39 protein-coding genes and 3 pseudogenes (1 of these 42 cut by a window edge) are annotated in these 43,914 nt (G+C 73.2%); 23 read left to right on the plus strand and 19 right to left on the minus strand.

Annotated elements, in window-relative coordinates; genetic code table 11:
- Positions 1-447, plus strand: the 3' portion of a protein-coding gene (locus tag UK82_RS11415) for a CBS domain-containing protein (RefSeq protein ID WP_063897466.1). Its footprint begins 258 nt before the window's first position; the window shows 447 of its 705 coding nt (coding positions 259-705); the start codon falls outside the window, past its left edge; it ends in the stop codon at positions 445-447.
- Here UK82_RS11415 and UK82_RS11420 read toward each other — a convergent pair.
- From UK82_RS11420 to UK82_RS32675, 3 genes are read right to left on the minus strand one after another with little or no spacing between them, the layout of a single operon-like run.
- Complete coding sequence (locus UK82_RS11420) at positions 435-3,260, minus strand: HAD-IC family P-type ATPase (protein ID WP_055407071.1); 2,826 nt, start codon at positions 3,258-3,260, stop codon at positions 435-437. The genes UK82_RS11415 and UK82_RS11420 overlap by 13 nt on opposite strands.
- 3 nt (positions 3,261-3,263) lie before the next feature.
- Positions 3,264-4,928, minus strand: a complete 1,665-nt coding sequence (locus UK82_RS11425) for a SulP family inorganic anion transporter (RefSeq protein WP_161849105.1) — start codon at positions 4,926-4,928, stop codon at positions 3,264-3,266.
- A gap of 38 nt (positions 4,929-4,966) precedes the next feature.
- Entirely contained in the window at positions 4,967-5,581 is a 615-nt protein-coding gene (locus tag UK82_RS32675) for a CBS domain-containing protein (RefSeq protein WP_044885789.1), read from the minus strand.
- A 219-nt stretch (positions 5,582-5,800) separates the two neighbouring features.
- Between UK82_RS32675 and UK82_RS32680 the strand changes: the two genes are divergently transcribed.
- Entirely contained in the window at positions 5,801-6,439 is a 639-nt protein-coding gene (locus UK82_RS32680; RefSeq protein ID WP_055407072.1) for a 2-oxoacid:acceptor oxidoreductase family protein, read from the plus strand.
- Positions 6,440-6,518: 79 nt separating this feature from the next.
- Positions 6,519-7,781 carry an acetyl-CoA hydrolase/transferase family protein gene (locus UK82_RS11440; RefSeq protein ID WP_044885790.1) on the plus strand — a complete coding sequence of 421 codons (1,263 nt, stop codon included), beginning with the start codon at positions 6,519-6,521 and terminating at the stop codon, positions 7,779-7,781.
- 67 nt (positions 7,782-7,848) lie between these two features.
- Here the strand turns inward: UK82_RS11440 and UK82_RS11445 are convergent, their stop codons facing one another.
- Positions 7,849-8,490, minus strand: a complete 642-nt coding sequence (locus UK82_RS11445; RefSeq protein WP_044885791.1) for a response regulator transcription factor — start codon at positions 8,488-8,490, stop codon at positions 7,849-7,851.
- Positions 8,491-8,709: 219 nt separating this feature from the next.
- On the opposite strand from UK82_RS11445, the gene UK82_RS11450 reads away from it, so the two are divergent.
- The 4 genes and pseudogenes from UK82_RS11450 to UK82_RS37330 form a co-directional block, all read left to right on the plus strand.
- A complete protein-coding gene (locus tag UK82_RS11450; protein WP_236705795.1) occupies positions 8,710-9,030 on the plus strand; it encodes a hypothetical protein in 321 nt (106 codons plus the stop codon).
- A 41-nt stretch (positions 9,031-9,071) separates the two neighbouring features.
- On the plus strand, positions 9,072-9,239 hold the full coding sequence (locus UK82_RS33620) for a hypothetical protein (protein WP_161849106.1): 168 nt from the start codon (positions 9,072-9,074) through the stop codon (positions 9,237-9,239).
- 208 nt (positions 9,240-9,447) lie between these two features.
- Positions 9,448-10,338 carry a universal stress protein gene (locus UK82_RS11460; protein ID WP_095212215.1) on the plus strand — a complete coding sequence of 297 codons (891 nt, stop codon included), beginning with the start codon at positions 9,448-9,450 and terminating at the stop codon, positions 10,336-10,338.
- 280 nt (positions 10,339-10,618) lie between these two features.
- Positions 10,619-10,816, plus strand: a pseudogene (locus UK82_RS37330) (serine/threonine protein kinase); the annotation flags it as partial.
- Between the two features lie 316 nt (positions 10,817-11,132).
- On the opposite strand, the gene UK82_RS11465 reads toward UK82_RS37330, so the two are convergent.
- Both UK82_RS11465 and UK82_RS11470 read right to left on the minus strand, forming a co-directional pair.
- Complete coding sequence (locus tag UK82_RS11465) at positions 11,133-12,422, minus strand: amidohydrolase family protein (RefSeq protein ID WP_044885794.1); 1,290 nt, start codon at positions 12,420-12,422, stop codon at positions 11,133-11,135.
- A gap of 275 nt (positions 12,423-12,697) precedes the next feature.
- The gene (locus tag UK82_RS11470; protein ID WP_044885795.1) at positions 12,698-13,495 is read right to left on the minus strand and encodes an SDR family oxidoreductase; all 798 of its coding nucleotides are present in this window, start codon (positions 13,493-13,495) and stop codon (positions 12,698-12,700) included.
- Between the two features lie 385 nt (positions 13,496-13,880).
- Between UK82_RS11470 and UK82_RS11475 the strand changes: the two genes are divergently transcribed.
- A complete protein-coding gene (locus UK82_RS11475) occupies positions 13,881-15,092 on the plus strand; it encodes a CaiB/BaiF CoA-transferase family protein (protein WP_044885796.1) in 1,212 nt (403 codons plus the stop codon).
- 180 nt (positions 15,093-15,272) lie between these two features.
- Here the strand turns inward: UK82_RS11475 and UK82_RS11480 are convergent, their stop codons facing one another.
- From UK82_RS11480 to UK82_RS37340, 6 genes and pseudogenes are all read right to left on the minus strand, one after another.
- Positions 15,273-16,091 (minus strand): SDR family NAD(P)-dependent oxidoreductase, encoded by an 819-nt coding sequence (locus tag UK82_RS11480; RefSeq protein WP_044885797.1) that lies wholly within the window; start codon positions 16,089-16,091, stop codon positions 15,273-15,275.
- A gap of 55 nt (positions 16,092-16,146) precedes the next feature.
- A complete protein-coding gene (locus tag UK82_RS11485; RefSeq protein WP_044885798.1) occupies positions 16,147-17,433 on the minus strand; it encodes an amidohydrolase family protein in 1,287 nt (428 codons plus the stop codon).
- A 62-nt stretch (positions 17,434-17,495) separates the two neighbouring features.
- The gene (locus UK82_RS11490; protein WP_044885799.1) at positions 17,496-18,371 is read right to left on the minus strand and encodes a pantoate--beta-alanine ligase; all 876 of its coding nucleotides are present in this window, start codon (positions 18,369-18,371) and stop codon (positions 17,496-17,498) included.
- 243 nt (positions 18,372-18,614) lie between these two features.
- Entirely contained in the window at positions 18,615-19,511 is an 897-nt protein-coding gene (locus tag UK82_RS11495) for an enoyl-CoA hydratase (protein ID WP_055407074.1), read from the minus strand.
- On the minus strand, positions 19,508-20,126 hold a 619-nt coding region (locus UK82_RS37335), incomplete at its 5' end, for a class I adenylate-forming enzyme family protein (RefSeq protein ID WP_236705796.1). The genes UK82_RS37335 and UK82_RS11495, both read right to left, overlap by 4 nt.
- 1 nt (position 20,127) lies before the next feature.
- Positions 20,128-21,148: pseudogene (locus UK82_RS37340) on the minus strand (AMP-binding protein); the annotation flags it as partial.
- 39 nt (positions 21,149-21,187) lie between these two features.
- Here UK82_RS37340 and UK82_RS11505 point away from each other — a divergent pair.
- The gene (locus UK82_RS11505) at positions 21,188-21,835 is read left to right on the plus strand and encodes a cysteine hydrolase (RefSeq protein ID WP_044885801.1); all 648 of its coding nucleotides are present in this window, start codon (positions 21,188-21,190) and stop codon (positions 21,833-21,835) included.
- Between the two features lie 241 nt (positions 21,836-22,076).
- On the plus strand, positions 22,077-23,072 hold the full coding sequence (locus UK82_RS11510; protein WP_044885802.1) for a VOC family protein: 996 nt from the start codon (positions 22,077-22,079) through the stop codon (positions 23,070-23,072).
- 36 nt (positions 23,073-23,108) lie between these two features.
- Here UK82_RS11510 and UK82_RS11515 read toward each other — a convergent pair whose 3' ends face one another.
- The 4 genes from UK82_RS11515 to UK82_RS11530 form a co-directional block, all read right to left on the minus strand.
- The gene (locus UK82_RS11515; protein ID WP_236705797.1) at positions 23,109-23,735 is read right to left on the minus strand and encodes a TetR/AcrR family transcriptional regulator; all 627 of its coding nucleotides are present in this window, start codon (positions 23,733-23,735) and stop codon (positions 23,109-23,111) included.
- A 78-nt stretch (positions 23,736-23,813) separates the two neighbouring features.
- Positions 23,814-24,821, minus strand: coding sequence for an acyl-CoA dehydrogenase family protein (locus tag UK82_RS11520; RefSeq protein WP_044885804.1), 1,008 nt, complete (start codon positions 24,819-24,821; stop codon positions 23,814-23,816).
- Positions 24,818-26,041: an acyl-CoA dehydrogenase family protein gene (locus UK82_RS11525; RefSeq protein WP_082121950.1), complete on the minus strand. Its 1,224-nt coding sequence runs from the start codon at positions 26,039-26,041 to the stop codon at positions 24,818-24,820. The genes UK82_RS11520 and UK82_RS11525 overlap by 4 nt, the downstream gene beginning before the upstream one ends.
- Entirely contained in the window at positions 26,038-26,844 is an 807-nt protein-coding gene (locus tag UK82_RS11530) for an enoyl-CoA hydratase/isomerase family protein (RefSeq protein ID WP_044885805.1), read from the minus strand. Before UK82_RS11530 ends, UK82_RS11525 begins: the two co-directional genes overlap by 4 nt.
- A 474-nt stretch (positions 26,845-27,318) precedes the next feature.
- Between UK82_RS11530 and UK82_RS11535 the strand changes: the two genes are divergently transcribed.
- The 3 genes from UK82_RS11535 (at position 27,319) to UK82_RS11545 (ending at position 29,537) form a co-directional block, all read left to right on the plus strand.
- Positions 27,319-27,816 (plus strand): Zn-ribbon domain-containing OB-fold protein, encoded by a 498-nt coding sequence (locus UK82_RS11535; RefSeq protein ID WP_044885842.1) that lies wholly within the window; start codon positions 27,319-27,321, stop codon positions 27,814-27,816.
- Entirely contained in the window at positions 27,813-29,000 is a 1,188-nt protein-coding gene (locus UK82_RS11540; protein WP_044885843.1) for a thiolase family protein, read from the plus strand. Before UK82_RS11535 ends, UK82_RS11540 begins: the two co-directional genes overlap by 4 nt.
- 63 nt (positions 29,001-29,063) lie before the next feature.
- A complete protein-coding gene (locus UK82_RS11545) occupies positions 29,064-29,537 on the plus strand; it encodes a MaoC family dehydratase (protein ID WP_044885806.1) in 474 nt (157 codons plus the stop codon).
- Here UK82_RS11545 and UK82_RS11550 read toward each other — a convergent pair.
- Entirely contained in the window at positions 29,510-30,715 is a 1,206-nt protein-coding gene (locus tag UK82_RS11550) for a CoA transferase (protein WP_055407076.1), read from the minus strand. The genes UK82_RS11545 and UK82_RS11550 overlap by 28 nt on opposite strands.
- 199 nt (positions 30,716-30,914) lie before the next feature.
- On the opposite strand from UK82_RS11550, the gene UK82_RS11555 reads away from it, so the two are divergent.
- Positions 30,915-32,552: a class I adenylate-forming enzyme family protein gene (locus tag UK82_RS11555; protein WP_055407077.1), complete on the plus strand. Its 1,638-nt coding sequence runs from the start codon at positions 30,915-30,917 to the stop codon at positions 32,550-32,552.
- 76 nt (positions 32,553-32,628) lie between these two features.
- Here the strand turns inward: UK82_RS11555 and UK82_RS11560 are convergent, their stop codons facing one another.
- The gene (locus UK82_RS11560; RefSeq protein ID WP_082121951.1) at positions 32,629-33,282 is read right to left on the minus strand and encodes a TetR/AcrR family transcriptional regulator; all 654 of its coding nucleotides are present in this window, start codon (positions 33,280-33,282) and stop codon (positions 32,629-32,631) included.
- A gap of 270 nt (positions 33,283-33,552) precedes the next feature.
- On the opposite strand from UK82_RS11560, the gene UK82_RS11565 reads away from it, so the two are divergent.
- The 4 genes and pseudogenes from UK82_RS11565 to UK82_RS41465 form a co-directional block, all read left to right on the plus strand.
- Entirely contained in the window at positions 33,553-34,770 is a 1,218-nt protein-coding gene (locus UK82_RS11565) for an amidohydrolase family protein (protein WP_044885809.1), read from the plus strand.
- A gap of 4 nt (positions 34,771-34,774) precedes the next feature.
- Positions 34,775-35,710, plus strand: a complete 936-nt coding sequence (locus tag UK82_RS11570; RefSeq protein ID WP_044885845.1) for an LLM class F420-dependent oxidoreductase — start codon at positions 34,775-34,777, stop codon at positions 35,708-35,710.
- On the plus strand, positions 35,707-36,831 hold a 1,125-nt coding region (locus UK82_RS11575; protein ID WP_236705798.1), incomplete at its 3' end, for an amidohydrolase family protein. The genes UK82_RS11570 and UK82_RS11575, both read left to right, overlap by 4 nt.
- 1 nt (position 36,832) lies before the next feature.
- Positions 36,833-36,921: pseudogene (locus UK82_RS41465) on the plus strand (hypothetical protein); the annotation flags it as partial.
- Here the strand turns inward: UK82_RS41465 and UK82_RS11580 are convergent.
- Complete coding sequence (locus UK82_RS11580) at positions 36,899-37,966, minus strand: Rieske 2Fe-2S domain-containing protein (RefSeq protein WP_044885811.1); 1,068 nt, start codon at positions 37,964-37,966, stop codon at positions 36,899-36,901. The pseudogene UK82_RS41465 and the gene UK82_RS11580 sit on opposite strands and share 23 nt — an antisense overlap.
- Positions 37,967-38,268: 302 nt before the next feature.
- Here UK82_RS11580 and UK82_RS11585 point away from each other — a divergent pair, with 302 nt between their 5' ends.
- From UK82_RS11585 to UK82_RS11605, 5 genes are all read left to right on the plus strand, one after another.
- On the plus strand, positions 38,269-39,366 hold the full coding sequence (locus tag UK82_RS11585) for an acyl-CoA dehydrogenase family protein (protein ID WP_044885812.1): 1,098 nt from the start codon (positions 38,269-38,271) through the stop codon (positions 39,364-39,366).
- Positions 39,363-40,415: an acyl-CoA dehydrogenase family protein gene (locus UK82_RS11590; protein WP_055407079.1), complete on the plus strand. Its 1,053-nt coding sequence runs from the start codon at positions 39,363-39,365 to the stop codon at positions 40,413-40,415. Before UK82_RS11585 ends, UK82_RS11590 begins: the two co-directional genes overlap by 4 nt.
- 68 nt (positions 40,416-40,483) lie before the next feature.
- Positions 40,484-40,942 (plus strand): Zn-ribbon domain-containing OB-fold protein, encoded by a 459-nt coding sequence (locus tag UK82_RS11595; protein WP_044885814.1) that lies wholly within the window; start codon positions 40,484-40,486, stop codon positions 40,940-40,942.
- Entirely contained in the window at positions 40,929-42,080 is a 1,152-nt protein-coding gene (locus tag UK82_RS11600; protein WP_044885815.1) for a thiolase family protein, read from the plus strand. Before UK82_RS11595 ends, UK82_RS11600 begins: the two co-directional genes overlap by 14 nt.
- 73 nt (positions 42,081-42,153) lie before the next feature.
- Positions 42,154-43,326, plus strand: a complete 1,173-nt coding sequence (locus UK82_RS11605; RefSeq protein WP_055407093.1) for an acetyl-CoA hydrolase/transferase C-terminal domain-containing protein — start codon at positions 42,154-42,156, stop codon at positions 43,324-43,326.
- Positions 43,327-43,914 lie beyond the last annotated feature (588 nt).

Below are 43,914 nucleotides of genomic sequence, written 5' to 3' on the forward strand. Positions count from 1 at the left end.
GCGCAGGTCTTCGTCGGGCACGCGATCCGCCGCGTGGCCGTGACCGACGGCGATGCCCTCGTCGGCGTGATCACGCTCGACGACCTGCTGGCCGCCGGGACGGACGCGCCGGCCGCGGCCCTGGCCGCCGTGGCCGCCGAGGAGATCGGGCATCCGCGACACGAGGGCGGCCTGCCGCTGCCGTTGAGCGCGCTGCTCCCGCAGACGCGGGCGCTCACCCGGTGGCAGGCCCGGATCGGGGACGCGATCCTGGTCCACCCCGCCAGGGGCGGCGCGCCGCGGGACGGGGAGATCCTCGAGGTCGCGACGCCTGCCGGCGACCCGCCGTTCCTGGTCCGCTGGTCCGACGGCCGGCGCAGCTACGTCTACCCCGGCCCGGACGCCCAGATCCACCACTACGCCGAATCGGCGCAACAGGGGTCCGTGCCGGCCGCTCAGGACGCGTAGCGGGCCCGAGTGCCGATGCGGTGGCGGAACTTGCGGATCTCCTCCAGCCACAGCGCCGAGGAGGCGATGCCCGCCGCCAGCAGCCATTCCCGCCAGCCCAGCGGCGCGGTGTCGAAGAATCCGCACAGGGCGGGGACGCTGACCACCAGGACCTGGAGCAGGACGACGCCGCCGATCGCCGCCAGCACCGCCCTGTTCTCCAGGGTCCGGGCGTTGAACACCGACGCGGTTTCGCTGCGCAGGTTCAGCAGGTTGAACATCTGGAACAGGGCGAAGGTGGTGAAGGCAACCGTGCCCGCGGTCGTCTCGGCGCCCTGCGCGGGCAGCGGGCCGGGCAGCACGCTGATCGCGATGAGGGTGCCGGCCGCCATCACGGCGGCAAGGCCGATGATGCGGGCCAGCCGGCGGCCCGTCAGCAGGCGTTCCCCGGCCGGTCGGGGCGGGCGGCGCATCGTGTCGGGGGCGGGCGGGTCCACCCCGAGTGACATCGCCGGCGGGCCGTCCATGATCAGGTTGACCCAGAGGATCTGCACCGGGGTGAACGGCGCGCCGGCCATGATGTCCGCGGATCCCGCGACGAGAAAGATCACCACGAAGGCGATCGCCGTGGTGAGCTGGAACTTCACGAAGTTCACGATGTTGTCGTAGATTCCGCGACCGGAGCGCACCGCCTCGACGACGGTGGCGAAGTCGTCGTCGGTGAGCACCATCGCCGCGGCGTCCTTGGCGACGTCGGTGCCGGAACGGCCCATCGCGACGCCGATGTCCGCCATGCTCAGCGCCGGGGCGTCGTTCACGCCGTCGCCCGTCATCGCGACGATGTCGCCGCGTTCCTGCAACGCCTGCACGATGCGGATCTTGTGCTGCGGCGCGACCCGGGCGATCACGGCGATGCCGTCGAGGCGGCGGCGCAGCTCCTCGTCGTCCCAGCCGTCCAGGTCTCGGCCGAGCACGACGTCGCCGTCGAGACCGAGCTGGCCGGCGATGGCCGCGGCGGTTCCGGCATGGTCGCCGGTCACCATCCGGACCCGGATGCCGGCCTCGCGGCAGGCGGCGAGCGCCGGTCCGGCCGACTCCCGCGGCGGGTCGACGATCGCGACGAGCCCGATCATCGCCAACCGCGCCACCCCGGACAGCGGATCGCCCGGCGGCAGCGCAACCGCGCCGGGAGGATCATCGCGGTAGGCCAGCGCCATCACCCGCAGTCCCCGGTCGGACAGGACGGCGTTGGCCTCGCGCCAGCTCTTCCGGCGGGCGTCGTCGAGCTCGACCACGTCGCCGGTGCGGTCGAGCTGGGCGGTCGACCGTTCCAGCAGCGCGTCCGGAGCGCCCTTGACGAGCAGGCGGGTCGACCGGCCGGCGCCGCCGTCGGCCGCGGGAGCCCGCCGCCCGCCGCCGGCCGCCTGGGTTCCATCGGCTCCATCGGCTCCGTCGGCTCCATCGGCTCCATCGGCGACATCCTCGACGGGATGCACGGTCGCCATCAGCCGGTAGTCCGCGTCGAACGGGACCTCGGCGAGGCGGGGTCGGCGCCGGCGCCGGGCGCCCACGTCCACTCCGCTCTTGGCGGCGAGGGCCACCAGCGCGCCCTCGGTCGGGTCGCCGACGAGCTGCCCGTCGCCGACGGTCGCGTCCGAGCACAGCGCGAGCACCTCGACGGCCACGGGTGGCAGGCTGGCCGGGGCACCGTCCCCGTCGTGGAGGCGGCCGTCCGGGCCGTAGCCGAGCCCGGTGACGCTCAGCTCCCGGCCACCGGACCAGATCGCGGTGGCGGTCATCTCGTTGCGCGTCAGGGTGCCGGTTTTGTCCGTGCAGATCTGCGAGGTCGACCCGAGCGTCTCCACCGCGGCGAGCCGTTTGACGATCGCGTTGCGTTTCGCCATCCGGGACGTGCCCATCGCGAGGGTGAACGCGACGACCGCGGGCAGCCCTTCGGGGATGGCGGCGACCGCCAGCGACACCCCCGTGAGGAACAGGTCCGCGAGGTCGCGTCCCTGGACGACCCCGAGCACGACCACGACGACGACCACGGCGGCGGCGATCGCCGCGATGGTCCGGCCGAGCTGGTCGACCTGACGCTGCAGCGGCGTGCGTCGGACCGGCGTCTGTTCGAGCAGCTCGGCGATCTGGCCGATCTCGGTGCCCCGGCCGGTCGCGGTCACGACCGCGAGCCCGCGGCCGCGGGTGACGACCGTGTTCATGTAGACCATGTCGGACCGGTCGGCCAGCGCCGCGTCGGGCGGTGCCGCGCCGGTGCCCTTGCCGACCGGTGCGGCCTCCCCGGTCAGGGTCGACTCGCCGACCGCCAGCGTGGCCGCCTCCACCAGCCGCCCGTCGGCGGGGATCCGGTCACCGGCGGCCAGCAGCACGATGTCGCCGGGCACCAGGTCCGCCGGGTCGATCTGTTTCTCGGTGCCGTCGCGGCGCACCGACACGGTCGCGGTCAGCATGCCGCGCAGCGCGGCGAGGCTGGCCCGGGCCCTGGTCTCCTGGATGAAACCCAGCGTGGCGTTCACCAGCACGACGACGCCGATGACGATCGGCGTCTCGAGCGACTTCGACACGACCGCGCTGACGATCGCCGCCACCGCCAGGATGGCGATCAGCAGGTCCGCGAACTGCCGGAGGAACAGCCTCCAGACCGGCTCGACGGCGGGCTCGGCGAGCGTGTTCGGGCCGTACCGCGCCAGCCGGCGGGCGGCCTCCACGCTCGCCAGCCCCTCGGCCGGATCGACGTCGAGGGCGGCGGCGGCCTCGTCGGGGTTGAGCGCATGCCAGACCCGGGCGGCCTGGCCGCCGTCACCGGAGAGCATGTCTCATCCCATCACGGCCAGGGCCACCACCGCGTCCTCGACCGTCATGAACAGGCGGTCCGGGCCGAGCGCGGCGAGCAGGCCGGCGTGCACCAGGTCGTGGTGGACGAGGTGGGACGACCGGGCGATCCCGACGGTGACGCCCCGTCGGCGCAGCCTGTGCAGCAGGTCCCGCAGGGTCTGTGCGGCCGTGTAGTCGATGTCGGAGATGCCGCCGGCGTCGAGCACGAAGGCGTGCACCGGTGAGCGCGCCGCGTCGACGAGGTCGCGGATGCGGGCGGCCGTGTGGTCGGCGTTGCCGTACCAGAGCGGGCCGTAGAGCAGGTAGACGACCACGCCGGGCACCTGTTCGGTGGGCTGCCCGACGTCGACCGGAATCCAGTGATCGGTACCGGGTTCGCGGCCCAGCACCACATCGGCGGGACGGGCGGCCCGCCAGGTGCGGTCCGCGAGCGCCAGCACCATCGCCACGATGACGCCCTGTTCGACCCCGACCAGCGCCACCGCCGCGGTCGTGACGACGGCCAGCGCGTACTCGAGCCGGTCGAACCGCCGGATCGTGCGCAGCTCGGTGATCCGCAGCAGCCGGGACGCGACGAAGACGAGGATGGCGCCGAGGGCGGCCTGCGGCAGATTCCGCAGCACGCCGGCGGCCCCGGTGACGAAGCCGAGCGTGAGGCCGGCCGCGACCACGGCGCAGACCTGCGTGCGGCCGCCCGTCGCGACCACGATCGCGGTCCGCGGCGGGCTCGCGTTCACCGCGAACGATCCCCCGAGACCCGCCAGCAGGCTGCCGGCACCCACGGCCACCAGGTCGCGGTCGAAGTCGCCCGCGGTCCCGGGGGCCGGGGCGGCCCCGCGCTCGGTCGCCGCCGTCTGGATCACGCACAGGAAGGTGACGACCAGCGCCGCCGGCAGGAGGTGGCGCACCTCGCTCCACGGCGCCGACGGCAGGCCGACGGTCGGCAGGCCGGCCTGGACCGGGCCGACCGTCTCGACGCCCCGGGAGCCCAGCCCGAGCCAGGCGACCGCCACGGTCGATCCGATCACGCCGAGCAGCGCACCCGGTATGCGGCGGTCGAGGCGTTCGCCCGCGACGATCACAGCGAGGACGAACGCCGCGATGGCCACCGCCCAGCCGTTGGTGTGGCCGAGCCGGCCGGCGACGGCACGTAACCGGCCGATGGTGTTCGTCCCCTCCCCGGGGACGCCCAGGAAGGCGGGGAGCTGGCGGACGAGGATCTGCACGGCGATGCCCGCCAGCACCCCCGTGACCACCGGCGTGGACAGGAACTGGGAGACCCAGCCGAGCCGGAGCAGACCGACCGCGGTGACCAGCAGTCCGACCATCACCGCGAGGATCGCGAGGGACTGGACGTAGGGCGGACTGCCCGGGGAGCCGACGGTCGCCGCCGCCGCGGCCAGCAGCGGCGCGATCGTCGAATCGGCCCCCACCGAGAGCTGGGGATGGCGGCCGAGCACGGCGAACATCAGCGATCCGGCGACGAAGGCGTACAGGCCGGCCCAGGCAGGTGCGCCCGCCAGGCCCGCGGTGGCGACCTGCTCCGGTACGGCGACGCCGGCGAGGGTCAGCCCGGCGGCGAGATCCCGACCCAGCCAGGCGGCCCGGTAGCCGCGCAGGGTCGGGATGATCGGCCAGGAGGTCACAGTGCATCCCTGTATACAGGGATGCCGCCGGCCGGCGCCTACCCGGGCTGCTCGTCCTCGCCGGGGTTCAACCGGGCCGCGAGCACGCCCGGCACCGCCCGCACCAGCCGCAACGCCGTCTCCGGCTCGGGCAGGCCCGCGACGACGAGGGTCACCTCGCCCTCGGTGACCTCGACGGTCGGGCGCAGGCCGCCGTCCCACCGGGCGAGCACGTCCCGCACGTCCGCGGCGATCTCGGCGTCGGGGCGGGCCAGCGGACGGAGCAGGTCGCTGCGGCTCACCAGGCCGACCAGGCGCTGATCCTGATCAAGGATGGGCATCCGGGTGATGTGCTCGGACAGCATCGTCTGGATGATGTCCGCGACATCGGTGTCGGTGCGGGCGGCCACGACGGGGCTGGTCATCGCCTCGCCGGCGGTGAGCGGCACCCGGTCGTCGATCGGCAGGTCGCGGCGGAGGTGGCGGCGAGGGTCGGGGGTGGACTCGACCGCGATGAGGTCGGCCTCCGTGATCATGCCGAGCAGCCTGCCGTCCTCGTCGACGACGGGGACGGCGCCCACCCCGCGGTGGACGAGGAAGACGGCCACCTCCTTGAGTGGGGTGTCGGGGGTCACCACGCAGACCTTGGGTGTCATGATCTCGTCGGCGCGCACGACCTGCCTCCTGGACGTCGGCGGCACGGGGCCCGTGGGGGCCGCGCGGTGCCACGCGGCGGCCCTGTGTCGAGGATCTCCCCGCCGGCCTGCGGTGGACAGGGACGAACGACACACCGGCCCGGACCTTCGGCCCTCGATCGGGAGCCGTCTGCGGAGGATCGTCCCGAACGAGGGTCGCCGCAGGGAGGCGTCTCGCCGGCAAGGGGATGATCCTTCATGTTCACGGTTCGTATCCATGGGTTCGGCGGTCAGGACGTGCTGGCCGCCGCCGAGCTGCTGTCCGTCGCGGCGTACACCGACGGTCGGCACGGGCAGGCCTTCCGCGTCGGCGGCCAGGAACGGACCGGCTCCCCGACGGTCGCCTGCTGCCGGATCGACGACCGGCCGCTGCCCGCCCGGGAGCCGGTGCTCACGCCGGACGCCGTCGTGGTTCGCGACCCGGCGTTGCTGGGCGTTCACGAGGTGTTCGACGGCCTCGGCCCGGACGGCTACGTCCTGATCGACGCCACCGGTGCCGCCGGCCGGTTCGGGCTGGCGGCGGCCGCCGGCCGCCGGCCGGAGCGAACGGTGGCGGTGCCCGCGAGCGAGATCGCGCGGCGTGAGCTCGGGCTCGCGCTGCCCAACGCTGCCCTGCTGGGCGGTCTTGCCGCGCTGACCGGCGTCGTGTCGCTCGCTTCGGTCGAGACGGCGATCCGGGAGTCGTTCGGCGGCCGGTTGGCGCACGACAACGTCGAGGCGGCGCGGGATGCCTTCGCGTTCGTCCGGTACCAGCAGCGGGAGCGCCTCGGCGCCGCCGCGGCGGAGGCACCGGCACCGGCGGAGGTACCGGCGCCGGCGGAGGTGCCGGCGCCGTAGGGGCTGCCCTCGGGCCGGCCGCGAGCGGTGAAGGCCGGGTACCTGATGCGCCGCGGCCGTGGATTGGGACGATGGGGGTATGCGAATCGTCAGCACGTCCCTGCTTGGCCAGCTGGTCGCGGGGCATCTTGCCGGCCGCGGTGACGGGGCCGCCGGGCGGCGGCCGGTGGTGGTGGCGTCGGGGAACTTCGCCAGTCCGGGGGTGGCCCTGCGGGTGGTGGACGAGGTCGTCGAGTCCTACCGGTTGTTCGTGCTCAATCCGCAGGCGGGCCTGCCGGTGCGGGCGGGGGTGTCGCATGTGACGCCGTTCGTCGGTCCCGGCATGCGGGGGCTGGCGACGTTGGAGTACGTGCCGTGCCGGTTGAGCCTGGTTCCCCGGCTGCTCGCCGGGCCCTACCGTCCGGATGTCGTCGTGGTGCACACCAGCCCGCCGGTGAACGGGCGGGTGTCGCTCGGCACCGAGGTCAACATCCTGCCGGCGGCGGTGGAGGCGGCGCGGGCCGGCGGGGGGCTGGTCGTCGCCCAGCTCAATCCGGCGATGCCGTACACGTTCGGGGACGGGGAGCTGTCCCTGGAGATGATCGATCTGGCCGTCGAGGCGGAGCAGCCGCTGTCACAGCCGGCGGTGAGAGCGGGTGACGAGGTGGGGCGGGCGATCGGGGAGCGGGTCGCTGCCCTGGTCGTCGATGGTGCGACCCTGCAGCTCGGGATCGGTGGGGTGCCGAACGCCACGCTCGCCGCGCTGACCGGCCGCCGTGGGTTGCGGGTGTGGACCGAGACGTTCTCCGACGGTGTGCTGGCCCTCGATCGGGCCGGTGCGCTCGATACCGGTGCTGATCTGGTCACCAGCTTCCTGTTCGGTTCGGCGGAGCTGTACGGCTGGGTGGATCGCAACCCGCGGGTGCGGCTGCTGCGTACCGAGACCGTGAACGATCCCGGCACGATCGCCCGCCGGCCGGCGATGATGTCGATCAACACCGCGTTGCAGGTGGACCTGCACGCGCAGGTGAATGCCTCCCACGTGCGGGGGCGGGTCTGGTCCGGCTTCGGTGGACAGCCCGACTTCGTCGCCGGTGCCCTGCACGCGGCGGGTGGCCATGCGGTGATCGCGCTGCCGAGCTGGCATGCCAAGTCGGACACCTCGACGGTCGTGGCGTCCCTCGGTGAACCGACGACCAGCTTCCAGCACAGCTACCTCGTCAGCGAGCACGGCACCGCCTCGCTGTGGGGGCGCAGCGTGCAGGGGCAGGCCCGCGACATCATCGCCCACGTCGCCGACCCCCGCGCCCGCGACGGGCTCACCCAGCACGTCGAGGCCCTGGCCGTGGCGCCCTCGGGCTGAGCGCGCGATCTTCCTGCCGTGGCCCGGGGCGGGGTTGCGGCAGGGTGGCCGGTTCCCGGCAGGTCGGTCAGTCCTCGCCGGTCAGCTTCAGCGCGTAGACCGCGGCCTGTGTCCGGCTGGTCATGTCGAGCTTCTCCAGGATGCTGGAGACGTAGTTCTTGACCGTCTTCTCGGACAGGTGCACCCGGGTACCGATCTGCCGGTTGGTGAGACCTTCGGCGATGTACTGAAGGATCTCGCGTTCCCGGGCGCTGAGGGACGCCAGCGCCGGATCCTTCTTCGGCCCCTCGCGCATGCGTTCGAGCACCCGGCGGGTGACCGACGGGGAGAGCAGCGACTGCCCGGCTGCGACCGAACGGATGGCGCTCACGAGGTCGTTGCCACGGATCTCCTTGAGCACGTAACCGGCCGCGCCCGCCATGATGGCGGAGAACAGCGCCTCGTCGTCGTCGTAGGACGTCAGGATCAGACAGGCGATGTCGGGGTGGGCGGAGCGGATGTCCCGGCACACGTCGATGCCGCTTCCGTCGGGGAGCCGCCCGTCGAGGACGGCGACGTTCGGCAGGAGAGCCGGGATCCGGCGCAGCGCCTCGGCGGCGAGACCGGCCTCGCCGACGACCTCGATGTCGTCGTGGCGTTCGAGGGTCTGTCGTAGACCGTTGCGCACGATCTCGTGATCGTCGAGGATGAACACCCGGATCGTCTCCATGCGCAGGACGATACGGCGCTCTTCCCGCTCGGTCAGGCGGAGCCGCCAACGTCCCACTCTGGACTTCTGGCCTGGCCCCGGTGCGGCCCGGGGGATGGGGCACCGTCCGCGCCGCCACCCCGGTGCGGCATGCCCGACTCCGGGCGGGGAGACCGTTGGTCCGCCCGGGCAGGACGATCGGCCCGTGTGGCCGGGTGGCCGCCGCGGGATGGTCATCTCATGAATCTCCCCGGCATTCACCTGTCCCGGTCGGCCGTGGCGTCCAGCCCGGACGCGCAGAACGGTACGGCCGTCGTGGACCCGCGCCCGCCGCACCGGGCGATCGAGCCCGGCAGCCGGTCCTGCTGCTGCCCCTCCGAGCCGGTCGCGCAGATCGTGCTCGCCCCGGGCGAGACGCATGCCCATGAGGTCGACATCCTGCTGTGCGCCCACCATCTGCGCCGCAGCGCCCTGGTACTGAGATCGTTGGGGGTCGCCGTCTACGACCGGAAGGGCAACCTCATCGAGGACCCGGCCAGGGTGTTCGGCCGGGATCGCTGATCCCGAACACGGGCGGACGAGGGGCTGTGCCCGTGAAGTGGATGACCCCACAGAGGTATCTGATCGAGGAAGCGGTCGTCCGGACCGTTCCCGACCGCCCGTCCCGGGTCCTTCGGGTGACCCGTGACGGGCATGCGGTCGAGCGTTATGCCTCCTGGATCGACCTGATGGTCGCCCTGGACGTCCACCGGATGGACGAGGTCGACTGACGAGGTCGACGGACGAGGGCGACGGACGAGGGCGATCGACGAGCTCGCCGCCGTCGGCGCCGCGGGCCTGTGACGAACGTCCCGAAAATCCCCTACCAACGCCGCGCGATCTCTGTTCGAAAGTCGGTCGTCCGCACGGCCGCCAATCGCGACAGTCAGTGCAGGAAGCAACCGGCTGCCCGGTGGGGCGAGGATGCGGGAGGCGCAGATGAGGACCGGAACCATTCTTGTCGGAGTCGACGGTTCGGCGGGATCCGAGAGCGCATTGCGGTGGGCCGTGCGGGAGGCGCGGCTGCGGCCCGGACCGGTCACGGCCGTGTTCGGCTGGACGGCGGAGGGTCCGCGCGGCGTGTACCGCGCCGCCCCCCACGCCGACCACGACGCGCTGGCCCGGGCCGCGGCGGCGGTCCTCGACCGGGCCGTCGTGGACGTGGTCGGCCAGGACGGGCGGGTCGGCCAGGACGGGCGGGGCGCGGTAGGTCAGCTGGTCGTCGAGGCCGACCCGGTCGAAGCACTGATCAAGAACGCGGGCACGGCCGAGATGATCGTGGTGGGGGCGCGGGGGCACGGGCCGGTGCACCGGATGCTGGCCGGCTCGATCAGTCAGGGCGTCGTGCACCACGCGCCGGTGCCGGTCGTGGTGACACGCGGATCCGTCCCCGCGGTCGAGGAGCGCGACAGCCGGCCGGTGGTCGTCGGGGTCGACGGCTCGCCGTCCTCGCTCGCCGCCCTGACCTGGGCCGCGGTCGAGGCCGAGGCGCGCGGCGTCCAGCTGCGGGTGGTGCACGCCTGGGGCAGCGGCAACGTCGTGGGCCCGGCCCTGATCGCCTCCTGGCAGCAGTCGCTGGTGGGACAGGCGCAGCGCACCCTCGACGCGGCGGTGGCCGACGGCGTGGGGGAGAGGGCGAACGTCGACGCGGTCGTCACGGGCGACCTGCCGGCCCAGGCCCTGCTGCGGGAGTCCGGCGACGCCCAGCTCCTCGTCGTCGGCAGCCGGGGTCGGGGCGGCTTCGCCGAGCTGGTCCTCGGCTCGGTGAGCCACCAGTGCGTCCTGCACGCCGCCTGCCCGGTCGCGGTCGTGCGCACCGGCCCGCGGTAACACGGTCGATCGGGCCAGGACCGACTTCGGCCGCCTCGACATCCTGGCCAACAACGCCGGTCTCGGGCGGCTACGTCTCGCAGCTGTGATCCCGTGACCGCAGGATCCCGTGACCGCAGCCTGGGCTGCGGCCGTCTCCGAGTCTTCCCGCGTGTCTCGGCGAACAGCGAGGTGAGTGTCTGGGCCTCGTCATGAGGACCGAGGACGGTAAGATCCTGCGCGAGATCATCGGCCGTGGCGACCGTTTGCGGATGCTCCTCTCCGAGCACGTCCTCGCAGCAAGCTGATCCGCCCGGATCTCGCCCAGCTGGCCGGGTTTCGCCGCCGGCTCAAGCACGAGGCGGACAGCGCCCGCCGCGTCGCGCGATTCTGCACGGCGGCGGTCCTCGACGTCGACACCACCGCCGACCCGCCGTATCTGGTCACCGAGTACGTCGACGGCCCGACCCTGGCCGAGGCGGTCGGTGGGCGGGGTCCTCATCTACGCCGGAACCGGCCGCTATCCGTGTTCAGCCGATCGGAGTGCGTCCCTTGCCGTCCAGCGGGACCGACGGCCACACGGAACGCCGGATCCGGTGCGGCCGACGAAGCCGAACCTTCGGGTGCAGCACCCCTGCCGGCACCGAAACATACGGCCGGATCGAAAGGGGAGAGCACTTTCAGCGGTCACCCGTGAGGCGCTCGGTCAGGTCAGCGGTTCGGATTCCGCCCCCGCCACCGTGCAGGCCTTGCAGGTGGACGCGCGGGCCGGCCGGGGCCGACCCGCGCGGATGGTGGGGCACCTGCAGGTGGGACTACTGGCCTGCGCCCGTGGCGGCCACCGAGCCCAGCAGCGAGGCGTTGCCGGAGTCGGCCTCCGCCTTGCGGCGGCCCATGCTCTTGGGCTCGATGTCGACGTCGGCCGCCTCGGCGCGCAGCGCGGCGACGGTGGACTTCTCCCTCGGCCGGATGGCGAAGGGGTCGAACGAGAACGCCCGCATCGCGTTCTCGTGGGTGATCTTGTTGATGTCGGCGTCCGAGACCCCGGCGAGGTCCTTGAACAGCTTCTCGGGACCGTGCGGCCAGGTGGAGTCCGAGTGCGGGTAGTCCAGCTCCCACATGATCTTGTCGATGCCGACCTGGTCGCGCAGCTTCACGCCCACCGGGTCGTCGATGAAGCAGGTCCAGATGTGGTCGTAGAAGACCTGGCTGGGCAGCCGGCCGCCGAGGTCGGTGAACGTCCACGCGTGGTGGTGCTGGTAGACGTAGTCGGCGCGCTCGAGGGCGTAGGGCAGCCAGCCGATGCCGCCTTCGGACAGGGCCATCTGCAGGTTCGGGATCCGCTTGAAGATCCCGGAGAAGACCAGGTCGGTGACCGCCATCAGGCTGTTCACCGGGGTCAGGGCGATCATGACCTCCGGCGGGGCGTCCGGGGCGGTGATGTTCATCGACGACGACGAGCCGATGTGGATGTTGACGACCACGTTGTTGTCCGCGCAGGCGCGCAGGAACGGGTCCCAGTACTCGGTGTGGTAGCTCGGCAGGCCCAGCTTGGTCGGGTTCTCCGAGAAGGTCACCGCGTGGGCGCCCTTCGCCGCGACCCGGCGGATCTCCTCGGCGGCGAGCTCGGGGTCCCACAGGACGGGCAGGGTGATCGGGATCAGCCGGTCCGGGTGGGAGCCGGCCCACTCGTCGATGTGCCAGTCGTTGTAGGCGCGCACGCTGGCCAGCGCGAGGTCCTTGTCCTTCGCGCGCAGGAAGAGCTGGCCGCAGAAGTGCGGGAAGGTGGGGAAGTTGATGCCCGCGAGCACGCCGCCGGCGCTCATGTCCCGCACGCGCTCGTCGGCGTCATAGCAGCCGGGGCGCATCTGGGCGTACTCGGTCGGGTCGAGCCCGTACTCCTCCGGGGGACAGCCGGCGACGGCGTTGAGGCCGACGTTCGGGGCGAAGCCGTCCTCGAACGCCCACAGGTCGCCGCCGTTGGGGCCCTTGACGATGTGCGGAGCCCGGTCCTTGTACTTCGCGGGGATGTGCGCGTCGAACATCGTGGGCGGCTCCACGACGTGGTCGTCGACGCTGATCAGGATAAGGTCTTCGACCTGCATGACACTCCTTGACGCTTACAGAGGACGGAGGAACGCACCGGATTTCTCCCTGCTCCTCGTCGGTGAACGTGACGCAGCTCTATGAGCTGTAACACTACTAAGACTACCGTCAGGATGGAAGCGTTGTCAGCGATGGAAGCGTTGTCAGCGATGGAAGCGTTGTCAGCGATGGAAGCGTTGTCAGCGATGGAAGCGTTGTCGGCGATGGGAGCGCTCCCGGCGAGGGGAGGGGTGCCGGCCTCGGACCGGCTGCGGCGATCCGATCCCGGCGCGGATCAGAACGCCGAGCGGTGATGGCCGCCGTCGACCTCGATCCAGTTGCCGGTGACGTAGCCGGCCTGCTCCGAGCACAGGTAGACGATCATCGAGGCGATCTCGTCCGGACGGCCGAGGCGCGCGGCGGGCACCCGCGCGTTGGTGCGCATCCATTCGCGGCGGGCCTGCTCGTCGTGCACGCCGACGTTGGCGTCCATGTAGGCGATCGCGTTGGCGGTCTCGATCCAGCCCGGCGCGACCGTGTTCACGGTGATGCCGTAGCGGGCGTACTCGTCGGAGACGGTCTTGAGCAGGCCGATCGTCGACGGGCGGGTGGCGTTGGCGATGGCGTGGTGGATCGCGCCCACCGGCTCCTTGGCGGTCGCCGAGCCGATGTGGACGAAGCGCCCCCAGCCGGCCTCGCGCATCCCGGGCAGCACGGCGTGCAGCAGGTAGACCTGGCTCATCGTGTAGCTGCGGAACGAGTCGACGTAGTGCTCGGGCTCGGTGATGTCCTCGAAGTCGCCCGGGATGTTGAAGACGGTCTGGCCGATCACGATCAGCGGCGGGCCGAACGTCGAGGTGACCTCGGCGACCGCCCGGTCGACGTCGGCGCGGTCGGTGAGGTCGGCCGGGACCCCGATCGCGGTGCCGCCGTCGGCCGTGATCTGCTCGACCGCCTCGTCGATGGCGGTCTTCGTCCGGGCGACGATCGCCACCTTGCAGCCTTCGGCGGCGAGCAGGCGGGCGGCCTCGCGGCCCATCCCCTTGCTCCCGCCGGTTAAGAAGACGACCTTGCCGGCGATGCCGAGATCCATGCGTTGTGCCTCCTGGGCGTGAGTGCCCGCTCGCTCGCCGGCCTGCGGCCGGGGCGTCGGGTGGTCAAGCGGGGAACGTCGGTCGGCTCCGGGGCCCGCGCCTCGCCGCGGGGATCGCGGCGGGGAACGAGGTGTGGTCAAGCCGGCAGCCGCGATGTAGAACACAATTCTAGGAACGTCCTGGCGGGAGCGTCAACGCATCGGCGGCGCCGCCACGCGGGGCGTGGGCGGCCGAACCGCCCCCGTGCCGGGCTGGCGCGGGGGAAACTTGATGATTCCGTCAAGTTCTGGTCGCCCCGACGGACTGACGAGGTGATCCCGATCTTGGTGATCATCATGGGGTGCGGCCGGCAGGCCGACCATAGGGAGACCAGGTGTTGATCTTATGACGTTTCCGCTCACGGGTATCAAGGTGCTGGAGTTCTCCGAGCACGGTTTCGTGCCGTCCGCCGCGGCGGCGCTGGCCGACTTCGGCGCGGACGTCGTCAAGCTGGAACGGCCCACCGGCGATCCGATGCGCCAGATCCACGCCAACCGCCTCGTTCCCGAGGCCGATGGCGAGGAGTTCATGTTCGAGCTGGTCAACCGCAACAAGCGGGGCGTCGCGCTCGACGTGGAGACGGCGGCCGGCCGGGCCGTGTTCGAACGGCTCGTCCGCTGGGCGGACGTCTACATCACCAACCAGTTGCCCCGGGTGCGGCGCAAGCTGCGCACCGAGCCCGCGGACCTGCTGGCGATCAACCCGAAGCTCGTCGTGGCCAAGGGCCACGGCCAGGGCCAGGCCGGCCCGGACGCCGAGGCCGGCGGCTACGACGGGGTCTCCTACTGGGCCCGCGGCGGCGTCGCCCACGTCCTCACCGCGCCGGACGCGCCGGAGCCGACGATGCAGCGCCCAGCCCTCGGCGACGTGCCGACGGGCATGTACCTCGCCGGCGCGGTCTGCGCCGGCCTCGTCCACGTCCTGCGCACCGGCAAGGGCGTCGTCGTCGACACCGCCCTGCTCAACGGCGCGACCTGGACGATGGGCCCCGACCTCGCCTACAGCTCGCTGACCGGCCGCCAGATGCAGATGACCGGCGGCGGCCCGCGCAGCCCCCTGGTCAACACCTACCGCACCGGCGACGGCCGCTTCGTCAACCTCGTGATGCTCGACGAGGCCCGCTACTGGGCGCCCGCCTGCACCGCCGTCGGCCTGCCCGAGCTGATCGACGCCTACCCGGACGCCGCGTCGCGCCGGTCCGCCTGGGGCGAGCTGGGCGACCGGTTCCGGGCGGCGATCGGCGCGCTCACCCGCGCCGAGTTCGACGCCCGGCTGCGGGAGCAGGACTGCATCTTCTCGTTCTACGCGGTGCCGGAGGAGGTCGTCGGCGACCCGGCCGTCGTCGACAACGGCTACCTCATGGCCCATCCGACCCGCCCCGGGCTGCGTCTGCCCGGCGCGCCGGCCCAGTTCGACGACGCGCATCCGGTGATGCGCCTGGCCGCGCCGGCGCTCGGCGAGCACTCCCGCGAGGTGCTGCGCGAGCTCGGCTACGACGCCGAGGAGATCGACCGGCTGGTCAAGGACGGCGTGCTCGGCAGCCCGCCGCCCGCCTGAGCGTCCCGCCCGGCTGAGTCGCCGCCCGGCTGAGTCGCCGCCTGCCGCCCGGCGGATGCGTGGGAGCGGGCCTTCCTGTCTCGTCCACAGGGTTGCACGTCCGAGATATCCCTGTGGAGGAGACAGCTGGCGCCGCTCCCACGCACACCGTCCGCGGGGCGCGGGGCGCGGGGGCGCGGACTAGCCGGCGACCGGCTCGTTCGGGACGACGCGGGGGACGACCGGCTGGTGGCTGGTCGCGCCGCCGTCGACGGTGAGCTGGGTGCCGGTGACGTACTTCGACTCGTCGGCGGCCAGGTAGACCGCGGCCGCGGCGATGTCGGCGGGTTCGCCGAGCCGCGGCAGCGACAGCATGCTGCGGATGACGTGCATGTACTCCTCGTCGGCGAGCAGCTTGCGCATGGTGTCGCCGTCGGTGTTGATGAACCCGACGATGATCGCGTTGGCGCGGATGGAGTCCGGGCCGTAGTCGACCGACATCTGCCGGGTCAGCGAGTTGATCGCGCCCTTGGACGCCTGGTAGGCGGGTCGGGAGCGCACGGACAGGATGCTCGACGACGCCGAGATGTTGATGATCGAGCCGCCGCCCGCCGCGCGCATGTGCGGGATCGCGTACTTGCTGGCCCACAGCGTCCCGTACAGCGCGGTGCGGACGGTGTAGTCGAAGTCCTCGTTGGTGATCTCGTCGACGTGGTTGTCGACGCCGCTGATCGTCACGTCCGTCGCCGCCGCGTTGTTCACCAGCACGGTGACCGGGCCGTAGGCGTCGACGGTTGCGGCGATGGCGCCCGCGACGTCGGACTCGATCTGGTTGTCGGCGCGCACGAACGTCGCGGTGCCGCCGGCGTCGCGTAACTCCTTCTCCAGCGCGGTGCCGGTGGACTCGTTGCGGCCGGTGAACGCCACCGATGCGCCCTCGTCGACGAACATCCGCACGATCCCGGCGCCGATGCCGGCGGTACCGCCGGTGACCAGCGCGACCTTGCCCTGAAGCCTCATGTGCCGTCCTCTCGGTGCGACCGGTACGACCGGGTCTGCTGCTGGTGCGGGCCGCTCATCCCTTGCCCGCGGCCTGCACGGCGATCGCGGCGAGCTCTCCCGGGGTGCTGCCGCGGTGCTCGCGCAGGATGTGCCGCAGCGTCAGGTCGACGTCGGCGCCCTCGGCCCGCAGCGCCGCGACGGTGGAACGCTCGCGCGGGCGGTGGGAGAAGGCGTCGAAGTCGAACGCCCGCAGCGCGTTGAGGTGCGTGATCGCGTTGACCTCGTCGTCGGGGATGCCGGCCAGCGAGCGGGCCAGCTCCTCGGGGCTGTTCGGCCAGGTCGAGTCGCCGTGCGGGTAGTCGCACTCCCACATGATCGTGTGCAGGCCGACCCGCTCCCGCAGCACGAGCCCGGCCGGGTCGTCGATGAAGCAGCTGTAGATCTGGTCGCGGAACAGCTCGCTGGGCAGCCGGTCGCCGAGCTCGGTGCCCGTCCACGCGCGGTGGTGGCGGTAGACGTAGTCGCAGCGCTCGAGGGTGTAGGGGATCCAGCCGATGCCGCCCTCGGACAGCGCGATCCGCAGGTCCGGGTAGCGGGGGAGCACGCCGGAGAACAGCAGGTCGGTCAGGGTCGACTGGGTGTTCATCGGGCTGAGCGCGATGGAGACCTCCATCGGCGCGTCCTCGGCGGTCACCGGCACCTGCGACGACGAGCCGATGTGCAGGCAGACGACGACGCCCGTCTCCGCGCAGGCCGCCCAGAACGGGTCCCAGGAGCGGTTGTGCAGGCTCGGCAGGCCGAGCTTCGCCGGGTTCTCCGAGAAGGTCACCGCGCGGCAGCCCTTCGCGGCCACCCGGCGGATCTCGTCGGCCATGAGCTCGGCGTCCCACAGCGGCATGACGGCCAGCGGGATGATCCGGCCGGGGTGGGCGCCGGCCCACTCGTCGATGTGCCAGTCGTTGTAGGCGCGCACGACGGCGAGCCCGAGCTCGCGGTCGGCGGTGGCCCGGGTCAGGAACTGGCCGCAGAACTGGGCGAAGGTCGGGAAGTTCAGGCTGGCCAGCACTCCGTTGACGTTCATGTCCCGGATGCGCTCGTCGATGTCGTGACATCCCGGCCGCATCTGGTCGAACCGGGTCGGGTCCAAGCCGTAGTCCTCCGGGCGCACGCCGGCGACCGCGTTGAGGCCGATGTTGGGGGTGATCTGCCCCTCGTAGGTCCAGATCTGGTTGCCGTCCGCGGTCTCGACGACGTGGGGCGCGCGGTCGCGATAGCGGGCGGGGATGTGCGCGTCGAACATGGTGGGCGGCTCGACGACGTGGTCGTCGACGCTGACGAGGATGAGGTCACCGACATCCATGGGGCGCTCCTGTCAGGGGGCGAGCAGGCGAGTGGGCGAGTGGGCGAGTGGGTGAGCGGCGGTCAGGCGGTGGGGACGGTGACGCCGATGTTGTCGACCAGCGGCGTGGTGCCGAAGCGGACCGAGGCGAGCAGGCGGACCTCGCCGTCGCTGGGGCCGCCGTCCGCGGCCGGGTCGAGGGTGTCCAGCGGGCGCAGCGTCGCCGCCTCGACGGCGACGATGTAGTCCGGGTCGGCGACCGGGCGCAGCCGGGCCAGGGCGACCTCGGCCGCGGCGCGGGCATCGCGTTCCCCGGCGGCGATCGCGTCGGCCGCGGCGGTCAGCGCGGCGTACAGCGCCGGCGCGGCGGCGCGCTGCTCGGGGGAGAGCTTGGTGTTGCGGCTGGAGATCGCCACCCCGTCGGGCTCCCGGCGGGTGGGGCAGCCGATGACCCGCGACGGCAGGTGCAGGTCCTCGGCCATCCGCTGGAACATCACCAGCTGCTGCCAGTCCTTCTCGCCGAAGAACGTCAGGCAGGGCCCCGCGATGTTGAGCAGGGTGGCGACCATCGTGACGAGCAGCTCCATGTGCTCGCCCTCGGGCATGCCGGTCAGGTGCCGCAGCATCCCCGGCATGGCCATGAAGGTGTTCGAGGGCCGCTGGTAGAGGTCGTGGCGCAGCGGGATGTAGAACACGTCGACACCGGCCGCCTCGAACAGCGCCTGGTCGTGGGCGAGGTCGCGGTTGTAGGCCTGCACGCCGCCGGAGGCCCATTCCAGCTTCAGCGCGCCGTTCCAGAACACCGCGACGACGTCGCACTCCTTCTTCGCCTCTTCGACCAGGGAGATGTGCCCGGAGTGGGTGCCGCCGCTGGTGCCGACCATGGCGACCCGTCGCCCGGCCGCCCGCTCGGCGTCGAGCAGCTCGCGGACCTCGGCATGCTTCTCAGTGGTGATCATGACGCGCTCCAGGGTCGAGGATCATCGCCGCTCTCTTCCGGGGAAAAGGGGGCGGGGAAAGATGGTGAGGGGATGTGATGACACTCACGGATCGCTGTCGCCGTGTCAAAGTACCGTTCAGAAAGCTGAACAAGCGTTCAGTCGGCGGACATGCGTGAGCCACCGCGTCGCGACTGCTCGCGAACGCGGTGGCTCAGACGGTGCTGTACGGCGGTGCTGTACGGCGGTGCCGGGCGGTGGGCGCTAAGGCCGGTTCTTGTCGGCTGGCAGGATCGCGGGGGCGTTGCGCCAGTCGTCCAGGCCGTACTCGGCGGTGCCGACGTACACCTTGCCGCCGGAGACCTCGCTCCAGTGCGCGTGGTTGAGCTGGTGCAGGGTGAAGGCGGAGTCGAGCGCCGAGCTGAAGCCCATCGCGTCCTGCGCCTGGTTGACCGACTCCTTGACCAGCAGCGCCGCCATCGTCGGGACCTTCGCGATCCGGGCGGCGAACTCCACCGTCCGCTCGGAGATCTCCGCGACCGGGAAGACCTTGCTGACCATGCCGAGCGCGTGCGCCTCGTCGGCGCCGAGGGAGTCGCCGGTGAGCAGCAGCTCCTTGGCCTTGCGCGGGCCGAACTCCCAGGGATGGGCGAAGTACTCCACCCCGCACATGCCCAGGCGGGTGCCGACGACGTCGGCGAACACGGTGTTGTCCGCGGCCACGATGAGGTCGCAGCACCAGGCCAGCATCAGCCCGGCGGACAGCACGTTGCCGTGCACCTGGGCGATGGTGATCTTGCGCAGGTTCCGCCAGCGCTTCGTGTTCTCGTAGTAGTAGTGCCACTCCTGGCGGGTGCGGTTCTCCGCGCCGCCGTAGGAGGCACCGTTGCACAGGAAGGTCGGGTGCAGATCGGGGCCGTCCGGGTCGCGCTCGGCGAGGCTCTCCGGGGTGCCGAGGTCGTGGCCCGCGGAGAACGACGCGCCGGCACCGCGCAGGATCACCACGCGCACGCCGTCGTCGGCCTCCGCCCGCGCGAACGCCTCCCCGAGCTCGACGAGCAGGCCCCGGTTCTGGGCGTTGCGCGCCTTCGGCCGGTTGAGGGTGATCCGGGCGATCCGGCCGTCGGCGAGCGTGTCGTAGTCGATGTAGCGGTAGGTCATGCACGCACCTCTCGCGGCGCCTCTCGCGGCGCGGCCGCCAGCCGGGCACGCAGCGCCTTCTTGTCGATCTTTCCGGTCGGCAGGACGGGCAGCTCGTCGACGATCACCGCGTACCGCGGCGACTTGTAGCGGGCGATCCGGGTGGCCACGTGCTCGCGCAGTTCGCCCGAGATGAGCTCGGCGCCTGCGCCACTCTCGGCACCGGGCGCGAGGACGACGACGGCGCACACGGCCTCGCCCCACCGCTCGTCGGGCACGCCGACCACGGCGCACTGCACGACGGCGGGATGGGTGAGCACGGCGTCCTCGACCTCCAGGGAGTAGATGTTCTCCCCGCCGCTGATGATGACGTCCTTCTTGCGGTCGACGAGGTGCAGCAGGCCCTCTTCGTCGAAGACGCCGACGTCGCCGGTGTGGCACCAGCCGTCGGCCAGGGTCACGCCGGTGGTCGCCGAGTCGTTCCAGTAGCCGCGGAACATCGCCGGGGAGGCCACGACGATCTCGCCGGGCACGCCGGGCGGGCACTCGACGCCGTCGTCGTCGAGGATGCGGATCTCGGTGTCCGGGTAGGGGAAGCCGACGGAGGTGAGCCGGCGGTCCCGGTCCGGCCCCGAGNCGCGGTGCAGCTCGCGGGGCAGCCCGGAGGTGATCACCTCGGTCTGGCCGTACAGGTTGAGGAAGCCGGTGTCCGGCATGGCGGCGAGCGCCGCAGCCAGCGTCGGCGCCGTGATGGGCGCGGCCGAGTAGACGATGGAGCGCACCCCGCGCAGCGCCCCCACCGGCGCCGGGTCGGCCACCCCTGGCCCCGCCCCGGCCTCGGTCAGCACCGCCTGCAGCATGCTCGGCGCCAGGTGCAGCACGGTGATGCCGTCGGCCGGCACCGTGGCCAGCAGCGCCGCCGGCTCGAACTGCCGGTGCAGCACCGCGGTCCCGCCGCGAGCGTGCAGGCCGAAGGCCATCGCCATCGCGCCGATGTGGAACAGCGGCATCACCAGCAGGATCCGGTCGTCGCTGCCGGTGCGCATCTCGACGTTCATCGTCTGGCCGACGCGGAACATCTCCCGCTGGCCCATGATGCAGCCCTTCGGCCGGCCGGTGGTGCCGCTGGTGTAGATCAGGCAGGCGATGTCGTCGGGCCGGGCGGCGAACGGCAGCGCGTCGTCGAGCGCGGCGTCGCGGAACTCCGCCAGCCCCACGACCTCGCCGCCCGCGCTGCCCGCGGCCGGGTCGTCGAGGCGGACGACCAGCTCGAGGCCGAGCTCCGCGCGCAGCGCCGCCACGATCGGCAGGAACTCGGCGTCGACGAAGATCGCCCGAGGCTTCGCGTCGGTGAGGATCCGGGCGATCTCGGGCGCCGCGAGGCGGAAGTTGACGGTTGCGATGACGAGGCCGCTGAGCTGCCCGGCGGCCAGCACCTCGCCGAAGGCGATGCTGTTGCGACCGAGCAGGGCCACCCGGTCCTGGCGGCGCAGGCCGGCCCGGGCGAGGGCCGCCGCGATGGCCGTCGCGCGACGCAGCAGCTCACGATGGGTGACGCTGCGCCCCTCGTACAGGTAGGCGGGAACGTCGCCGAACCGCTCCGCATTGCGGTGCAGGATGTCGGCGAGGCAGGGATCCGGGATGTGTTTCGTCGGCACGGGCTACTCCGTCGAAGCTCCGAGCGTTAATGTTTGACGATGATGTCAAACAACGACACTCCGGGCAAGCGCCCCCCGCGGCCGATCGACCCCCGGACCAGCGCGGTCGTCCTGGTGGAGTGCCAGAACGGGGTGCTCGGCCCGGACTCCATGCTGCCGGCGCTCGCGGCCGACTCGGCCGACATCCGCGACGGCCTGCGCCGGCTGGTGACCGCCGCGCGGTCCGCCGGTGCGCTCGTCGTGCACGCCACGTTCGAGGGCTGGCTGGGTTCCACCGACCCCGGGACCGCGCCGCTGTGGCGGACCGCCGCCCAGAGCAGCAAGGACTGGGGCCCCGGCCACCCGGCCACCCAGGTCGTGCCCGACCTGCTCGACCCCACCGACCTGATCATCCCGCGCCACCACGGCCTGTCGCCGACCTGGGGCACCGAGCTGCTGCCGGTCCTGCGCGGGCACCGGGTGGACACGGTCGTCATCGCCGGCGTCTCGCTGAACGTCGCGATCCCGCTCGGGGTGGGGGAGGCCGTCCACGAGGGCTTCCGCGTCATCGTCCCGCGCGACGCGGCCGCGTCGACCCCGGCCGAGTACGGCGAGCAGATTCTGGCGAACACCATCGCCATGCTCGCCCGCGTCACCACGGTCGACGACATCGCCGCCTCCTGGGCCGCCGCCACCGCCGCCGTCTGAGCTGCCGGGCTGTCTGAGCTGCCGGGCCGGGCTGACGCCGCGGGGCAGCCCGAGCCGGGTTCGGGACAAGTGTTGGCGGAAGTGTCAACTTTGGCTAGGGTCAGGCGGAGCCCGATGGCCGCGGTGCCGGGCCCGTGACGGTCCGCCGAGCGTCACCGCGTAGCCCTACCGAACGTGACCGCACCGCCGGACCGGCCGTGGTCCCCGCGGCCGATCCGGCTCCCCTTCCCGGAGGCGCCCCATGACCACCAGCACCGAGTCGACGGCGAGCGGCGCCCCGGCGCCGTCGCCGGCCGGCGACCCGGCCCAGTCGGCCCGCCCGGCCCACCACGCCCACGCCGTGCTCCACTGCAACCTCAACACCGTCGACGTCGACCGCTCCGCCGCCTTCCACCTGGCGCTGTTCGCCGGCGAGCCGCGGATGCGTTCGATCAGCACCGACGGCGACACCGCCACCATGGGCCTGGGCACCGGCACCGCCAGCGTCACCACGTTCCTCTACGACCTGCGCGGCCCGCGCTCGGCCCCCGCCGTCGAGCTGGTCGGCTGGACCAGGCCGCACACCACGCCCGCCACCGCCGACCAGCGGCCCACCGGGTTCTCGGCGCTGGGCTACCGCGTCGAGTCCCTGCGCATCATCACCGCGCGCCTGGAGGCCACCGGCGTCGAATTCACGCCGGTGCCCGAGGGCCTGGCGGTCCGCGGCGCCGTGCGCCCGGCGCTGCGGCTGACCGATCCCGACGGTGCCGTCATCGAGGTCGTCGAGATCCCCGCCGCCCCCGGCGACCCGCGCCGGCTGCCGCTGCTGTCCCACGAGCGGATGCGCTGCACCGACCTCGAGCGCACCATCGCCTGGTACACCGGGATCGGCTGGACGGTGCGCGACCGCGGCGAGAGCCCCGCGGGACCCACCGCGTCGCTGGTGCTGCCCGAGGACCCCACGTTCTCCCTGGAGTTCATCCAGCAGCCCGCGCCCGCCGGCGCCACGGCGACGCCGCCGGCCAACGTCCAGGGCCTGTACCGGATCGCGCTCGCGGTGGAGGACGTCCGCGAGGCGCACGCCTCGCTCGTCGCCGACGGCGCGCTCGGCGACGTCGACGACCCGGTGGTCATGCCGATGCCGGACACGCCGACCGGCGGCTTCACGGTGCTGTTCCTGCACGACCCGGACGGTGCCGTCGTCGAGTTCGTCGACCGCCCCCGCTCGGCGGTGCGCCGCCCCACCGAACCTGCCTGACCCCGGCGGCGGGCAGCCGGCCGGACGGGGGCCGGCTCAGCCGGGGTGGATCGTGGCGACGAGCAGGGCCGCGGCCTCGGCGATGATGTCGGCCTCGTCCATCCGGATCTCGGTGGCCCGGATCTTGTACCAGCAGCGGTCGAGCATCGCGAGCACGACCAGGCCGACCGCCTCCGGCGAGCCGGCGGGATCGCGCTGGCGGGCGTGCAGCAACTCGCCGAGCTTGCGGGCGACGCGGATCTGCGTGCGGTGGGAGTCGTTGCGGAAGGCCGCGTCCGTCGGCGCGGACAGCATCGCGGCCAGCGCGAAGGCCCCGTGCTGATCGAGATGGGTGAAGTAGAGCCGGATCCACTCCTCGACGGCGGCGGCCGGCCAGTCGTCGGGCACCGCGGTGAGCCGGGCGACGACGGCGAGGCTGGACTGGTATCCGGCCCGCCCGAGCTCGGCGAAGATCTCCCGCTTGTCCCGGAAGTAGGTGTAGAACCCGGCGCGCGAGATGCCGCACGCCTCGGTGATGTCGGCGACGCTGGTGCCCGCGTAACCGTGGCGCAGGAACAGCCCGCGGGCGGTGTCGACGATGACCTGACGGGTGCGCGCGGCGCGCGGTCCGAGGTCCGCCGCCGCGGCGGGGACGCGCTGTCGGGGGGTGTCGGACGGTTGCATGGCATTCATCTCGGCGCGTCGACCCTGCCGCCGTGGCCGGCGGCCGCACGGGGCGACCGCCGGCCACGGCGGCGGTGATCAGATCGCGACGACCGGTTCGAGCTCGGCGCCGGCGAGCAGCTCGGTGCCGAGCTGCTCGGCCAGGGTGCGGTGGTCGCCGAGCAGCAGGTCGAGCGCGGCGGTCCGGGCGACGAAGCGGTGCAGCTCGCTCTCCAGCGACAGCCCCATCGCGCCGCAGACCTGCACGGCATGGCGCATGACCTCGGCCTGGGCGAGCCCGGCCCGCAGCTTGACCAGCCGCGCCGCCCAGGCGCCGCCGTCGGCCTGCCCCGCGCTGCCCCAGGCCACCGTCAGCTCGGAGCGCAGCGACTCGACCGCCACGTGCGCCTCGGCGAGCCGGTGGCGCACGGCCTGGAAGGTCGCGATGGACCGGCCGTACTGGACCCGGGCCGAGGTGTGCGCGACCGCGATCGCGAGCGCCGCCTCGCAGCCACCGATGATCTCGGCGGCGAGCGCCCGGCGCCCGGCGGCCACCGCGCGGGTCCACGCGTCGCCGGCCGGGGTGGCGGGGCCCGCCGGTCCCGCCGGCGCCGCGGAGACGGTGAGCCAGCCCGCGGCGGTGTCGAAGCCGCGCACCGGCTGTGCGGCCGCCGCGACCAGGTCGGCCGGCAGGATCCGCAGCGTGGCGCCGGCGGTGTCGCCCGCGTCGGCCGGGTCGAGGGCGGTCGGGACGACGACCTCGGCGATGCCGTCGAGGCCGCCGAGCAGCAGCCCGGTCAGCGGCCCGCGCGGGTCGGCCGGGTGGTCGGAGTGCAGCGGGTAGAGCAGCGCCCGCGGGCCGGTCGCGGCGGGCAGACCGCCGGCGAGCTCGGCGAGCAGGACGTCGTCGAGGACGCGGGAGTGGGCCAGCGCCCGCCCGTGCTCGGTGAACAGCAGGGTGGTGGCGCGGGCCGGGTCGTCGGCGAGCACGTCGGCCCAGCCGAGCTCCGCCAGCGCCGCGGTGAGGTCGCCGCCCTCGGCGAGCACCTCGCGCAGGGAACCCGCCAGCAGCTCGGCGGTGGCGTCGTCGAGTCCCGGAGTGGTCACTTCGCCTCCTTCGGCAGGCCGAGGACGTGATCGGCGATGATCGTGCGCTGGACCTCGGCGGAGCCGCCGAGGATCGTCGCCGAGCGGGAGAACCACCACTCGTTGCGCCAGGCCCTGACCTCGTCCGTGGCCCCGAGGACGAACTCGGTGCCCAGCAGGTCGCGGGCGAGGTCGAACAGGGAGATCTCGACGGTGGCGAGCAGCACCTTGTCGACGCTGGCCTCGGGGCCGACCGTGTCGCCCGCGGCGAGCCGGCGCACGGTGCCGGCGCTGCGGGCGCGCAGCGCGATGATCTGCTCGTAGACGGAGCCCAGGCGCGCGGCCGAGCCGTCGGGCAGCCGGGCGCCGGCGGCGAGCCGGGTGGCGACCTGCCCGCGCAGGTCACGCAGCCGGCGCAGCGCGTCGGCGGCGCTGAGCCAGGCGTACATCGCCCGCTCCCACTGCAGCAGGTACATCGCGACGGCCCAGCCCTTGCCCTCGTCGCCCACGAGGTTGGACGCCGGGACCACGGCGTCGTCGAAGAACACCTCGGCGAGCTCGTTCTCGCCGCTGGCCAACGCGATCGGCCGGATGGTGACGCCCGGCGTGTCCGCGTCGAGCATGATCATGGACAGGCCGCGGTGGCGGGATTCCGGGGTGCCGGTGCGCACCAGGCACACCAGCCGGCTCGAGGTCGCGCCGTGGCTGGTCCACAGCTTCGACCCGGACAGGATGTAGGTGTCGCCCTCGCGCCGCGCGCGGCAGCGCAGCGACGCCAGGTCGCTGCCGGCCTCCGGCTCGGAGAAACCCTGCCCCCACCACTCCTCGCCGCGCAGGTAGGCCGGCAGGTAGGCGGCGGCGAGCTCGGGGGCGAAGTGCACCACCGGCGGCCCGAGGGTCTCCAGCATCAGGTGCGGCGCGGGGATCGGCAGCCCGGCGGCGGCGAGGCCGTCGTAGAGGACGGCGCGGTGGCGCTCGTCCCCGCCGAGCCCGCCGGCCGACTCCGGCCAGCCGTAGCGGTTCCAGCCGGCGCGGAACAGCACACCCATGAGCAGGCCGTGGTCGGCGATGCGCTCCTCGGTGTTCGGGTAGTGCCGCCCGCGCCACCGGTCCAGCGCCGGCTCGCTCGCCAGCCACGCGCGCAACCCGCGGGCGTAGGCGTCGAGGTCGTCGCGCAGGACCGCAGGATCGGTCACCGCCGCCTCGGCGGCCGTCGTGGTGGTGGCCGCCGTGGTGGTCATGAGGGGCGTCCCGCCGCGGCCGCGCGGGCCTTGGAACGCTCGAGGAAGCTGCGCACGAGCGCCTGGTGCTCGGGGGTGTCGAAGGAGGCGAACTCCTCGCCGAGGGCGTACTCCAGCACGCCGGCCACGGCCCGCTTGATGTGCATGTTCAGCGCCCGCTTGGTGCTCTGCACGGCCTGCGGCGGCTGGGCGGCGAGCTTGTCGGCGACCTTCAGCGCCTCGTCGAGCAGCTCCGCGTCGGGCACCACCCGGTTGGCCAGGCCCAGCGAGACGGCCTGGTGGGCGGGGATGCGCTCGGAGGTCAGCAGGTACTCCTTGGCGCGCAGCATGCCCATGAGCAGCGGCCAGGTCGGCGCGCCGCCGTCGGCCGCGGTCAGCCCGACGCCCACGTGCGGGTCGGAGATGAACGCGCTCTCGGCGAGCAGCACGATGTCGCTGCACACCGCGAGGTTGCAGCCGAGGCCCACCGCGGCGCCGTTGACCGCGGCCACCACCGGCAGCGGGAAGTCGACCATCTCGTTGAGCAGCCGGCGGGCGCCGTCGATCTCGGCGCGGCGCAGCTCACGGTCCTCCCACAGCTCGACGAAGTGCTGGAAGTCGCCGCCGGCGCTGAACGCCCGGCCCGCTCCGGTCAGCACGACCGCGCGCGCGCCCGGGTCCTCCGCCAGGTGCCGCCACACCCTGACCAGGGCGTGGTGCAGCGCCTCGTTCGTCGCGTTGAGCGCCTCCGGCCGGTTCAGGGTGACGAGGCGGACTGGACCCCTCTCCTCGATGAGCAGCTCCGGCGCGAACGGGTTGTCCATCAGTTCTCCTGTCGGTCCTGCTGTGCGCCTGCGATACGTCTGAAAGGTCTGTAGGTCCGCAGTGGGCCCGCGGCTTGCCGTGCCGCCCGCCGCGCGGAGCCGGGCCGCGGCGGACGCGTCCGCGGCCGGCTGCCGCCGCGTCGTCGGGTGGGCTACCAGGCCCGGCGCCCAGCCGTCGGGTGGTGGGCGTCCGGGAAGCCTCCGGCCGGCCTTCGTCCGCCGGGGGTGAATCTCCCGTCAACTGCCCGCTACCCTGCCTGGGAACGCCACCGGTGGTGCGCCACCCCGGCCATGAGACCGTTGTTTGACGGAAATGTCAAGTTCTCCTAGGGTGCTCCTGGTGGCGGCGTCAGCCGCCCCCGAGGTCCACTGTGGGACCTGCGGACGGCGGCATCGAGGGCGCCGTCCGACGAGCGCGCGGCCCGGCCGGTGCCGTCGACCGCGACGGCGCCGGGGGCCGTGGGAGGAGGCGGCGTGACGGATACGAGTTCCCCGGCACCAGCGAGTTCCCCGGCGTACGTGCGGCCCGAGCGGCGGCTGCTGCCGCAGCCGACCGCCGAGTCGGCGGCGTTCTGGACCGGCGGGCGCGACGGTCGGCTGCTGATCAGCCACTGTCGGGGCTGCGGACATTTCTTCCACCCCCCGGGCCCGGTGTGCTGGCGCTGCCGCAGCACCGACGTCGGCCCGGAGCCGGTCTCCGGCCGGGCGACGGTGGCCGCCTACACGATCAACCGCCAGCCGTGGATCCCCGGCTACCCGCCGCCGTACGTGGTGGCGATGGTGGAGCTCGCCGACGAGCCGGACGTCCGCCTCATCACCAACATCGTCGACGTCCCGCTCGACGAGGTGCGCGTGGGCCTGGAGGTAGAGGTGTTCTTCGAACAGTGGCCGGCCGAGCCCGGTCCGGATGACTCGCCGGTGTGGCTGCCGCTGTTCCGGCCGGCCGCGGCGACGGTCGGGGGTGCGCGATGAGCGGCGGGCCGTTCGACGGCAAGGCGGTCATCACCGGGGCCGGCAAGTCCCAGGTCGGCCGGCGCCTCGGCCGCACCGGGCTGGACCTGACCATCGAGGCGGTGACCCGGGCGATCGCCGACGCGGGCCTGTCGGTCGACGACATCGACGGCATCGCCAGCTACCCGGGGCCCGGCGTGCCGGACCTGGGCTTCTCCGGGGCCACCATCACCGAGGTCCGCAACGCCCTCGGCCTGCGCAGCCGCTGGTACCTGTCCTCGACGGAGACCGCCGGGCAGATCGGCCCGGCGATCGAGGCGTGCATGGCCGTCACCCTGGGGCTGGCCAACCACGTCGTCGTCTACCGCTCGGTGTGGGAGTCGACCGCGCAGGCCGGCGCCGGCCGGGCGTCGGTGCTGTTCGGCGGTGGGGCGGTGTCGGGGCACCTGGAGTACACGGGGCCCTTCGGCGCGCTGTCCGCGGCGAACTGGCTGTCCATGCCCGCGCAGCGCTACATGCACGACTTCGGCCTCACCCGCGAGCAGCTCGCCGCGATCCCGCTCAACGCCCGCGCCAACGCCGGGCTCAACCCGGACGCGATCTACCGCGACCCGCTCACCCTCGACGACTACCTCAACGCCCGGATGATCTCCGAGCCGCTGTGCCTGTTCGACTGCGACGTGCCCTGCGACGGGGCGACCGCGGTCATCATCTCCCGGCGCGACGCCGCGGCCGGGCTGCCGCACCACCCGCTGACGGTGGAGTCGGTCGGCACCGGGATGTTCGAGCGGGCCACCTGGGACCAGCGCGTCGACGTCACCACCATGGCGGCGCACGACGTGGCCGCCACCCTGTGGGAGCACACCACCCTGCGTGCCTCCGACGTCGATCTCGCCCAGCTCTACGACGGGTTCAGCTTCCTGACCGTGATGTGGCTGGAGGCGCTGGGCTTCGCCGAGCATGGCAAGGTCGGGCCGTTCATCGAGGGCGGGGAGCGCATCGCCCTGAACGGGCCGCTGCCGCTGAACACCTCCGGCGGGCAGCTCTCCGGTGGCCGGCTGCACGGCATGGGCTTCCTGCACGAGGCGTGCGTGCAGCTCTGGGGTGAAGGCGGCGAGCGGCAGGCGCCGAACAGCCCCGAGGTCGCCGTGGTGGGCGTCGGCGGCGGCCCCGTCGGCGGCGCGATGCTGCTCAGCACCCGCTGATCAACACCCGCTGATCCACCCGGGGACGACGCCACCGCCACGACGCAGAGGGAGAACGCCCAGATGGAGATCTACCGCAGCGCGGCCGACCTGGAGGCCGCGCTCGGCAGCGAGATCGGCCCCACCGACTGGCTCACCGTGGAGCAGTCGCGGATCGACCTGTTCGCGGACGCCACCGAGGACCACCAGTGGATCCACGTCGATCCCGTACGGGCCGCCGGCGGCCCGTACGGGGCGACGATCGCCCACGGCTTCCTCACCGCCTCGCTGGTGCCGTACTTCATGAACAAGCTGCGGACCATCGAGGGCATCCGGATGGGCATCAACTACGGCCTGGACCGGGTGCGCTTCCCGTCGCCGGTGCGGGCGGGCGCGCGCATCCGCGCCCGCGCGACCCTCATCGACCTGCGCAAGCTCGACGACGGAGCCGTCCAGGTCACCAACCGGGTGACGATCGACGTCGACGGCTCCGCCAAGCCCGGCTGCGTCGTCGAACTGCTGGCCCGGTACTACTTCGCCGACGCCGCCGGTTCCTGAGCCCCCGGTTCGTGAGGCGCCGGTCCGTGGGTCGCCGGTCCGTGGGTCGGCGCGGCCCACTCGCGTAGGACCTCGCCGGTGTGCTGGCCCGCCGTGGGCAGCACACCGGCCTGCGGGGCGCCGCCCGTGGCCGGGTCGTGGGCGGTGCGTGGGGAGGGTGCTGGCACGGTGACCGTCGCGCCCTCCGGGGTGCGCAGCGTGCGCAGGGCCTGCCGGTGGCGCAGGTGCGGGTCCGTCACCACGTCGTGGGCGGTGTTGACCGGCGCTCCGGGCAGTCGCGCGGCGGCGAGGCGTTCCACCGCCTCGGCGCGGTCGAGCCCGCCCGCCCACGTCCGCACCGCCTCGCCGAGCTCCCCGCCGGCGGTCCCGGCCGGCGCGCCGACGACGGCGGCGAGGTCGCGTAGCTGGCGGGGGGTGGACACGCTCACCGCCAGCCAGCCCCCGTCCGCGCAGGCGAACACGTCGCGCAGGGCCGAGCCCGCGAGCCCGCCGCCGAGGCGCCCGGGCGGTGCGGCGCCGGCCGCGACCCCCGCCGCCGCCGACACCAGCGTCGGGCCGACGACGTGCAGCATCGCCTCCACCGGGTTGACGTCGACGACCCGGCCGGGCCCGCCGTTGACCCGCACGTCGTGGCAGGCCGCGGCGACCCCGAAGGCGCCCGCGTAGGCCATCACCGCGTCGCCGAGCGGGACCGAGGGCAGCATCGGCGGGCCGTCCGCGTCGCCGGTCATGTGGGTCAGGCCCGCGAACGCCTCGCCCATCGTCCCGTTGCCCGGCCGTCCCGCGGCGGGGCCGTCGGCGCCGTAACCGCTCACGTGCGCCACGACGAGGCCCGGGTTGACGGCGAGCATCGTGTCGGGATCCAGTCCGCGGGTGGCCAGCCGCGCCGCCGGCTCGTTGACGACGACGACGTGGGCGGCGGCGACCAGGCCCCGCAGCGCCGCCCGCTCGCCCGCGTCGGCCAGGTCGAGGACGACCGACCGCTTGCCCCGTGCGACCAGCGGCCAGAACCCGGTGGCCCGGTAGGCGTCCCCGCCGGGCGGCTCCAGCTTGACCACGTCCGCGCCCTGATCGGCCAGGAGACTCGCGAGCAGAGGCGCGGCATACAGGGACGCGGCGTCGAGCACCCGCAGCCCGGCGAGCGGACCGCCCACGTTCGCATCATCGCGTCGGACCATCCGGTGTCTCCTTCTCCGCCCCGTCGGTGACCGTCGCGGGCAGCCTGCCCCCTGTTGACAGAGGATTCAACTATTTGATGTGGTTGCCCTGGTCAAGGAGAGCACCCGTCCGGCACTGCCGTCACCCACGGACTCCCGCCGCGCCGCCGGAGGCGCGACGGTCTGCTCGCCGGACGCCGCAATCCCCAGGAGGCGCGTCATGACGTCCGTGTCGAGCGAGCAGCCCGCGGCGGGCGGTCTGGCCGCGACCGAGGCGGTGGACCTCGCGCGGGCCGCGGAGCGGTGGCCGTGGCTGCTGACGGCCCCCACGGTCGACGGGTTAGTGGCCCGCCGCGCGCAGGCGACCCCCGACGCACCGATGCTGATCGACGAGCACGACGCGCGGCTGACCTTCGCCGAGTTCGACGCGAAGGTCGACCGGGTCGCGGCGGCGCTGGCGGGCGAGGGCGTCACGGCCGGCACCCGGGTGGCCTGGCAGCTCCCGACGAGGATCAGCACCCTGCTGGTGATGATCGCGCTGCGCCGGCTCGGTGCCGTGCAGGCGCCGGTCATCCCGATCTACCGCGAGCGGGAGGTGGGCGCCGCGCTCGCCGCCGTCGACGCGGAGGTCTTCCTGGTACCGGGGACGTGGCGGGGCACCGACTACACGGCGATCGCCCGGGCGGTCGCCGCCGCCGGCGGGCCCGCGCCCCGGCTGCTGGAGATCGGCCACGACGCACCCGAGGCCGACCCACCCGGCGCGGGCGCGCGTCCGGACCATCGTCCGGACGAGGTGCGGTGGATCTACTTCACCTCCGGGTCCACCGGCATCCCCAAGGGCGCGCGCCACAGCGACGGCACGCTGCTCGCCACCGCGGTGTCCTTCGCCGGCCTGAGCGGTCTCGGCCGGGCGGCGGGGGAGGTCGGCGCGGTCGGCTACCCGGTCGCCCACGTCGGCGGTATCCAGTACCTCATCGCCGCGCTCGCCGCCGGCTTCCCGATCCTGCTGCTCGAGGCGTTCATCCCCGACCAGGCCGTGGAGCTCTTCCGCCGGCACGGTGTCACCGCCACCGGCGGCAGCACGCCGTTCTACACCGCGCTGCTCGACCTCGCCGCCGCCCGCCCGGGCGAGCGGCTGATCCCGACGCTGCGCTCCCTCAAGGGCGGCGGCGCCCCCTGCCCGCCGCACCTGGTCGGCGAGGTGGACCGCGTGCTCGGCGCGGTGCTCGCGCACGACTACGGGATGACGGAGGTGCCGATGGTGGCGGTGGCCGCCATCGCCGACCCGCCCGACGTGCTGGCCGCCACCGACGGCCGACCGGTGCCGGTCAACCGGCTGCGCTTCGTCGACGAGGGCGGCGCGGCCCTCGCGCCGGGCGCCGTCGGCGAGGTGCAGGTCTCCGGTCACGGTGTGTGCCACGGCTACACCGACCCGGAGGCGACCCGGGCGGCGTTCACCGCCGACGGCTGGTTTCGTACCGGCGACCTCGGCCGGCTGGTCCCCTCCGGCCACATCGAGATCGTCGGCCGGCTGAAGGACCTCATCATCCGCAAGGGCGAGAACATCGCCCCCCAGGAGATCGAGGCGCTGCTCGGTCGCCACCCCGACGTGGCCGAGGTCGCCGTGATCGGCCTGCCCGACCCCGATCGCGGCGAGCGTGTCTGCGCCGTCGTCGTCGCCCGGCCCGGACGGCCGGTGCCGTCGCTGGCGCAGCTGTCGGCCTGGCTGCGCGAGGCCGGGCTGATGCGCCAGAAGCTGCCCGAGCAGCTCGAACTGATCGACATCATGCCGCGCACCGGGCTCGGCAAGGTCGCCAAGGCCCAGTTGCGCGCCCGCTACGAGCCGCGCGAGCCCTGACCGGCACAAGGCGGTGGCCGGCACAGAGCGGTGGCCGGCACAGAGCGGTGGCCGGCACAGGGCGGTAGGGCCGGCGTCAGGCGGTCAGGACCGCCATGATGAACCCGGCGATGGTGGCGACGACGTCGGTGTCGTCGACCGGCAGGTGCTGACCGTGGCAGTGGTACCAGGCGCGGTCCATCATCGACTGGACTGCCAGGCCCAGCGCCTCGGGGGCGTCGGTCGGCGTGCGCTGGCGGCCCCGCAGGTGGACCCCGAGCAGCCAGACCACGCGCAGTTCCATCTTGGTGCGCGCGCTGCCGACGGCCTGGTCGCCGGGGCCGGACTGGGCGGACAGGATGAACGCGCCGTGGCGGTCCATGAACGCGAAGTACTGCCACACCCACGTTGCGACGTCCGCGTGGGTGCACGGGCGCGGCATGGCCTCCCACAGGGCTATGACCTGCAGGATCTCGTGGTAGGTGGCCTCGCCCAGGGTGTCGAAGATCTCCCGCTTGTCGCGGAAGTACGTGTAGAAGCCGGCGCGGGAGATGCCGCAGGCGTCGGTGATGTTGTTGACCCGGGTGCCCGCGTAGCCGCGCTCCAGGAACAACCGGCGGGACGCGTCGAGGATGAGCCCGCGGGTGCGAGCCGCGCGGCGGCCCATGGTTCTGGGGGCCGCGTCGACCGCATCAGCCGTCTTGGCCGAGTCAATCGCGTCAACCGCATCGACGGCAGGGGGGTCGTCCATGATTCTCTCCAGTGTAGGAGGGCACGCCGCAGCCGGGTCTGACGGACCTGTCGAAGCCGGCGCCCGCCGACGGCTGAAGCGACCTGGCGGCGTCCCACATGTCCGTGTCAGCTACGTTCCGACAAAGTTGACAGTTTCGTCAAGTCGGCTTACTGTTGCCTCGCGCAGCAGTACCCGAGACAGCACCGAGGTGGCGAAAGCCCGGTCGCCCACGGTCGACGGCACGTGACGCCGACGGCGAGTTCCCCCGGGCAGCGAGGAGCAGCAGCCGTGACGCAGTTCACCGACGCGCCGATCTTCGACGCCGACCAGCACATGTACGAGACCCCGGACGCGCTCACCCGGCACCTGCCGGAGCGCTACCGGCGCGCGGTGCAGTTCGTGCAGGTCGGCCGGGCGACCAGGATCGCGATCAAGGGAAAGATCACCGACTACATCCCGAACCCGACGTTCGACCGGGTGGCGGCGCCCGGTGCCTGGGAGAAGTTCTTCTCCGGCCAGAACCGCGAGGGCCAGTCGCTGCGGGAGATGACCGGACGGGCCATCGAGTCCCGCCCGTCATTCCGCGAGCCCGCCCCGCGCCTGGTGGAGATGGACGCCCAGGGTGTCGAGGAGGCGCTGGTCTACCCGACGCTGGCGAACCTGGTCGAGCACTCCGCCGCCGAGGACCCCGAGCTCGTCGTCGCGATGATCCACGCGCTCAACCGCTGGATGCTCGACACCTGGGGCTACACCCACGCCGACCGGCTGTTCATGACGCCGGTCATCAGCTGCGCCCTGGTCGACGACGCCCGCCGCGAGCTCGACTACGTCCTGGAGAACGGGGCGAAGGTCGTCCTGATCAAGCCGGCGCCGGTCAAGGGCCTGCGGGGCTGGCGCTCCCCGGCGCTGCCGGAGTTCGACCCGTTCTGGGCGGACGTCGAGCGCGCCGGCATCCCGGTGGTGCTGCACTCCAGCCAGCCGCCGTTGGACGACTACATCAACCGGTGGGAGCCGCCGGACTCCAACGACTTCACCGAGATGAGTGCCTTCCGCTGGGTGACGCTCGGTCACCGCGAGATCGCCGACATGCTCACCAGCCTGATCTGCCACGGCACGTTCACCCGGTTCCCGAAGCTGCGCGTCGCCAGCATCGAGAACGGCAGCGCCTGGATCCACCCGCTGTTCGACGACCTGGAGTCCGCCTACGGCAAGATGCCGCAGGCGTTCCCCGAGCACCCGCTGGAGGTGTTCCGCCGCAACGTGTGGGTCAGCCCGTTCTGGGAGGGCTCCGTGGCCGACGTGATCTCCACGGTCGGCTGGGACCGGGTGCTGTTCGGCTCCGACTTCCCGCACCCGGAGGGCCTCGCCGAGCCGCGCGGCTACTACGCCTACGCCGAGGGCATGGACGAGAAGCGCACCCGCGACTTCATGGGTGACAACGCGCGGCGGCTGCTCGGCCTGCCGGTGCGCGACCCCGCCGGTGACCGGACCCCGGTCGCGGTCTGACGCCGTGGAGCTCAACTACCAGTTCCCGACCCGTGCGGTGAAGCACTGGGAGCGGTGGATCGGCGAGCGTGACCTCGCCGACGTGGCGGTCGCCGCCGAGGAGAGCGGATTCGACATCGTCTCCACGACGGACCATCCCTTCCCGTCCAGCGCGTGGATCGACGGCGGCGGCCACCACTCCTTCGACCCGTTCGTGTCGCTGGCGTTCATGGCGGCGGTGACCCGGCGCGTGCGCCTGCTGACGTTCATCCTCGTCGCCGGCTACCGCAACCCCTACCTGACCGCGAAGTCCACGGCCAGCCTCGACCTGCTCTCCGGCGGTCGGCTGATCGTGGGCATGGGCGCCGGGTACCAGAAGCCCGAGTTCGACGTGCTCGGCGCGCAGTTCGACGGCCGCGGCGGCCGGTTCGACGCGGCCATCGCCGCGATGCACGCCGCCTGGACGGGTGAGGTCGTCGAGCGCGACGACCCGTACTTCCCGGCGTCGGGCCACGTCATGCTGCCCCGGCCGGCGCAGCGCCCCGGCCCGCCGATCTGGATCGGCGGCAACAGCAAGGCGGCGATGCGCCGGGTCGCCGAGGTCGCCGACGGCTGGCTGCCCTTCGAGCAGCCCGCGCAGATGGCGGAGATCACCACCACCCCGAGCCTGGCCGCCGACGAGATCGGCGAGCGGATCGCCACCCTGCGCGAGCTGCGCGTGGCGGCGGGCCGCCCGTCCACCTTCGATGTCTGTTTCACCCCGCAGGTCAGCCGGGATCCGGCGCGCGCCGCCGAGTCGCTCGCGGCCGCCGCCCCCGGGTACGCGGCCGCGGGCGTCACGCACCTGTCGGTCGAGTCGCACGCCCGCAGCATCGACGACTGCCTGGCCGAGATCGAGCTGTTCGGCAAGGCCCTCGCGCCCCCGCCCCCCCACGCTCCAGAACGAGGAGAGAGTTCATGACCACCCTGGCAGCCCCCGGCGACGCGGCCGTGCTCCCGTCGCTGGGCTACCCGCTCTACGACGCCGACCAGCACTACTACGAGACGGCCGACGCGCTCACCCGCCACCTGGCGCCCGAGTACAAGCGGCTGATCAAGATTCTGCAGACGCCCGACGGCCGGACCCGGATGGTGATCAACAACAAGCTCTACACCACCAACCCGGACCCGACGTTCCCGACCGTCGCCGCCCCCGGCGTGTTCGAGCAGTACTTCCGCAGCAACAACACCGAGGGCCGGGAGTTGGCGGCGTTCGTCGGCAGGCTGCAGGAGAGCCAGCCCGAGTACACCGATCGCGACGCGCGCATCGCCAAGCTCGACGAGCAGGGCGTCGCCGCGACGATCATGCTGCCGACGGTTGGGGTCGCCGTCGAGGGGCTGCTCACCGACAAGCCCGATGCGCTGCACGCCATCATCGAGGCGTTCAACCGGTGGATCGAGGACGAGTGGGGCTACTCGTACCAGGACCGCATCATCTCGACGCCGGTGCTGTCGCTGGCCGACCCCGACCTGGCCGTCAAGGAGCTGGAGCGGGTGCGCGACGCCGGCGCGCGGATCGTCGTGCTGGTGCCGGGCCCGGTCCGCGCCGGCGCGATCACCCGCTCCCCGGGCAACCCGGTCTTCGACCGGTTCTGGGCGACCGCGGCCGAGGCCGGCATCGTCGTGTCGTACCACACCGGTGAGGCCGGCTACGAGTGGGTCGCCGAGAAGTGGGGCGAGGGCGCCTTCGAGGGCCTGCGCACCACGCCGCTGCCCGAGATCATGCAGCTCCACGTCGAGCGGCCCATCCAGGACACCATCGCGGCGCTGGTCGGCCACGGCGTGTTCGAGCGGCACCCGGCGCTGAAGGTCGCCACCATCGAGGCCGGCTCCACCTGGGTGCTCGACCTCGTCCGCCGGATCCGCAACGCCTACGGCAAGATCCCGCAGAAGTTCGCCGTCGACCCGGTGGAGAGCTTCCGCGAGCACGTCTGGGTCGCGCCGTTCTACGAGGACGACCTGCTCGCGCTCAAGGACGCCCTCGGCATCGGGCACATCATCTTCGGTTCGGACTGGCCGCACCCGGAGGGTCTGCCGACCCCGNCCGCCTTCGCCCGCGACGCCGCCGTGCTCTCCGACGAGGACCGCAAGCTGATCCTGTCGGACAACCTCAAGTCCCTGCTGCAGCTCTAGCAGCTCCCTCCGGCACGGCGGCAGTCCTGCGGGCCTCGGGGCTGACCGCCGCGTCCGGGTAGAACTGCGCGGACCAGCTTCGCAGCGCGCGGAACCCGCGGGCCTCCTCGGTCGCCAGCGCCGGCGCGTCGAGGAAGGTCTGGTTGGCCCAGATGACGATGTCGTCAGGTAGCGCCAGCTTGGCGTCGGCCAGGCGCCGCTCGTAGGTCCCGTCGGCGAGGTCGCCGGCGAGCTCGTCGATCCAGTAGGTCGCGAAGATCTCCGTGCGGCCGTCCTCGACCGGCGTGGTGTTGATCGAGATGACCCGGACGCCCTCGCCCATGTGCTCGACGTTGACGCTGACGCCGGGGCCGGACCAGAGGATCTCGATCGTGTTCGCGGTGTCGGTGCGTACCCGACCCTCGGCGTCGCGGGCGTGCTGCGCCCAGCCGCGGCCGAAGCCGACCCGCGACCACCACTGCGCTCCCTCCACCCGCTCCTCGAGCACCACCGGGCTGGCCGCGGTGTGGTGGACGAACCGGAAGTGGTGCGGGTCGACGACGTTCTCCAGCACCATCTGCGGGTGGGCGCGCAGGTCGCGGAAGTGCTGGCGGCCCTCGACGCCGGCCGGGTGGAAACGCCGGCTCGCCGCGTGCGGGGCGTCGCCGAGCGCGTCGGGGACGTCCCACAGCGGTTCCCGGCCGGCCGCGTCGTGCCAGACGTAGATCGTCTCGTTGCGTTCGACCGTCGTCCAGGTCCCCAGCTTCGGGCCGCGGTTGGGCCGGTCCTGGTAGGGGATCGACACGTTGCGTCCCTCGGGGCTCCACACCCAGCCGTGGAACGGGCAGCGGATGCCCTCGTCGACGACGCAGCCGCCGTGGGCCAGGCTCGCGCCGAGATGCCGGCAGTACCGGTCGTGGACGCGGACCACGCCGTCGCGGCCCCGGTAGGCGACGAGGTCCCGGCCGAAGTACCGCAGCGGGACGACCTGCTCCGGGCCGATGTCGACCGACCACGCCACCTGGAACCACCCGGTCAGCGCCAGGTCCAAACCATGCAGTTTCATCGCCGCGACCTCCGCGTTCTCCCGGCCTGCGGGATCTCTCAGAATGAGTGCACCCTACGGGGAACGGCATTCCCAGACAAGTCGGCGGATGTCGAGCGGCACGCCGGGGCCCGTCCGCGCCGGCCCGGCGGCCAGCGCACCGGTTTACTTCTGACGAAATCGTCAACTACGATGTGCGGGCTGGATCGCACCCCCCGGGCCGCGGTGCGAAGCATCCCGCCGACATCGGTGCGGGCGCCGTCCCGCGGCGGCTGCGCACCCGGAGGAACCATCATGATCGTCGTCCGCGACGAGGTCGGCTGATGGCCGATCCCCACGACAAGCTGCGCCGAGAGGTCCGCGCGTTCGTCGCCGCGGCCGGCATCGTGCCGCGCAACGACAGCTGGTTGCGTGGCTACGACCCCGACTTCACCCGCGCGCTGGGCCGCCACGGCTGGATCGGCATGACCTGGCCGACCGAGTACGGCGGCGGCGGGCGGTCGAACACCGAGCGGTTCGTCGTCACCGAGGAGCTGCTGCGCGCCGGCGCGCCGGTCACCGCGCACTGGACGGCCGACCGTCAGATCGGCCCGACGATCCTGCGGGTCGGCACCGAGGGCCAGCGCGCCGAGATCCTGCCGAAGATCTGCCGCGGCGAGGTCGTCGTCGGCCTGGGCCTGTCCGAGACCGAGGCCGGCTCGGACCTCGCGGCCGTGCGCACCCGGGCGACGGCCATCGACGGCGGCTGGTCGATCACCGGGGCGAAGGTGTGGACGACCTCCGCGCACCACGCCACCCACCTGTACATCCTCGCCCGCACCGGCGAGGGGGCGTCCAAGCACGAGGGCCTGACCGAGTTCCTCGTCGACGCCGACACCCCCGGCATCACCGTACGGCCCATCCTCGACCTCGTCGGCGAGCACCACTTCAACGAGGTGATCCTCGACGACGTGCACGTGCCCGACGACCGCGTCCTCGGCACGGTCGGCGCCGGCTGGAAGCAGGTCACCGAGCAGCTCGCCTTCGAGCGCGGCGGGGTGGAGCGCTACCTGAGCACCTATCCCGTGCTCGCCGCGATGATCCGCACGGTCGCGCGCCATCCCGACCGGGCCGCGACCGAGCGCCTCGGCGAGCTGGCCGCGCGCCTGACCGCGCTGCGCCAGCTCGGCCTGCAGCTCGCCGGCGCCCTCGACCAGGGCGAGGCGCCGGTGCGCCTGGCGGCGGGGCTCAAGCTCGCCGGCACCCGGTTCGAGAAGGACGTCGTGGAGACCGCCCGGTACGTCCTCGACGTCTGCGAGGGCGACGCCGAGGCCCACCGGCTGCTCGTCGACGGCCTGGCCGTCGTGCCCGGCGCGTCGATCCGCGGCGGCTCGTCGGAGGTCCTGTACACCGTCATCAGCCGGGCGGAGCTGCCACGATGATCTTCGATGCCGATCTGCGCCCCGTCGTCGACGACGTGCTCGGGGCGAACACCGACACCGCCCCCGGCGAGCTGTGGGCGCTGCTGACCGAGCTCGGCTGGCCGGTCGTCGGCGTGGCCGAGGACGACGGCGGCGCCGGCGGGGATCTCGCCGCGGTCGCCGAGCTCGCCGCGGGTGTCGGCCGCCACGCCGCCGCCGTCCCGCTGATCGAGACCGGCCTGGCCGCCTGGGCGCTGGCCGCCGCCGGGCTGCCCATCACCGCGACCGCCGAGCGCGCCGCGCTGGCGCTGGCCCCCACCGGCACCGTCGAGGCCCGCCGCGACCCGGCTGCCGGCGACGAGGCGGGCGACTGGGTCCTCGACGGCACCGTCCCGCGGGTGCGCTGGCTGCCCGAGGTGCCCACGGTCGTCCTCGTCGTCGAGCAGGCCGACGCCACCGTCGTCGCCGTCCTCGACGCCACAGCCGCCGCCGCAGCCGCCACAGCCGAACGCGACCTGGCCGACGAGCCGTCGGGGACGCTACGCCTCGACGGGGTGCGGCTGCCCGCCGACCGCGTCGCCGTGGCCCCCGCGGGGCTCGCCGGGGACGTGCTCGACCGCGTCGCGGTGCTGCGCGCCGCGGCGATCTCCGGCGCCGTCGAGCGGGCCTGCGCGCTGACGAAGGACCACGTCACCACCCGCCAGCAGTTCGGCCGGCCGCTGTCGGCGCTGCCCGCGGTGCGCCAGCTCGTCGCCGGCCTCGCCGTCGAGCGCGACCTGCTCGACGCGGCGCTCACCGTCGCGGTGACCCGTCCCGGTCGCGGCACGGCGGCGGCGGTGCGCGCGGTGGCCGCCCGGACCGCCGGGACGGTGGCCACCGACACCCACCAGCTGCACGGCGCGATCGGCATCACCCAGGAGTACCCGCTGCACCTGGTGACCCGCCGGCTGTGGTCGTGGCGCGACGACGAGGGCACGCAGCGGCGCTGGGAGCGGCTGCTCGGTGACGAGGTGGTCCGCACCGGTTCGGACGAACCGCTGTGGGCGCTGGTCACCGGCGCGTCTGTCTGACGGCTCGACCGCTCGACCCGCGCACAGGCTCGACGCGCACAGGCTCGAAGGCTCGAAGGAGAGTGGGAATGGCACAGCAGGTACCCCTGGCCGAGGATCTTTTCACCTGGCCGGCGGAGGAACCCGCCCTGATCGGCGGTCGATCGTCGGACGGCAAGATCGTCTTCCCGTATCGCAGCCACAAGCTGGTCGGGGGCGTCAACGAGGAGCTGGAGCGGGTGGAGCTGCCGCGCCGCGGCACGCTGTGGACGTTCACCGGCCAGCGGTTCCGCCCGCCGTCCCCGCCGTACGCCGGCGATGACACGCCGAAGACGTTCGAGCCGTTCGCGGTCGGCTACATCGAGCTGCCCGGCGCGCTGCGGGTCGAGGCCCGGCTCACCGAGGCCGACCCCGACAAGCTGCACATCGGCCAGGAGATGGAACTGCGCATCGTCCCGTTCGGCACCGACGCCGACGGCAACCAGACCTTGATCTACGCGTTCGCCCCGGTCGGGGCCGAGGAGGGACACGGCGATGGCTCCGAGTGACGTTGCGATCATCGGCACGGGCCTGCACCCGTTCGGGCGCTACCCCGGCAAGTCGGCGCTGGAGATGGGCGAGGACGCCGTCATCGAGGCCCTCGCCGACGCCGGTGTCGAGTGGTCGGCCATCCAGGCGCTGTACGCGGGCAGCATGGAGGTCAAGAACCCCGAGGCGATCGTCGGGCTGCTGGGCCTGACCGGTGTGCCGGGCCGGGCGGTGTTCACCGGCTGCGCGACGGGCGCGACGTCGCTGGCGATGGCGGCGAACGCCATCCGCCTCGGCGACGCCGACATCGCGATCGCCATCGGTCTGGACAAGCACCCCCGCGGCGCGTTCTCCGACCACCCGTCGGTCTCCGGCCTGCCCGGCTGGTACGGCGAGGCCGGCCTGTTCCTCACCACGCACTTCTTCGGCATGAAGATCAACCGCTACATGCACGACTTCGGCATCACCCCGATCACGCTGGCCCGGGCGGCGGCGAAGGCGTTCCGTAACGGCGCGGCGAACCCGCGGGCGTGGCGGCGCACCCCGATGACCGAGGAGCAGATCCTCGAGTCGCAGTACCTGAACTACCCGCTGACCCAGTACATGTACTGCTCGCCGGACGAGGGCGCCGCCGCGGTCGTGCTCGCCCGCGCGGACCTGGCGTCGAAGTACACCGACAAGCCGATCTACCTGCGTGCCAGCACCCTGTTCTCCCGCCGCGAGGGCGCCTTCGAGCTGCTCAGCCCGTCGCTGCCGCTGGAGACGGCGCCGAGCCCCACCGTCTTCGCCGCGCAGGCCGCCTACGAGCAGGCCGGCATCGGTCCCGAGGACGTCGACGTCGCCCAGCTCCAGGACACCGACGCCGGCTCGGAGATCATCCACCTGGCCGAGAACGGTTTCTGCAAGGACGGCGAGCAGGAGACGCTGCTGGCCGAGGGCGCCACCGAGATCGGCGGGAAGCTGCCGGTCAACACCGACGGCGGCCTGCTCGCCAACGGGGAGCCGGTCGGCGCCTCCGGGTTGCGTCAGATCCACGAGCTGGTCACCCAGCTTCGCGGCCGCGCCGGAGACCGCCAGGTCGCCGGCACCCCGCGGGTCGGCTACGCCCACCTCTACGGCGCCCCCGGCACCGCCGCCGTCACCATCCTGTCCACCTGAGCTGGACCCGATTGCGAGGGTGATGGCGTGAGCGTCGGTGCTGGCGTGAGGACGTGGGCGTGAGGACGTGGGCGTGAGGGTCGAGAGCGGGAAGCTGGCGGAGCTCGTCGAGCCGGGCAGCCGGGTGGCGCTGGCCGACGGGATCGGCGCGCCGCGCGCGGTGTCCGGCGAGCTCGCCGCCGCGGCCGCCGCGGCGGGCGGGGTGCGGCTGCTGCTCGGCTGGCTGCCCGTCGCCGACCGCGAGCTCGACCTCGCCGCCTTCGCCGACGTCCGCGCGGTGATGTCCGGCTGGGGGCTGCGCCGCCCGGTGGACGACGGTCGGGTGCGGGCGTTGCCGGTGCGGCTGTCGGCGGTGCCGGCGCTGCTGCACGGCCCGCTGCGCCCGGATCTGCTGGTCGCCACGGTCGTGCCGGCCCCCGGCGGCGGGTACGCCTTCGGCACCGAGGTGGCGTGGATGCGCGCCGCGATCGCCGCCGGCGCCCGCGTCGCCGGCGTCGTCGCCCACGCCACCCCGCACTGCGACGCGGGCCCGGCGCTGCCCGCCGACCGGCTCGTCCTGGTGGGGGAGACCGACACCCCGCCGATCGCGCTGGAGTTCAGCGCCCCCGGCGACGAGCACCGGGCGATCGCCGAGCGGATCGCCGCTCTCGTCCCCGCCGGTGCCCGGCTGCAGGTCGGCCCGGGGGCGCTCGGCGTCGCCGTGCTGGAGGCCCTGCGCACCCCCGTGCACATGGACTCGGGCCTGCTGCCCGAGGGCGTCGTCGACCTCGACCGCCGTGGCCTGCTCGCCGGCACCCCCGTGACGACGTACCTGGCCGGTGGCCCCGGCCTGCTGGCCTGGGCGGCGGGCCGCCCGCTGCTGCATCCCATCGAGCACACCCACGACCTGGGCCGGCTGTCCACCGGCCTGCCGTTCGTCGCGGTGAACACCGCGATCGAGCTCGACGAGCAGGCCCAGGTCAACGTGGAGGGCTTCCCCGGTGCGACCGTCGGCGGCGTCGGCGGCCACGCCGACTACGCCGCCGCCGGCGCCCGCTCGCCCGGCGGCCTGTCCATCATCGCGATGCCGGCGACCCACCGCGGCCGCCCCACCCTCGTCGAGCGTCTGTCGGCCCCCGTGAGCACCCCCGGCCACGACGTCGACGTCGTCGTCACCGAGCACGGCACCGCCGACCTGCGCGGCCTCGACCGCCACGAACGCGCCGCCGCCCTCCACCACCTCTGGGACCGCCCGGCGACCCCCTGATCTCCCCGATCATCATCCCGGCTCCAGTCCCGGCGCCGGCTCCGCGGAATCTGAATGACTGTGTCACGTGGTCGTGGGGGCGGCTGTCGGTCGGGTCGGGTGCTCCGCGCCAGGTGCGGGGGAGCGCCTACCCGGGTTCTTCTCGGGATTCGGTGTCCGGTTTGTCGCTGGAGTAGGACCTGGGTGGCCTCGTTCCCATGCGCGCCCCTCGCACCGGCCCATCGACCCCGACCCGGATCGGCAGAGACAACCGAGGCGTCACAGCCGCAGACCGGGATGAGCGGCCCGCTCCGGCAACAGACGAGGACAGCGCGTAGCGCCGGCCGCACCGGAACCGGCGCAGTCATACGCCCGCCCTGCGGCGCGGGCGATGACCGTGACGCGGTTCCGCGGAACACCAAGATCGTCTTGGGGGTGCCGGCTTGGTCGCCGGCTGGGTCGCCGGCTTGGCTTCCAGGCGCCGCTTCCGGACGCTGCTGCCGGGTCTGCTGCCGGCTAGTAGACCGTCGCCACTAATGTTTGGGGTATAGGTGGCGGAGTTTGGTGCGGGCGTCGGCGGTGGTGAAGTGCCAGTGGACTTGGCGCTGG

This window comes from Frankia sp. ACN1ag, assembly GCF_001414035.1.
Lineage (GTDB): Bacteria > Actinomycetota > Actinomycetes > Frankiales > Frankiaceae > Frankia > Frankia torreyi.

Bases quoted from the DNA above. Each gene is read 5' to 3' on its own strand.
- UK82_RS11540 (WP_044885843.1), top strand. From the start codon at position 27,813: ATGAGCGGCGGGCCGTTCGACGGCAAGGCGGTCATCACCGGGGCCGGC.
- UK82_RS11515 (WP_236705797.1), bottom strand. From the start codon at position 23,735: ATGCAACCGTCCGACACCCCCCGACAGCGCGTCCCCGCCGCGGCGGCG.
- UK82_RS11510 (WP_044885802.1), top strand. From the start codon at position 22,077: ATGACCACCAGCACCGAGTCGACGGCGAGCGGCGCCCCGGCGCCGTCG.
- UK82_RS11470 (WP_044885795.1), bottom strand. From the start codon at position 13,495: ATGGATCTCGGCATCGCCGGCAAGGTCGTCTTCTTAACCGGCGGGAGC.
- UK82_RS11590 (WP_055407079.1), top strand. From the start codon at position 39,363: ATGATCTTCGATGCCGATCTGCGCCCCGTCGTCGACGACGTGCTCGGG.
- UK82_RS11485 (WP_044885798.1), bottom strand. From the start codon at position 17,433: ATGGATGTCGGTGACCTCATCCTCGTCAGCGTCGACGACCACGTCGTC.
- UK82_RS11560 (WP_082121951.1), bottom strand. From the start codon at position 33,282: ATGGACGACCCCCCTGCCGTCGATGCGGTTGACGCGATTGACTCGGCC.
- UK82_RS11600 (WP_044885815.1), top strand. From the start codon at position 40,929: ATGGCTCCGAGTGACGTTGCGATCATCGGCACGGGCCTGCACCCGTTC.
- UK82_RS11530 (WP_044885805.1), bottom strand. From the start codon at position 26,844: ATGGACAACCCGTTCGCGCCGGAGCTGCTCATCGAGGAGAGGGGTCCA.
- UK82_RS32680 (WP_055407072.1), top strand. From the start codon at position 5,801: ATGTTCACGGTTCGTATCCATGGGTTCGGCGGTCAGGACGTGCTGGCC.
- UK82_RS11460 (WP_095212215.1), top strand. From the start codon at position 9,448: ATGAGGACCGGAACCATTCTTGTCGGAGTCGACGGTTCGGCGGGATCC.
- UK82_RS11475 (WP_044885796.1), top strand. From the start codon at position 13,881: ATGACGTTTCCGCTCACGGGTATCAAGGTGCTGGAGTTCTCCGAGCAC.
- UK82_RS11555 (WP_055407077.1), top strand. From the start codon at position 30,915: ATGACGTCCGTGTCGAGCGAGCAGCCCGCGGCGGGCGGTCTGGCCGCG.
- UK82_RS11525 (WP_082121950.1), bottom strand. From the start codon at position 26,041: ATGACCACCACGGCGGCCACCACCACGACGGCCGCCGAGGCGGCGGTG.
- UK82_RS33620 (WP_161849106.1), top strand. From the start codon at position 9,072: ATGACCCCACAGAGGTATCTGATCGAGGAAGCGGTCGTCCGGACCGTT.
- UK82_RS11545 (WP_044885806.1), top strand. From the start codon at position 29,064: ATGGAGATCTACCGCAGCGCGGCCGACCTGGAGGCCGCGCTCGGCAGC.
- UK82_RS11490 (WP_044885799.1), bottom strand. From the start codon at position 18,371: ATGATCACCACTGAGAAGCATGCCGAGGTCCGCGAGCTGCTCGACGCC.
- UK82_RS11495 (WP_055407074.1), bottom strand. From the start codon at position 19,511: ATGACCTACCGCTACATCGACTACGACACGCTCGCCGACGGCCGGATC.
- UK82_RS11420 (WP_055407071.1), bottom strand. From the start codon at position 3,260: ATGCTCTCCGGTGACGGCGGCCAGGCCGCCCGGGTCTGGCATGCGCTC.
- UK82_RS11480 (WP_044885797.1), bottom strand. From the start codon at position 16,091: ATGAGGCTTCAGGGCAAGGTCGCGCTGGTCACCGGCGGTACCGCCGGC.
- UK82_RS11445 (WP_044885791.1), bottom strand. From the start codon at position 8,490: ATGGAGACGATCCGGGTGTTCATCCTCGACGATCACGAGATCGTGCGC.
- UK82_RS11465 (WP_044885794.1), bottom strand. From the start codon at position 12,422: ATGCAGGTCGAAGACCTTATCCTGATCAGCGTCGACGACCACGTCGTG.
- UK82_RS11595 (WP_044885814.1), top strand. From the start codon at position 40,484: ATGGCACAGCAGGTACCCCTGGCCGAGGATCTTTTCACCTGGCCGGCG.
- UK82_RS11450 (WP_236705795.1), top strand. From the start codon at position 8,710: ATGAATCTCCCCGGCATTCACCTGTCCCGGTCGGCCGTGGCGTCCAGC.
- UK82_RS11440 (WP_044885790.1), top strand. From the start codon at position 6,519: ATGCGAATCGTCAGCACGTCCCTGCTTGGCCAGCTGGTCGCGGGGCAT.
- UK82_RS11550 (WP_055407076.1), bottom strand. From the start codon at position 30,715: ATGGTCCGACGCGATGATGCGAACGTGGGCGGTCCGCTCGCCGGGCTG.
- UK82_RS11585 (WP_044885812.1), top strand. From the start codon at position 38,269: ATGGCCGATCCCCACGACAAGCTGCGCCGAGAGGTCCGCGCGTTCGTC.
- UK82_RS11580 (WP_044885811.1), bottom strand. From the start codon at position 37,966: ATGAAACTGCATGGTTTGGACCTGGCGCTGACCGGGTGGTTCCAGGTG.
- UK82_RS11505 (WP_044885801.1), top strand. From the start codon at position 21,188: ATGATGTCAAACAACGACACTCCGGGCAAGCGCCCCCCGCGGCCGATC.